This is a genomic window from Arthrobacter sp. SAFR-044 (genome assembly GCF_051965175.1).
Taxonomy (GTDB): domain Bacteria; phylum Actinomycetota; class Actinomycetes; order Actinomycetales; family Micrococcaceae; genus Arthrobacter.
Genome location: NZ_JBQCMK010000006.1, coordinates 225,709 through 279,120, shown reverse-complemented (window position 1 = coordinate 279,120; position 53,412 = coordinate 225,709). Strand labels below are relative to the sequence as shown.

The window sequence follows — 53,412 nt, the reverse complement described above, 5'->3', positions numbered from 1 at the left end:
AGCCTGACCGCTACCGGTGAAACGTCTGGTGTCACCGTTGGGCCCGTAACCGTGACTGTTGCAGCTTCACTGGCTAACACCGGTGGCAATGTTGCAGGCACCACGGGCGGCGCTCCGTTGGCCAACACCGGCGCCGACTCCGGCCTCATACTGTGGACCCTGGTGGGCGCAGGCGCACTGGCCGCCGGCGCAACCTCCGTCGTGGTGGTTCGCCGCCGCGCCAAGGCTGAAGCTGCAGCCTAGCACCAACGCTATATAGCACCAACGAAGGTGGGTGCTCCTCCGAAATGGAGGAGCACCCACCTACTGCTTTTAAGACCATGTGGTATCTATTAGAGCTATGGGGAGACATTGGCGGAGAGCACCACGCGAGTACGACTTTTCCATACAGCTCCCCCGGCCACAGGTGTTGGCCTGCGCCCTTCTCTTGCTCCTCGCGGCCTGCGCCCTAGGCACTGCGGCGTACGCCCTCCTGCGGACTTCCTAGGGCCCCTTTGAAGCATCTCCGCAACCGCCGACTTTGGCAGCTAATTCTCGCAGCCATGGCGGTGCCACTAGCTCTGGTCGCGTTCTGGCCGTCGCCCGTGGATAAGCCCGTCTCAGGACAGCTCGCCGCCACACTGAGATTCCTACACCACCACGGTGTTCCCGGTTGGTTCGACTACAACTTTGTAGAGGCCGCAGCAAATATTGCTCTATTGATCCCCGTCGGATTTGTAGCCGCATTAGCCTTTCCACATAAAAAGTGGTGGCAAATTGGCGCCTTCGGCATGTTCATATCTGGCTGCATCGAACTGGGACAGTTCCTGTTTCTTCACGACCGTTTTGCAAGCTCGTCAGACGTCATAACAAATACGTCAGGGGCTATCATCGGTGCCTTGATGGCCGGCGTGGCGATTCAAAAAGGGAGGTCCGCAGCCTTTCGGCAACGGACCTCTCAGAAGCAGTAGAGGGTCGAGACTACCCGAGAAAGCCCTTCATCCAGGTCTTCAGGTCCTCACCGAATTCAACGCGCTCGGATGCGAGCGTGATGACGGCCTTGAGGTAGCTCAGCTTGTCACCGGTGTCGTAGCGGCGGCCCTTGAAGACCACGCCATACACGCCCGAGCCTTCGCCCTCGCCGGCCGCGAGGGTCTGCAGGGCATCGGTCAGCTGGATCTCGTTGCCGCGGCCCGGCTCCGTGTTCTCCAATACGCTGAACACATTGTGGTGCAGCACGTAGCGGCCGATGACCGCCAAGTTGGACGGTGCATCAGCAACAGCGGGCTTCTCAACGAGGCTGTTGACGCGCACGTAGTCCTCGCCGTCCACGGGCGAGATGTCGGCGCAGCCGTAGGCGCTGATCTGGGAGGGGTCAACCTCGATCAGAGCGATCACCGAGCCGCCGGTCTTTTGCTGGACCTCCATCATGGTGCTCAGCAGGTCCTCTGCCTCGTCAATGAGGTCGTCACCCAGGAGCACCGCGAAAGGCTCGTCCCCCACGTGCTGCTGGGCGCAGAGCACAGCGTGACCCAGCCCCTTGGCCTCGCCCTGGCGGACGTAGTGGATGGGGCCCAGGTTAGAGGCATACTCCACCAAACCCAGCTTGTCCTTGTCGCCCTTGGCTTCAAGCGCGGCCTCGAGGCCAGGCTCGCGGTCGAAGTGGTCCTCCAGCGCGCGTTTGTTGCGACCGGTGATCATCAGCAGGTCCGAGAGGCCGGCGTCGATGGCTTCCTCCACCACGTACTGGATGGCCGGGCGGTCAACCACCGGCAACATTTCCTTCGGCATTGCCTTGGTGGCGGGCAGGAAGCGTGTTCCCAATCCGGCAGCAGGAATGACGGCTTTGGTAATAGCTTTCCCCGTAGTCATAGCTGAACCTTAACAAATTTGGTGGGTTAACCGGCAATTGGATACCGAATCGACAAGCTCAATCACCCTTGAATGGAACCTTACGGAGCCCCCAAATGAGGCGGGGAAGCCCCCGCAGGAATCTCACCCAACGGGCGCGATGTTGCCGGAGTTGTCCGGGCAAGGACAAGTCTGCGTAGATGTTTCCACTGAGGAAAACTTCCCGGGCAGGGAAGAGCGCGCCCCACAGCATCCTTGGTTTCTCGCTCCAGGGCGCCTGTAGGATAGCCAAGAGCCGTGCGCTCCCCGGGTCCTGCGCTGCCACACGGTTGCGCCACTCCGGAGAGGGCTCCTGCCAGACAACAGTGACACCACTGGGAAGAAGCACTTCCAGGAACGGCCGAACGGCCGCCAGAGAGCTTGTGGCCCGGGCGAGCTCCAGGACTCTCCCCGACAGGCCTTCCCTGCCCGTAAGGTCCGCGAGGTACTCAAGCTCGTCAATGCAAGAAGGCAGGGCCGGAGTGCGCAGGGCGTGCAGGGCCAAAAACAGGACGCCAAGCTCCCTGCTCGGAACAACAAGCCGCTGTCCCGCAAGTTCAAGGGTTTCAGTGTTCGCCCATAAGCTTTCGAAGCAGTCGGGCCCGGGACTTTCCATGCCTGGAAAGCGGAAATGGACGTCGATACAACACGGCCACTCGGGGTGGTAGAAGGTGACGGAGTGCTTTGGGAAAGTCCTGCTGTCCGGGTCGACCGGCCGTCCACGCCAGCCCCGCTCATGCAGTCCCTGCATCAAGTCCTCTAGACGTAACGGATCAACGACGACGTCCACATCTGCAGACACCTTGGCTTCTCGGAGCCCCTGAAGGACGCTCACCGGCCCCTTGATGAAGAAGGCCCTGATGCCCAGTCCGGCTGCCAGACGCGCCACCAGTGCATGGCCCAGGAGCACACCCTCCGGGATCTTGAGCTCCGTTTTACGGGAAGCGTTGGTCACGGTATTCCTACACTCTCGCCCTGCGGCCGCCCGGCGCAGCTTCCAGGGCGGCAAGGACGTCTTCTTCCTGTCCGTCCAGCACTGCAGCCATCTCCGCGGCCGGTATAGATGCGGCCTTGTAGGTTCCGTAGTAGGAATAGGCGTCCGTGCCCTTAAGCGGGACGTAATTGAGGACAGCGCCGAGGACGCGACCCTTCACCTTCTCGAGGTTTCCAAGGGACTGGTCCAGCTGTTCCTGGGTGGTCTTGCCGGTGCGGATGACAACGATTGCGCCGTCCGCTGCCCGGGACAGGACAGCAGCATCAGTCACCGGAAGAAGCGGCGGTGCGTCGATGAGGACCACGGCATCCTTCGCTAAGGTGGCAAGCATATTCTTCATGGCCCGGGACCCAAGCAGTTCGCTGGGGTTGGGCGGGATCCGCCCCGATCCCAACACCGAGAGGTTTGGCAGGGCTCCCCAGGGCTGCAGGACGTCAGCCAGATCGGCCGTACCCGTGAGCACATCAGTGACCCCAACGCCGGGAACAAGGTTGAAAACGTCCACCAGTGTGGGCCGGCGAAGATCGCCGTCGACCACAACGACGTTTTCACCCGCTGCCGCCATGGTGACCGCAAGGTTGGCCGTCATAGTCGATTTGCCCTCGGCCTGGAGCGAACTGGTGACCACGATGACCCGTGGTGGCTGGTCCACGTCGAGAAAACTGAGGTTGGTGCGCAGTTCGCGGAGAGCCTCCGCCATGGCCCCGCCGGCGTCGTGCAGCTGCGCTGCGGTGCCGGCGTCCACGATGGTGCTCTTCTCGTCCAGCCGGTGGTCCACCGGGAGAGTGCCGATGACGGGTACGCCGAACAGCCGCTCAATGTCCCCCGCCCTGCGGATCCGGCGGTCCAGGTGACGGCGTATGAGTGCGTACGCCAACCCGAGGGCCAAACCGATGAGGGCGCCCAGGGCCAGATTGAGCTTGGTGTTGGGTGACGAGGGGCTGCTGGGCAGCACAGCTTTGCCCAGCGGGAGGACACGGACCGCCGTTGCTGCACCGGCTTGTGTTCCGGCGTCGGGCGTTGCTGCGGCACCGGCAGCCGACTCGGCGGATGGCGCTGTCTCGATGGCTTCCACCTGCGCTGCAAGGCCATTCACCCAAGCGTCCGCTACACGCTGGGCGGTGGCGGGATCAGTCGACTGTGCGGTGACCTTGATCTCTGCCGTGTCCAGCGGAACCTTCACGCTGATGCTGCCGAGCAGGGCATCGGCAGTGGTTTTCAGGTCGAGGGCCTGGATGACCCGGTCCGCGACCAGCCGTGATTTTGCCACCGACTCGTAGTTTTTGACTTTGGCCTTGGCGAGGCTGTCGCCGGCCAGTGCGAGGCTCACGTTGTCCGAGCCCGGCGTGACAACGATGCCGCTGGAATCGGACGAGTAGATCTTGGGCTGGATGACAGTCCATCCGGCGGCGGCCAAGGTGGCCAGCAGGGTGAAGGCGACAATTGCCTTCCAGTAGGTCCGGAGGACGTTCAGGTAGTCAGCCAGGTCCAGGCCGGGAGGTGTCTCCGCGGGGGCTGCTGTTGCGCTCATGAGGGTTCCTTAAACTCAAGTTTCTTGCGTGCGGGCGTGCGGGCGTGCGGGCTGTTCAAACGAGGCCGCGTACCAAAATCGACTTTGCGATGAGCTGGTCTACAGCTCCGGCGACGGCCGCGCGGTAACCTTCCGGTTGGCCGTGCACCCTACAGACGTGGTTCGTGATCTCGTCCAGGCTTGCCGGGCGGGCGCAGGCCTCCCAGACCGCGGGGCCGATACCCGCCAGGCGCACTATTTCGTTGTCCAGCATGATCAGCAGGTCGTCTCCGATGGCTACAGCGTCCTTGGGGTCCCTGCGCTGGAAGCTACCCGCTGGAAGGTGCCCCGGTTGGGCACCTTCTGTTGCGGCGGGTTCCCACTCTCGCCCTGGTACCGGCTGAAGCCGGAAAAGGGGCGCCAGCGCTGCAGGAAGATCGGCGGCCTCCGAATAGGTCACCTGCCACGCTCCCCCAACACTTTCGATGAGGCGGCAGAGCGACTGCAGCGGATCCACGACCTCTGCCTGCGAGGACGAGTCCGGGATCAGCGCGAGCACCGCATCGGCCAGCGGTACCTTTTCCAGCACGGGAGCGGTTGCGCGGTTCTCCTGGGCCCGGTTCAGGAGCACGATCGACTGGATGAAGGGCATAGCCGGGGCTGGCTGGAGTCCGAACTCGTCCGGCCCGACCTGGCGTTTGGGTGCGCCCGCACCCTGCTTTACGGACAGCGGCTTGGGGTAGGGAACCACGGAGCCATCCCATGCAATGGCCACGGTCTCGTCCGTGACGTAGCAATAGCTTCTGGCGAGCACGGAGGCTGCAGTGGTTTTCCCCGTTCCCGACTTGGCCACCAGCGCCACCACGGCCCCCGTACTGGGGTCCGCCACGCCACAGGCATGAAGCATGGTCAGTTCACCGGCATTGGCCAGGATGGCTGCCACCGTTAGACGGGACGTTAGGTTCTCAGCCAGCTCTTCAAATGAGGTGGCTTCCAACTGGAAGGTGCCAGCCGGGTGCTTGGTGGACGTGTTGGCGACCGAGGCAGTGAATCGCGTGCCGGGAGTGGGTTCCGGTGGCACCGGCGGCAACTGAGGCTCATCGGCGCTGATGCACCGAGCCCAGGCTAAACCCATAGCAACGCGCTGCTGCCAGGTGACTGCGCGGCCCCAACGGACCACAAACTGTTGTCCCAAGACGTCCAGGCACAGCAGGTCACTGCCCCTGGCCAGTTCGTCGAGCAGACGCTGCTGCCACACCAACCCTGCGATCCCCGTAGACGTCATGCCGTTAGTGCCCGGCGCCGGGGGCAGCCTCAATCAGGCGCTGCGCCTCGAGGCTTGCCAGGAAGCCTTCCACCTGGGCCTGCATCTGTCCCGCCTGGTCCTCGAAGGTAATCTCAAGCTCGGCAAGGATCTCGCGTTCGCTCCGCTGGCCGTCAATCAGGTCCCAGATGACGGCAGCCGGTCCTTCCAAGACCACCGGCTGGGTTGCATCAAGGTGCAGCAGGGCAACGCGGGCCCGTGGTTTGGTGCAGACCTGGGCAACGTGACCGGAGTGGTGCCAGATCACGGGATGATCATTGTGATGCCGGCGATCACTACGGGCGTGGACGATCCAAAAGTGAGCGTCATCGTGAAGGTGTACTTCTGACCGCTGACCACTTTGGATTGGCCTGTACCGTCCACGTAATAGAAGGATATTGCCTGCGTTGCAGACTGGTTGGGAGCAACAGTAAGAGTCGCCGTCGAAGAAAACCCAGTAAAGCTTCCGGCAGTCACGGTGTTTCCATTCAAGGACTTCACGGCAATACCTGTGGCAACGGTTCCGGTATCAACTGTGCCAGTAATTCCGACTGTCACTGTCTGTGCCGTCGTGAAGGTGTTCTGGATTGTCAGGTTGGCCGGCCCCTGACCATTTCGCGTTCCACCCGCCCCTTGCTGCTTGGAGTAGGTAATGCCAGTGAGGGGGCCGGACGTTATAGAGATCGCTCCTGATGCGGCAGCGGCGGGAGCGGCGATGGCCGTAGCAATAACGGGCAGGGACCAGGCCACACCCGCGACGACGCGACGGCGACTAAAGCCGCCCTCTTCTTGACCCTCGGCATCCGCGTTCAAAACTTCAGACAATTGTGCCCCCAGAATAGGTTTCCAGCTGCGGCTGCCAATGTGAGACCGGCAGGGCGCATCGGCCGGTTTGCCCGGCTTCGCCTACTCTTACGAACGCAAATAAAGATTTCTGAAACGGCCTTGCAAGGTTGACTCAAGAATTCTGCAAGGCTTGCTTAAGGCTAATTACAGCAGCGTGATTCCCGTGAACTTCGGTTCCCTCTTCTCCTGGAACGCCCGGAAACCCTCCGCGTAATCATCGGTCTTGCAGAGGCGTGCCTGCTCTTCGTTTTCCTCCTGCATGGCCTGCCACAGGCCCAGCCGCTGGTCGCGGATGTGCGCCACCAGCTCCTTGGAGGCAACAAAGGCACCCGTGGCGCCGGCAGCCACCCGCGAAACGATCTCCCGCGTCGACTCAAGCAGCGAGCCAGCAGGCATGGCGCGGCTGAACATGCCCTGCGCCACCGCCTCTGCGCCGGAGATCAGGTCCGCCGTGTAGATCAGGTCCAGCGTCCGGTGCATGCCCAGCCGCTCCGTGAAGTACCAGTGCCCACCCGAGTCCAGGGTGGCCCCCAGCTTGGCGAACGGCGAGCCGAACTTCGCGTTCTCCGCCACGTACACCACGTCCGTGGCCAGCAGCAGCCCCAGCCCCACGCCCAGGCAGGCGCCCTGTGCCGCAGCAAACGTCGGCGCCGGGAATGCAGCCATCTTCTGCAACAAAGGCTCCACCAGCCCGCCCAGGTACGCGGCGGCGTCATCGTTCTCCGGGGTGACCCCGGCGATGTCCCGGCCCGCGCAGAAGGCGCGTCCCTCTCCCCTCAGCAGCAGCGCCCGCACCTCACCGCGTGAGGCGGCGGCAGCAGCGTCGTCGTACGCCTGTGCTAAATCCCGCAGCGCCTGCTCATCGAGCGAGTTCAGCTTGTGCGGCGCGTCCAGCACTACCTCGGCGATGCCGTTGCTGATGGAAAGGGAAATCATGGGGCTCCTTGGTTGGGGGAAAACGGATCAGACGTCGAAGTCGACCGTGACTTCCTTGCTGGTGGGGTGGCTCTGGCAGGTCAGGACGTAGCCCTTGTCCAGCTCATCCTGCTCCAGCGCGTAGTTCTCGTCCATGGTCACGCTGCCGGTGACCACCTTGGCCCGGCAGGTGCCGCACACTCCCCCTGCGCACGCGAACGGCACGTCCGGGCGGACCCGCAGCGCCGCGTTCAGGATCGACTCGCGGGCGTGCGTGGGGCTGGCCACCTCGCCCTGCAGGCCGTCCAGCTTGAACGTGATCTTGTACGTCTCCTTGGACTCATCCACCACCACGGGACGGCCGGCGTGGCCCTCCGGGCGGTCCGGCTTGCCGGAGGTGAACAGCTCGAACCGGACGTTCTCCGGCTTCACCCCGCGCTCGGCCAGGGTGTCACGGCACAGCTGGACCAGCTCGAACGGCCCGCACAGGAACCACTCGTCCACATCGTCCGCGTGCAGGGCGGTGCCCAGCAGCTGCTGCAGCTTCTCCGAATCGATCCGGCCGGAGAGCAGCGGCGCGATCCGCTGCTCGCGGCTCAGCACGTGGTGGATGGCCAGCCGCTGCGGGTACTTGTCCTTCAGGTCTGCCAGCTCTTCCAGGAACATGACGTCCATGGCGGCCTTGTTGGCGTAGATCAGGTCGAACCTGGTGTCCGGGTTGGCGGCCAGCAGCGTCCGGGCGATGGCGATCACCGGGGTGATGCCGGACCCGGCCGCGATGGCCACGAAGTTCCCGGCCTCCCCTGCCAGGTCCTCCGGGTGGTTCATGGAGTTCATGACGTTCTGGTCCACGGCCACACCGTCCCGGCCGTGCTTGGACACGAACGCGCCCATGGGGCTCATCACGTCCAGGGTGTCCCCCGCCTTCAGCTCGGCATTGGCCCACGTGGAGAACAGCCCGCCCAGGTCCTTCTTGATGGCCACGCGGATCTCGCTGGTGCCGTCCGCGAAGCTGCGCGGCTCGGCGCAGATGGAGTAGCTGCGGCGGATTTCCTTCGGCTCACCGGACTCATCCGGCAGCGTGGTGCGCAGGGCCACGTACTGGCCGGGCAGGTAGTCGAACTTGCCGGCGAGCTCGGCCGGCACATGGAAGCTGACCTCGATGGCATCGTCGGTGAGCCGGCGCACCTCCTTCACCGCAAGGGAATGGAAGGACGGACGACGGCGGCCGGTCACCTCAGCCTCTTCGGCGGCGGTCTGGCGGACAACAGGCATGGGGGCTTCCTTACAGGACTTTGAAGTAGTCGAACGGTTCCTTGCAGTCCTGGCACACATACAGCGCCTTGCAGGACGTGGAACCGAAGCGGGTGAGTTCCTTGGTGTTGAGGCTGTTGCACTGCGGGCACTTCACGGCCAGGCTCAGCCGGATGGGGCCGGAATGGCCGCCGGCGCGGGAGTTCCCGCTGGGCGGGGCGATGCCGTATTCCTGCAGCTTCTGCTTGCCGGCCTCGGTCATCCAGTCCGTGGTCCACGCCGGGGCCAGGACCAGGTCCACGTGCACGTCCCCGTAGCCCTCCTTCTTGAAGGCGGTGTAGAGGTCGTCACGGATGGCGTCCATGGCCGGGCAGCCCGAGTACGTGGGGGTGATGGTTACGGTAACCTCGCCGCCCGCCACGTCCACCTTCCGCAGGATGCCCAGGTCCGCGATGCTGAGCACCGGGATCTCGGGATCCACCACGGTGGCCGCGATGTCCCAGGCCTTCTGCTCCGGGGTGCGGGTCCGGGATTCGAAATCCGAGATGTACACGGCAGTCACCAGCTGGCCCCGGGATGCTCGCGGGCCAGCACCTGCATCTCCGCGAGGATGTAGCCCAGGTGCTCCGAGTGCTTGCCGTACCGGCCGCCGCCGGGGGCTGCGGGCACGTCCGGGACCTCAAGCTCGGCCTCGTTCAGGACGTCCGCCACCAGGCGGTCAAAGTCTTCCCGCAGGCTGGAAGGCACGACGGCGGCACCCGCCTCGGCGAGGCGCCGCGTCAGGTCATCGTCCTGGAACAGTTCGTTGACGTACGGCCACATGGTGCGGAGGCTGTGGATCATCCGCTGGCGGGATTCCTCCGTGCCGCCGGCAAGGCGCAGGACCCACTGGGTGCTGTGGTCGCGGTGGTAGTCCACTTCCTTCACGGCCTTGGCGGCGATGGCGGCCAGGGTGGCGTCCGTGGATTCGGTGAGGCGGCGGTACAGCTCGTACTGGTAGTAGCTCACCACGAACTGGCGGGCGATGGTGGCCGCGAAGTCGCCGTTGGGCTGCTCGAACAGCTGGACGGAGCGGAACTCGTGCTCGCGGCGGAAGTAGGCCAGGTCATCCTCTGACTGTGGGGTGCCGTCCTCCTTGGGCGTTCCGGCACCGGCGTAGGTGAGGAAGCTGCGGGCGTGGCCCAGCTGGTCCAGGGCGATGTTGCCCAGGGCAATGTCCTCTTCCAGCTCGGGGGCCCGGGAGATCCAGTGGCCCAGGCGCTGCGCGAGGATCAGGGCGTCATCGCCCAGGCGGAGGGCGTACTCCGCGACGTCTTCGGTGGGCTTGGCCAGCCCGGTCTTGACCTCCAGCGCGATGTCCTCCGGGCGGAGGGCGTTGCCGGGGGTGATCCGGGTGGCGGAGGCGTTGCTGTCTCCGCCGGCTACACCGGTGGAGATGTCGCCGTGGCCTGTGGTGGGCGCTTCGGGGGTGCTCACAGGTGCTTCACCCCTTCGCTCTTGGTGTAGTACGTGGCATGCCGGTAGTCCTTGCCCTGGGGCGACTCGAAGAACGAGCCCTTGGAGTCGGGGTCGCTGGCGGCGATGGCGTCCGCCGGGACAACCCAGATGGAGACGCCCTCGTTGCGGCGCGTGTACAGGTCCCGCGCGTTCCGGAGGGCCATGGCGGCGTCCGGGGCGTGCAGGGAGCCGGCGTGGACGTGGCTCAGGCCGCGGCTGGACCGGACGAAGACCTCCCAGAGGCCCCACGTGGAGCGGTCATGGTGATCCGGTGCGGGGCTGGCCTTGGGGGCTTCGCGGTTGATCTCGGTGGCCGAGCTGGCCGGGGTTTCCGGGTTGCCGTGGGGGCTCATGCTGCGTATTCCTTCGTCTTCTTTGACTGTTTTGCTGCGTAGGCGGCTGCTGCCTCGCGGACCCAGGCGCCGTCGTCGTGCGCTTCCCTCCGCCGCTCAAGGCGCTGGGCGTTGCAGGGACCGCGGCCGGCCAGGACTTCGTGGAACTCGTCCCAGTCCAGCGGGCCGTGCTCCCACTTTTTGGTGTCCTCGTTGAAGCGGATCTGGTCATCGGGGAGGGTGAGGCCCAGGACCTTGACCTGCTCCACCATCATGCCCACGAAGCGGCTGCGGAGCTCGTCATTGCTGAACCGCTTGATGTTCCAGGCCATGGACTGCTTGGAGTTGGGGGAATCGTCATCCGGCGGGCCGAACATCATCAGGGCCGGGGCGTACCAGCGGTTCACGGCGTCCTGGGCCATCTGCTTCTGTGCGGGGGTGCCGTTGGAGAGCTCAAGAAGGATCTCGAAGCCCTGGCGCTGGTGGAAGGACTCTTCCTTGCAGACGCGCACCATGGCCCGGCCGTAGGGGCCGTACGAGGCGCGGCACAGCGGGACCTGGTTGCAGATGGCTGCGCCGTCCACCAGCCAGCCGATGGCACCCATGTCTGCCCAGGTGCGGGCCGGGTAATTGAAGATGCTGGAGTAGCGGGCCTTGCCGGCGATGAGGTCGTCCATCATCTTGTCCCGGGACTGGCCCAGCGTCTCGGCGGCCGAGTAGAGGTAGAGCCCGTGGCCGGCCTCGTCCTGGACCTTGGCCATGAGGATGGCCTTGCGCTTCAGGCTGGGGGCGCGGGAAATCCAGTTGGCCTCCGGCTGCATGCCGATGATCTCGGAGTGTGCGTGCTGGGAGACCTGGCGCAGCAGCGTCTTGCGGTAGGCCGCCGGCATCCAGTCGCGGGGCTCGATGCGCGAGTCCTCGGCGATGATCCGGTCGAAGTGGGCCTGGCCTGCCGCATCCTCTTCCGGGGTTAGCTCAGCCGGCACTGACTGCAAGTTCTGCGCTGCCATGGTTGCTCCTATGCAAAGACCTTTGGGGCGGCTCGGAATTATTTACCGACCGTTCGTTCAGGATATGCGGGAGCGTGCGGAGGCGTCAAGCGTGGCGCCCTCTTTCAACGCCCCATCACGTCCCGCAGCCCTTCCGCCAACGCCCGCTCACATCCTGCAGCCCTTCCACCAACGCCCGCTCACATCCTGCAGCCTTTCCCCCAACGCCCCATCACGTTTTGCAGCCTTTCCGCCAACGCCCCATCACGTTTTGCAGCCTTTCCGCCAACGCCCGCTCACGTCCGGCACCTGGGAGGGGGCCGCCGTCGTGCGTTTCCACGTACTCCGGTCAACTCTGGTTTGCCTTGGTTCCGGGGCATACAATAACCACGCCTCAGTGGCCCCACACAGCGAAACACTCCACGGTTCGGCGTTCCGGCGCCGGCGACAGTCACAGCGCCTGCGCGCAGCTTCCCCAAACAACGCACATAGGCCTCCCCGCGCTGGGACCGGGATTGGCCACCTGGAAGATGGATGGTCATGAGACGGTTCCTGGCTCTGCTAGTTGCACTTGCGTTCACCTTCACTGCCCTGTCAACACTGAGCCCCGGCATCGCCCAGGCTGCGCCCGGACCATGCATCGGCGCACCTCCCGCCGACGGGACCGCCTACGCGGAAACCCGGCAGTTCGTGGACAGCCAGGCCTGGTGGATGCCCGACGTCGACCAGGCCAGCAACTCCATCACCAACAACGGCCACGTCCATCTGGGTGCGTGCATCCCTGACCGCGAAACGCTCAGTTCGGGCAACCTGACCGTGAACGTGCGGGTGATCCTCCACGACAATCCCGGCACGGCCGATTACGTCTCCATGGTGTTCTTGACGTCCGGCAGTGAAACCGCGGTCCAGAAGTGCTATCTGCGGGCCGCAGCAGCCAACTTCACCTGCCCAGGCCCGTCAGGCACGGGCGGCGGAGACTTCGTGTGCAGCGGAACCTGCGAGCGCTGGCTGACGTTCTCCCGCCCCATCTCGGTGTTCAAGCATTCGGGCCTGCAGGAGATCCACCTCCGCGCGTTCGTGCCGGAGCCGGACGGCAACGAGATGCGGGCAAGCCTCAACTGGCAAACGGACATCCGGAACGGAAAGTCCAAGTCCGACGCCGCACGGTACCCGTTCCTGCGCGGCAAGGGCTGGTACACCCACTCCGGGTACTGCGAGGCGTCGGTCCGCAGCGTCCCCCTCCCCGATGCCCCGGTCTCAGGCGTCTGGACTCCGGCCGTGGCCCTGAGCACCCACCCCAACGACTCGCTCCCGGCGACGCACTCGTTCATCGCAATCGACCCCGACTTCCACGCCGCTCCGCCCAACCCCGGAACCGTGCTCTGGGACGCCGCGGGTCCGTACGGACGCGAACCCTTTGGTGCCGCCCCCGTCTCGATCGATACCAGAACGCTGCCCAACGGGCTGCACAAACTGCACCTGAGGACATCGTGCCGTGACAACAAGCTGGGCTCGACCAACTCCGGGGTGACCGTGGTTCCCTTCACCGTGGCGAACTGACGAACGTTTCCCTACGAGGCGCGCGATGCACGCGGCTAGCCTGAGTCATGGCCACTGAAGGGCCCGGCCCGGGCCTGCAGCTGCAGGCGGGGCTGCAACCCGAACTGCGCGCGCTGCCCGGCCTGCTGAGGGCTCTGGGCATGCTGGCCATGACGCACGCGGACGTGGTTCTCGCCACCGAACGCGCCCTGGCGGACAACCCTGTCCTTGAACGTGCCGAGGGGCACCCCTGCCCCGGGTGCGGCCGGCATGTGGCGTCCGGAACCTGCTTCCGCTGCCGGGGCACTTCAGGAGCTTCGCCGTTTCACGATGGCCCCGAACCGGCCGTCAATCCGTTCGCATCGCTGGAAGCAGACGCCGCCGTGGAAGTCCGGCCGGACTGCCGGCGCGCACTGGAACTCGTGCTGGCGCACCTGACCTCCCGTGGCCTCCTGGACTGCGAGCCGGAGCAGATCGCCCTGCTGCATGGCCTGAGCCCTGACCAGGTGCACGAGGCCCTCCGCGCGATCCGGGCCGTTGGACCGCCAGGCATCGCCTGCACCAGCGTCGTGGAACTGCTCGCCATCCAGGCGGAGGGGCTGGTGGACGCCGGCGAGGCCCCGGACTGGCTCCCCCGCCTGGTCCGCGGGCACTTGGCGGACCTCGCCGCGGGAAGCACCGCCGCCGTCGTCCGTGCCATGGGACTTTCCGAGGAGCAGGTCCTTGCCGGACTGGCCATGGTCAGGGAGCGGCTGAGGCCGTTTGTGGCAGTGGAAACCAGCGCCGCGGCTGCAGGGGTTCCGACGGCGGACGTGTTTCTGTACCGCCGGGCCGACGGCTCCGTGGAGGTGGAGGTTCCCGCGAGCGCCTGGTTCGGCCTCCAGGTGGTGGACCTTTCCGCCGGGCTTCCCGCGGCATCCGAGGCGAAGCAATGGCTGACGGACCACGAGTTGGCTGCCAGGCGGCTCCTGTACCAGATCGACCGGCGCGCCGGCGCCCTCCTCCGCATCACCGAATGCGCCGTGACACACCAGAAGGACTTCCTGGACCACGGTGCGGGACAGCACCGCCCCTTGACGCGGACCGCCGTCGCCCAGGAAATCGGACTGCACCCGTCCACCGTGAGCAGGGCAGTGAGCGGGAAGCGGCTCCGGCTGCCCTCCGGTGCCGTCATCGACCTGGCGTGCCTGTTCGGCAAGGGCCTGGCCGCACGGGCGGCACTGCAGGAGTCCATCGCGGCGGGCGGTGCTGCCTCGGACGAACAGCTGCGCGCGGAACTTGCCCGCAACGGCTTTACCATCGCCCGCCGGACCGTGAACAAGTACCGGCGCTCGCTGCCGCTGGACGCGTAGGCACCCGGCGCCCGCCGCCCGGCGAAGCCAGCACCGCCGGCACCCGCCGCCCGGCAGGCGCACCGTCGCCCGGCGAAGTCTTTTTCGCCCCCGCGAAAGGCGGTTCGGCCCCGTGCTCCTGACCAGGCCCTCGCCTCCCGTATTTCCGCCCCGCCCAGCCCGGCGGCAGGCCGCCAGACGTCCCACCCGGGTTGGCACGAATTGTGCAGTAAGAGGGTATGCGGTGTTCCGCGGTGGTGCCTCCCCGGGCACCTGCAAACTCCGGAAAGGAAATACTCATGCACGACATCGATAGGGCACTGTTCGAAGGCCAGGACGAGGGCACTTGGGGCGAGGTGATGGATGAGGGGTCCGGCTACGCCTACGAGGACGAACAGTCACCCTTCCAGGGCGAGGACGCCAGCGAAGCCGGAGGTCTCTGGGGCGAGGCCGACAGCCAGGAAACCGATGAACTTGCCCTCGCCGCCGAACTGCTCGAAGTCACCGACGAGGATGAGCTGGACCAGTTCCTGGGCGACCTGGCCCGCAAGGCGGTCTCGGCGGCAAAGGACTTCGCCGGGAGCGCGGCGGGACAGGCGGTGGGCAATGTGCTCAAGTCCGCCGCCCGCAAGGCCCTCCCGCAACTGGGCCAGGCCGTGGGCAACTACTTCGTTCCCGGCGCAGGCGGCCAGGCCGGACGCCAGGTAGGCAAGTGGCTCGGCACGAAATTCGAATCCGGGCTCCAGCTGGAAGGCCTGTCCCCGGAGGACCGCGACCTCGAAACCGCCCGCGCCTTTGTCCGCTTCGCCACCTCCACCGCCCAGCGCGCCGCGGCCACGCCCAGGAGCGTGCCTGCGGCCCATGCAGCACAGCAGGCAGCCACCGCCGCAGCCCGGCAGCACCTGCCGGGCCTGCTCAGCCGCCCCGGCCAAAACGGCCAGAACGGCCAGTCCAGGCAGCCCGGCCGGCCTGCCAGCGGCCGCTGGATCCGCCGCGGCCGCAACATCGTGATCCTCAACGCACGCTAACCCACCCGGCACCACCAACCCGAAGGACATTGCCATGAGCACCAACTACTACGAGACCGAGTCCGCCGCGCCGTGGGCGCAGGAAGAAGAAGACGAAGGCAACTTCAGCGGCTACGAGGGCGGCTCCGACCACGAGGAAAACCTTGAGAACGAGCTGGCCATGGAACTCCTCAGCCTCAGCTCCGAGGAGGAACTGGACCAGTTCCTGGGCAGCCTGGCCCGCAGCGTGGTGAAGAACGCCTCCCGTTTCATCAAGTCGCCTATCGGCAAGGCCCTGGGCGGTGCCCTCAAATCCGTCGCCAAGAGGGCGCTGCCCATCGTGGGAGGTGCCATCGGCTCCTTCGTGGCTCCCGGCGTCGGGACCGCCATTGGAAGCAAGCTTGGCTCCATGGCCGGCGGCCTGCTCGAGGCCGAGGAAGCCGAAAACATGGACGAATCAGAGGCCGAGGAAGAAGCCGCCCGCCGCTACGTCCGGTTCGCCCGGGCCGCCTACCGAAATGCCGCCCGGACCCCCGTCTCCGTCCCGCCCAACGCAGCCGCCCGCGCAGCGGCCACCGCCGCCGCGCGCCGGTACGCCCCGTCGCTGCTCCGCGCCCGCCAGGCCGCCCGGCGGCCGTCCCGCGGCCACCGCGGCGGCGGCACCCGGATCTACAACACCCAGTACTCGGGTGCGGTGTGGGGCGCCCCGGACGAAGGCTGGGACACCCAGCAGGACGGCAACGGCAACGGCAATTCCGGCAACGGCAATTCCGGGAGCGGCGCCGATGAAGGCCGCTGGATCCGCCGCGACGGCCGCGTCATCCTCCTGGGGATATAGCCAGCGGGCGGCTGACGGCAGGCGATCGGGATGGAAACGAACACCATCAGCACCGCGCTCATCGAGAGCGAGGCGGACGGCCTGGTGTCCCGGCTGGACCAGATCAAGCCCTTCGTCATGCAGGAAACCATGGTCCTCGCCGCCGCACTGCCCCGGGACGCCCAGCTGCTGATCGAACGCTTCCTCCACGCCGGCCGCCATGAGCTCCGGATCCAGGTTGCCGAGTTCCTGGCTTGGCTGCACGGGGACGGCAGGACGGCCAGCCCTGCCGAACAGCAGCGCCGGTTCGTCCTGATCCGCCTCCAGTTCAACGTGGTGCTGGCCCAGTTCGACCTGTTCACCGAAGTAGTCACCCAGCGCAGCGAACATTCCACGGGCGTCTGGCTTTCCGGGCTGGACATCCTGGCCCAGGACGCGCTGCGGCTGGAGGGAAGGGACGACGACGGCGACGCCCGGCTGGTGGTCTACCTCGCCAGGGGTGCGGGTGCTGCGATCCGGCGGGCCAAGACCCGCCTGCCCGGCGGCGCACCGAACCCCGTGGGAATCATCCGGCTGCCCCGGGAGCGGATGGTGGGCAGCGGGATCGCGTCCTCCCTGGCCCACGAGGTGGGCCATCAGGGCGCGGCGCAGTTGGACCTGGTGACTTCCCTCCGCGCCGAACTTGACCGCCGTGCCCAGCAGGACCCGGACGGCGGCTGGGATGTGTGGTCCCTGTGGATCAGCGAGATCGTGGCGGACATGTGGTCCGTCGCCACCGTGGGCATCACCTCCACCGTGGGCCTGCTGGCGGTCGTCAGCCTCCCCCGCTACTTCGTCTTCCGGCCCGGCGGCACCGATCCCCACCCGATGCCCTACCTTCGGGTGCTGATCTCAGCGGCGCTGGGGGACGCCCTGTATCCGCATCCCCAGTGGCGCGGGCTGGCATCGGTATGGCGGGCCATGTACCCGTCCTCCGGGCTGCCGGCGGAGCACCTTGCGTGGATTCGCAAGTGCGAGGCCCACATCGGCGATCTGGTTTCCCTGCTCATGAACCACCCGGTACCGGCGGCCGGGGGCCGGAAACTGGGCACCATCTGGCCCACCCGGGAACGCCGGCCCGAACGGCTTCTTCGCCTGCACCAGGCCTGGGGCGACGACTTCGGGGTCATGGCCCGGCAGCGGCCCGCACTGGTGTTCGCCGTCCTGGGCCAGGCCAAAGCCGCCGGCCGCATCACCGCCGAGGACGAAAGCTCACAGCTGTCCTCCCTGCTTACCGCGTGGGCAGTCCGCAGCAGCCTGGACGACATGGGCGGCCACGCACCCCTGGGCCTCAACGCAATGCAACACCTCACCACACCAGCACTAATTAGGAGATAGTCATGGAATTCACTCGACGGCCAATGGACCCCGTCTACGCGGGGCAGGAAGTTGCCCTGCGTTTTCAGCTCAGGCCATCGGAGCAAGGCGGGCAATTCCAATTTCGAATCGTTCCGGCGGGTGGAGGCGCTCCCATCCCGATAGATGGAAGCAGAGGCGGCGTTGTCGCCAGGAGCCTAGCGGCAGGGGAGAGCTTCGAGCGGATGGTCCTGATCCAGGACCCCGGTGAATACACTGTTGAATTCGATAAAGTTCGTGAAGTGGAGGCGGGCAAGAAGGCAGCCCCTGTGACGGAAAACTGGGAAATTCTCGACACCTTCCGGGTCCAGCGCCGCGAGGCTCCGCCAATCGTCCGGGTTGCCCTTGAACCTAATGCGACACCCGGCAGTTCGCACGCGCATCTGTGGAATTTTATCCAAAATGTGTCAAAAAACGTCAAGTTTGAGCGCTTTGTCAAGTTCGCCGAATATGAGGCCCGTAGCCTCACGAGATTCCCGGGCTACGGATCATTGTCATACGAGACACTGCATGGTCTCGCAACAGAATTTGTCACCGAAGCGGCACTGGGCCGCTCATTCGGGCGTCTTGGGACTGCGAAAGACCCGGCTTGGCACGCCGAAGAAGGGCTGACGGCTGCCATACGCGGCTCATACGTCAGCTCGGAACGCGACGACCAGCCAGCACCGTTCCCTCCAGGCTTTCCCGCCAGGAGCCAGTATCCCTTGAGGCTCGTGCCCTTTACGGAGCTGATTTACGTGTATTGGCTGGAGGAAGGCATGCTTTTCCAGTCACTGAACAGGATCCTGGCGCGCTTTCAAAACCGCCGTGTTGCAACGGGCGGGGACCCACTCTACCGCTTGGCGGTTAGCCCGCTCCTACCCCTGCGAGGACTCCTCTGGGGACTTGCTGAAGCGGAAAAAGACCGTTTGTCTCTACGCCGGCGCGCGGCCGAATACGAGTACCAGTACGGTCTGCAGCTGATCGGACGCGCGATTCCGCCCGCCGAACTGCTGGTGGAGCGCAGGACACAGTTCCTCAGGGCTTTCCATAGTCTCCTGCACGATTGCCATTACTTCTATAAGGAGCACAACGACAAAACCGTGGATGCTGACGCCTTTCCACTGCTCAGCAGCTTGCGGGAGCTTCACTTGGTTCTTGCGAACGGCGCTAACAACCAATTCGCCGATATGTCGGTGACAGCCCGCATCGAAACCATGGAAGTGCAGTGGTTGCTGGCCCAGCCGGAAATGCGTGAGTTCCTCGGCGGCCGCACCATGGTTCCGTATGACGAGGACTGGATGGACCGGGTGGACACCATGAAGACCGTCCAAGGCTGGTCCGACGCGAGTATCACGCACTTCTACGACTTGGCTGTTCACGGCGAGCAACTCCTTCTATCCGTGCGCCACGGACGCTGGAATGAATCCGACATGGAAGGCGACGATGCAGAGAACTGGGCACTCAAGTGGAAGCCCTCAGTCCAGCGCTACACCCATGCCTACCGGGCCGTCACCGGCGTAGACCTCAGCGAACGCGTTGACACCACCATGCCGTCCACTTTGCTGCAGCGCCGGTTGGCCCGGAAGCTGGTCCGGTACTAGGAGATGGCCGGGTCATGTAGGTCAGGAGATGTCTAGGTTGCCGGGCGGGGCGGACTTCACCTCCGCACTGTTCCTGGGCCAGCACCACTCCAGCGCCACGCTGGCCCCCTGGGCGGAGTTCACCACCGGAGTGCCCGCCGCGCTCCGGGAGCTGCCCGCCGCCGCGGAGCTGGCATCCCTGGTTGCCGCGCAACAGCAGGCCGACGGCGGTCTGGTGGCCAGGTCGGCGCTGCACGGAATGATGGATGTACTGCAGTCACTCCCCCGCCCCGGGGATGTGCTCCTGGTGGATGAGGGCGCCTACCCGCTGTCCCAGTGGGCGTGCCGGGCCTCGCTCTCCCGGGGCGTGCGGGTGGTGACGTACCCGCACTTCCGGCCACCCGCCGTCGTGCGTCCAAACAGGACGGAGCCTTCCAGGACCTGGGTGTTGACGGACGGCTGGTGCCAGGGGTGCGGCCGGCCCGCGCCCCTGGCTGAGTTGCAGGCCATCGCCGGGCAGAGCGGGGGCCAGGTGATCGTTGATGACTCCCTGGCCTTCGGCGTCCTGGGCCGGACATCCGGTGGCCCGGGCGGCTTCGGGGACGGTACCGGCACGGCACGGTGGCTGGGCTTGTCCCACGACCGGCTGCTGTGGCTTGGTTCGCTGGCCAAGGCCTACGGCACGCCGGTCACGGTGATCACGGGCGACAGCACCACGGTCGGGACGGTGGCCCGCAACGGCGGGAACCGGATGCACAGCAGCCCGCCGTCGGCGGCGGACCTTGCCGCGGGAATCGGGGCCCTCCGCAGCAGCGGCCTCCCCCGGCTGCGGCGGCGGCTGTGGCGGCTGACCCTCTGGCTGCGGACGGCGTTCGCTGATCTGGGCCTTCCGCCGATGGGGCTTCCCTTTCCCATTGTCGGAACCCGGGTCGGCTCCCTGCCCTTGGCCCGCCGCTGGCGCACCGCGCTTGCCACCCAGGGTGTGCAGGTGCTGGTGCAGCTGCCCCGCTGCCGGCCGGGTGCCTTGTTGTCCGCCGTGGTGCGGGCCGACCACACCCAGGCCGACCTGGACCGGCTGGTGCAGGCACTTGCCGCGGTGACGCGGGACAGGCGGGCGGCCTGATGATCGTGGACTCGCACGTCCATCTCGGAACCGCGGGTGTCCCGCTGGGCCCGGCCGGCCCCGCCGCATCCTTTGCGCTGTGGCGGAAGCGGGCTGCCGCCGTCGGAATTTTCCGGGGCGTGCTGATGGCCGCGCCGGTGGGCAGCTACGCGGAAGCCAACCGGGCCGTGGCCCAGCTGGCCGCGAGGGAGCCCGGCGGGTGGCTGTGGTACGTTTTCGTCAATCCCGTGGCCGACCGCGGTCGGGTGGATGCCATGGTGGCGGCCGCCCATGCGCGCGGCGCCTGCGGGATCAAGGTGCACTGGTCCGATGGGCCCGCAACGGATGAGGTGGCGCTCACCGCGGAACGCCACCGGATGCCGGTGCTTTTTGACCCCGGCGGGGATGTGCAGCGGGTGTGCCATCTGGCCGGGCGGCACCCGGCTGTCGCCTGGATTGTGCCGCATTTGTCGTCCTTTAACGACGACTGGCGGGCCCAGAAACGGCTGACCGATGTGCTGGTCCGGGTTCCCAACATCTTCACGGACACCTCAGGGGTGCGGTACTTCGACCTGCTGGAGGAGGCCGTGGCCCGGGCGGGATCGCGCAAGGTGCTGTTCGGCAGCGACGGGCCGTACCTGCACCCCGCGCCCGAGCTCGCCAAGATCTTCGCGTTGGAGCTGCCGACGACTGACAGGGCCCTCGTTTTGGGCGGCAACGTCCTTCGACTGACGGGACCGGCGCGAAGCAGGCGCTGTTGCACCACTACGGGACATGACAGGAGGAAGAAGGCATGGCTGTGAATGTGCCGGCTATGGGTCCGGAGCCGATCAGGGCCCCGGGAATGGCCGAGATAAAACCGGACAACGGGCCGGCGATCAGGGGCGGCCTCAACCAGCTGCGCGCCTACCTCCGGCAGAGCGAGGCGGCCCGCCGGGCGAGGCCTGGCAGCAGGACGGGCCGGCCGGCGTGGATGTCGGGCAAGGAGCCCCGACGGGAATCCGTGTGGTTGATTACCTACCGGCCCTGGCCTCCCGGGCCGGCGCCCAGCCAGGTGCGCATCTTTGCCCACGAAATCGCCGGGGACCGGCTGGTGGCAAAGAGCACCAGGGATGACCGGCTTCCGGCCACGAAGGACCTGGTGAAGTCCCGCCGCGAGCTGCCGCCGGTCCAGCTGGCAAAATTCATTCCGTTTCCGTCGCCGGACAAGCAACCGGACATGTTCGGGCTCGCCGTGGAAGACCTTGTCCGCCAGCAGTTCGGCAGGGTCTATAAGCGCGCCAACTACCGCGGCCGGGTTCCGGGACGGAAGGGGCCGGACGTGCTCTGGCGCGAACTTGGGGACCTGTTCCGGGAACTGGCCGAGGAGACCGGTGACGGGTACTGGCACGAGGTGGCGGACGAGCTGAGCCACGGGCTTTAGCTGGATTTAGGTGCCGGCGGAGTCCGTCCTGAGGCCCTGCCGCTGCCCTTTCGCAGTCTCACAGGGTGGTCAGGTCAAGCGCACGGTGTGATCCAGGATTCCCCACCCGACCTCGAATTTCGCGAGACCAAGTGTCCGGCTGTCCGTACTTCCGGTTTGCCAGCACCAGTCGAACGCCCTTGAGGGTAACTGTGTGAAAAATGGGCCGGACCAGGCCCTGGTGCGGAACTCGTTCTCGGCGAAGACGAAGTACTTCCCGGGCCCGGCCCACCCGGTGAGGACCTTTGCGGTTCCACCGGGCGTGATGCGGTACCAGCCCTTCTTTGACCAGTCCGTGCCGCCCTCGCAACCGGGAGAGTGGTATGCGTAGGCCACGAAGAGGGTGTCCCCGGTGCCGTTGTTGAAGTAGAGGCCCATTAGCGACCGGCCTGTTCGGTGGTGTGCCGGGGCGGGTCGGGTGGCATCCGGAGGTCGTTGCCTTGCCCTGCGGCTCCGGCCGTATCCTCCTCGTACGGATGCTCGCCTGCCCGCAAATCCATTCCACTCGCCGTGCCGGCCACCGGAAACCTGTCGGTGGTCCGTGCTTCAGGCAGGTTTTCGTTGGCCTCGCCAAGGTTTTCCTGCACTTGCTGGGGCGTCCATTCGCTCCGATGTCCACTCACCGTGTCACCTTCCCTTCTCCGATCTTCAGCCCAAGCACTGGAAGCCTTCGCGACAGAACCACAACCCCTCGGGTACGGCCAGTCACACTCTTGAAAACCGAACAATTCGGGGAAGAATGTCGGTGCGGGTCGCGCCGCCTTCGAGGGTGTATCCGGAGGCAACCCATGTTTCGGCGGAGGGGGCGTGCCGGCGGCAGGATAGGTAGTCGCCCCATTTAGGATCATCGGGTGAGTGGCTTCCCAGCTTGCTGTAAGCGGTGCTCCAGGTTCCGTTGGCGTCACGGACTCCGACGATGTGTCCCGGGTTGCGGTCTTCCCCGCCGTAGAACGCCGTGAACCCGAGCACCCCGGCACTGTTGGTGCAAGCCGCCGGATATGCCCAGGACCGGGTGGAACTCCAGATGTCAGGCTGGGCCGTGACCTGCTTGGAGGCCTCTGCGATTTGCACGACCCTGCAGTAGGGGTGCGGACGGTTCGATCCGCTGCCGGAGGTCCACATGAGACTGATGGTGCCGTTGCCTATGCAGGCGCCGGTGATCCGCCGGTCGGTCCGGGCCAGCCAGTTCACATTATTGGGGGCATTGGACGAAATCGCGTCGCTGGATGCGGCGACGTTGATGTCCCACCAGTTGACCGCGTTCTGCCCGTCTGCCCACGAAAACAGGCGTACCTGCTGCGTTGAATTGTGGCTGGCGAAGTACATGGTTCCGCTGGCACCCTGCGTGAGCCGGATGGAACCGTTCTGGGTGGTCGACCAGGAGTTGAAAATCAGCGTGCCACGATTGTCGATGGTGGCCAGTGGAAAGCGCATGACGACGGCCCGCTGCCATTGCCCAGCGCCGACATTGTTGAAGACGTTGAACGTGACGAGCAGGTTGTCTGCGGTCATTGCTGCATCGGGGTAGTCAAACCACAGCTGTGTCCACGAGCCGTCCACCGTTGTCGGCGCAATATCCCACCAGTACCATGCCCCCGGGTTGCCGAAATCGCTGTCGTGGACGGCGGCCAGCCGGAAAACGTTCGCTCCATTGCGGCGGGTGTACTGAAGGATCCAGATCCAGAGTCTGCGCCGGGCGTCGTACAGAACGACCTGATCACAGCAGAAACCCCCTGCGGCCGAGGGCAACGCGGTGAAGGGATCCACGTGCTTCCAGTTCGTGCCGCCGTCGGTACTTTGGCTTGCGTACCAGTTCCCGGTGACGAACATGTGGTTGCCCGCCACCGCGGCTGTCGGTTCGCCCACAGTTGAAGTGTTGTTGCTTGTGGGCCCGTCGCCCAGTGAGATGTTGGACAAGATCGAGACGGGAGACATGGCTACTCCTGGGAACTTTCTGCTGGATCAGTTTCAGGCTCGTCATCGTTGCGCGGCGCCTCGTTTTCGAGCACTTCCTGTTGGTCCTGGTTTGTTGACTCCGGGCCTGCCGCGCGTCGTTCCGTGCGGATCGCCTCCTGCCGCTGGTCCAGGTCGGGCAGGTGTTGTTCCTCCCGGGGACCGCCCTCCTCAGGCTGGAAGGTTGGGCCGGAAAGTTCAACCCGCCTGGACTGCTCTGAGCCTTGTGGAGCGGGGGACTCTGCTGTCTCGCTCATCACGGCTCCCTTCTACTACTAATAGACAACTGATTAAGGTCGACAGGTGTGTAGCTGGACGCAGGACTAAGTCGCCTCCCGAACGACCGAACGCCGCCATTCACGGCCAACCAGCGTCAGCGACAGCAACGTGAGCGCAGCCAAGACGACGACGACAGCCCATTCCATGGTTCCGTTGCCTCCATCCGGTTCCACTCCAAAGACGATTTCAATCCATTCGCGGTTGAAAAGCGTGATGATGAAAAGAACTGCACTGGCTATGGCCCCGGCCGCCTCCCACCAGAAGATTGTCCTCAGCTTCCTTTTCATGCCCTGCCCCTTTCCAAAATGAAGAATGGCGTCGCAGACCATTAAAGATATGCCGGCGTTACTGGCGCGTTACTGGGTCAGAGCAAGCAATGGCGAGCCCAGATTCGGGGTGGCGGGGCAAAGGGGAGGAACTTGTGCCGGGGAACGAGCGTTCTTGCAATATGGGCGTTCTGCTCCGCTTCTTTGAGTCCGTGGTTGTCGCGGTGTGCCTCGCAGGAACATCCGTTTCCTGTGCGACGCCCCCTGCGAGGTCTGGGATGAACGGACACGTCACTGTCGATGCCGGATGCCCGGAAATGATGGCCTCCACGCCCTGTCCCGACATTCCCCTGCCGGCCCGCATCACCGTCAAGGACCGCTCAGGAACAACGGTCCGTGAGGCTACAAGCAACGACCAGGGAGAGTTCAGGCTAGAGCTTCCGGCGGGGACATACGAACTTCAAGCCGCTAACCTGTCCGGGGCTCCGATGCCGTCCGCTCCGCCGCAGGATGTTGTCATCAAGGCAGGGTCCTTCACCGAGGTGAAAGTGGCATTCGATTCAGGCGTCCGCTGACGTGGAAGTTCCCGCAATGCACCAACTGCCCTGCAGTGGCAGACGGGGTGTCTCACCGGGTTTGAGGACCATCGGTGTCCGTCCTGCGGGCCTGCCGCTGCTGGACGGCACGGTCCGTGAGCCCCAGCATGGTGGCGGCCGAATGGACGTTGCCGCCGCTCCGCTCCACCGCCACCGCCACGGCCGCCTCCGCCGCGCGTTCCTTGATCTCCCGCAGCCCAAGGCCCGCGTCCACTGCCCAGGCCACCGCTCTGGCGAGCGGATCGACGGCGAGTGGATCGACGGCAAGTGGATCGACGGCGCCGGCCGGGCCGTCGTCGTACGCGTTCTGGACCTGGCCCGCGGCCTGGCGGCCTGCCTGGGGCCTGTCCTCGCGGGGAAGGTCGCCGGGGGTGATGGCCCCCGGCCCGACGTGGCGCGCGGCGATGCGGAAGGCCAGCTGCCGCAAATCGCGCAGGTTACCGGGGTAGCCGCGCCGGAGCAGGACGTCCTGGACAGCCGGATCCACCTCCGGATCGGTGCGGGCACCGGTGGCCTCCCGGCAAAACCGGGCGAACAGGCACAGGATGTCCTCCAGCCGGTTCCGCAGCGGCGGCATGGTGACCACGGACGCCGCGATCCGGTGATACAGGTCCGTGCGGAAACTGCCGGCGGCGACTTCATGTGCCAGGTCGCGGTTGGTGGCACAGATCAGCCGGAACTTGCTGTGCAGCCACCTGTCGCCGCCCACCCTTTTGTAGGTGCCTTCCTGGACCACGCGGAGCAGTTCAGGCTGGAGTTCCAGGGGCAGCTCGCCCACCTCGTCGAGGAACAGCGAGCCCTGGTCGGCACCGGAGCACGCGCCGGTCCGCACGCTCACCGCGCCCGTGAAGGCACCGCGTTCGTGGCCGAACAACTCGCTGCCCATCAGCGTGGGAACAATGGTGGTGCAGTCCACCACCACCAGGTTGCCGCGCTGGCTGCTGACCGCGTGGGCCACCCGGGCCGCCAGCTCCTTGCCGGTCCCCGTCTCACCCTGGATCAGGATGGGGGCGTTCCCGAACTTCGCGGCCACCACCAAGTCCCGGAGCGCGGACCGCAGCGCCGGGCTTTGCCCCGCCAGCTTGTCCCGGACCGGAACGGAGTCGATGACCGCTTCCACGTCCTCGATCCGCTGCAGCCACGCCGCCACCGGCGCCACCTGGCCGCGCCAGGCCATACATTCGGCCGCACCCGCCTCAAGCACCGGCCACGGTTTCAACCTTCCGTCCGGCGGGCCGAACACCAGCACCCTGCAGCGGCCATACTCCGCCAGGCCCAGGGCCGAGACCAGCTCCTGGGACTGCGTCCCGGCAAAGATGATGCCGGCGGTGGCGGCAGTCTCAGGTGCATCTGCCGGCTGGAGGGGGACGTGCGCGGCACGGAGGGTTTCGATGGCCTCACTGGCCCAGGCCTGCCGGCCACTGAGGTCCATCACCCACGGCATAGAGCCCCTCGCAGTTCCGCTGCCGGCACTTCGCCTGCGCCACGAAGCTGACCATTCCCGGCGTTACAGCCCCGTTACTGCCGCTCAGTCAGCGGATCTTGCGCCAATCTTTCAGGAAAAACCGCGGGTTGCTGATGGTCTTTCGCGCATGATCAGGGTCAACGGAAGAGGAGCCAGAAAACAACATGATCGACCACATTGTCCCCGACGGGCCCGGGGTCCCCGGCAGCGGCGGCACCCTGGTGATCCGCACCTGGAGTGAGCCCGACGGCGAACACGGGTTCCGCGCGCGTGTCACGTACAGCGAGGGGGCCGGGCAGCACGGCAGCCTATCCACGGTGGACCGGGAGGAAGTCCTCCACACTGTGCGCCGCTGGCTGGCGGCCCAGGACGGGTGAAGACCCCACCTGTATGGCGTCGATGAGTTTGTTGAGGGTGTCGGAGGGAAGGACGCCCATGTCCGTGCGCAGGGCGTTTGTGTAGTTGTCGTAGGCGTGCAGTGCGGAGACTGGGTTCCCCATTGTTAACTCCGCGGTAACCAGTGCGCGCACGGCGCTCTCGTAGAGGGGTTCGATTTCCAGGGCCGCACCCGCCGCTTCCGCAGCGCCCTCGCAGTCGCCCGCCGACAGCAGTGAGCCTGCCAGGAGCGTCAGGGCGCGCAGCCGGTCCTGGTGCAGCCGGCTTTGTTCGAACAGCACCCAGTCCTCATACCAGCCGGGCAGCAACTCGGCGTCCCGCAGGTCCAGCAGGGCGTTTTTGGCTTTCCCGTTCCCTGCCGGGCCTTCGTGGAGCAGGGCCCGCACGCGGTAAAGGTCCACCTGCACCGACGGGTCCAGGGCAAGCACGGACCCATCCTTGGCCAGCATCCCGGGAACCTGGCGCGTGACCAGGTGGACGCTGACCCGGAGGCTCTCCAGGGCCCTGGGCTCGGGGCAGTCGGGCCAAAGGAGCCCGGCAACGTAGCTCCGCACCCTGGGGCCGCGGACGGCAAGCGCGGCGATCAGCCGCTGCTGGCGGGCGGCGACGTGGACAATTTCTCCGTCGCGGCGCAGTTGCCAAAACCGGAGCAGGTCCAATTCCACATGTCCACAGCCACCACCGCCCACGGGACACCTCAGCCGGGTTGAAGTACCTGAATTACGTAGAAATGAGGATCCTCAGCTTGAAAATGAATGTCAATGCGAGGAGGCCCCTAATCGGCTTGGGAGGGCGCGCTCTCAAAAGCTCCCGCAGCCTGCACCTCCGTGGCCCTTGGTCGGGGTCCGGAAAGCTGGGCGGCGAGGCCCGTGAGCAGGATGCTCAGCCCCTGGTCGAGCTCGAGGTCACCGTCGTAATCGGCCAGGACGGGCCCCAGTGCGCGGAGGTGCGGGAAGTCCTTTGCCGGCAGCCGGTGCAGGCCGAGGCGGAGGATGGCTTCGTTTTCCTCCGGGTCCACGATGTATTCCTGGAGTTCATTCAGGATGTGGCCGTAGAGGAAACCGTAGTAAGCCCGGTAGACATGAAGCGCGTCAGCAGGGGTGAAACCGGCTTCTATCAGAAGCGCCAGGATCTGCTCAAGGGGCCGCAGGGTGCCCAGGGGGCGCAGGCCCAGCGGTGTGGACAGTGGCCGGGTGACCAGCAGCGGGACAACATTCGGGTGCCGGAGCGCCAGGAGGCGGAGGTCGTGCGCAATCTTGCGCAGCTGCGCCTGCCAGTCCGGGTCATCGGGGAAGATCGCCAGTTCGTTCAGCACAGTTTCAGCGACGCCGTCCAACAGGGCGGCGCGGTTGTCGGCGTAGCGGTAAAGGCTCATCGGATCCCGCCCCAGCTCCTGACCCAGCCGGCGCATGGTGAGTGCCTCCAAACCTTCGGCGTCCACCAGTCCAAGCGCAGCGTTGAGGACAACCTCCCTGCTCAGACGGGTTTTTGGGGAGGATGCGCTGCCGGACTTATGTTCTGGAGAAGCCATGGTGGAACCATTCTGTTGCGTAATGCCAAGCCCAAGGGAACCCCGACTGCATAAGCTTCCTGATTACTTAGTCTACGCGTAAAGTCTACGGCGTAGAGACCGGCATCGTACGTTTCTGCCCGCTCACGAAAGGCGCGGGCCGCCGTCGCACTTTCATGCTGCGGTGCCCGCGCCTGACGCCTGCCGGTTATGCGGCCCTCCGCTTCGGGGCGGCCCGGGTCTCCGGAACTGACGTCTCGGCCTCGGTGGCCGGAGGCGTTTCACCGCCGGCACGGCCCGGAGGCGTGGATTCCTGCAGCCGGGCCCGGGCATTGAGGACGTCCCCGATGAACCAGTCGTAGATCAGCACACCGATCACACCGCCGACCAACGGGCCGACGATGGGCACCCAGAAGTACCAGCTGAAGGCCCCGTCCACGGTTCCAGGCAGCGCCGTTTGGCCCCATCCGGCCAGCCAGGCGAAAAGCCGCGGTCCGAAGTCGCGGGCAGGGTTGATGGCGTAGCCGGCGTTGGCGCCGAGGGAGATGCCGATGGCCGCGACCGCAAGCCCGATCATGAACGGGCCCAGGTTGGCCTGGACGGCTGTGTTCCGCATGTCGATGATGGCCACGACGAAGATGACCAGGAACGCCGTGCCCACAATCTGGTCAATCAGCGGCCCGGTGGGGTTGCCGTTGAAGTAGGGCGCGGGGAACGTGGCGAAAATGGAGTAGCTGGCCAGCCCCTTCGCGTCGCCACGGCCGGTTCCGACGGCTTTGTTGTAGGCGTCAATGGCGTTGAAGTACAGCAGGTACACCATCGCGGCTCCGGCGAAGGCACCCAGCACCTGCGCCACGATGTACGGCCCCACCTTCCGCCAGGGGAACTTCCGGCGGACGGCGAACGCCACTGTCACTGCGGGGTTGATGTGGGCGCCGCTGACGCCGCCGGCCACGTAGACGGCCAACGCCACGGCCAGGGCCCATCCCCAGGCAATGAGCAGCCAGTCACCCGCGGCCATGAAGATGGTGGTAGATGTTGCGGCGCGGCCCGATCCCGGCAACGCGGCAACCGCCATGGCCACCACGCCGTCGCCGAACGAGATCAGCACAAAGGTGCCCAGGAACTCCGCAAGGAGCTCGCCCCAGGTCCCACCCAGTCGTTTGAGTCCGCTGCCATTGCGGACGGCATTCCGTAGCGGACTGATATCACTCATCGCGCGTACCTTCTTTGCGATTTTGGCTGTTGTCCTTGGCTTCATCCGGACTAATTGACAATCCGTGTACTTTTATGCTACGCCGAAAGTGTCCCCAGGCAACAGTGCCGGAAAAGCAATAGTTCCAAAACAGCAACAGCCCCGACAGGGTCCGGACCGCGGCATGGAGACGTGGAGTTCGTTCGAAAGGCAAGATCATGAACGACAACGGCAATATCGAAAACACCCCCAGCCCGGACGAGACGCCCGAGGAGCGCGACCTGCGTGGACGGTACGTCGAAGGCAACTTTGGCAAAGCCGGGGCCCAGCGCGGCCGCCATGCCGAGGACGAAGAGGGCCAGTACATCGAAGGGGACTACGGTCCGGCGGGCAGCGAAGGCGCACTGCCCGAACCCCTGGGCGACAGGACCGTGGGAGCCGGACGCTATGTCAAGGCCGATTACGGTGAGGCCGGTCCGGTATCCGGCCGGACCGCCGCCTCCGAGACCGGCCGGTACCCGGAAGGCGATTACGGAAAGGGCGGCACCGTGGATCCCGCGCGCAAGCCGGGCGGTGAGCCGGGCGCGCGCGCCGAACACTAGCTCCGGCCGAGCGGCCTGCCCACCTGCACAAGGTGGGCAGGCCGCTTTGGCGCGTGCCGCCGTCGTGCGTTTCCGCTCCGTATTGCCGTGGGCGGCGAAGCACCAGCAAAGTAGTAGGCATGGATGTCACCGGAACCATCGAGCTCTCCGGGGAACTTCTGCACCTGAAATGGGGGCACGGGGACGTGGTCACCGAGCGCGACGCGCGGGCGCTGATGAAACGCGCCCGGGTCCTCAGTGCGGGACGGACCCTGCCGCTGCTGGTCGAGATGACGGGCCTGGCGTGGATTGACCAGGGCGCCCTGAAGGCCTTCGCCGGCACCTGGCCGCTGACGCGCGCGGCCGTCGTGGGCACCTCCCCCGTGGACCAGACCATTGCCGACTTCTATATGGGGCGGCACAAGCCGGCGCACCCCACCCGGTTCTTCATATCCATGGACGAGGCAATGGCGTGGCTGGCGGACGATTCGCTTCTGCCGTAAGTGCTCCGCCCTGTCCGCGGGGAGCAACTTTTCCTTGTTGACCGGCACTGACGGGGCTAAGTTGGTGCTAATTCGGGCCCTGCTGGGACGGCCATCGGTTACAGGTCCCACAGAGGCATGTCATGAGCTATGTCCCCGTCAGCAGGCGTACCATCAGGCGGCACCGTGAGTCCGAGCGGTCCACCCGGCGCCTGGTTGTTGCCCTTTCCGCCGCGGCAATCGTGGTGTGGCTGCTGTCGGTAATTCTCTCATCCCTGGTAAATGTGGACGACGGTGTCCATAATGTCGACCTCGCAGTACATGACCTCTTCCTGGTTGTGGCTTTCGGTGCCATCATCCTGGTCGACTGGCACGGTTTGCTGTGGCTGATCGGCCGGCGCGGACTTGGCGAGATCATTCGGCTCGATGGGGCAGCCACACCGCTGATCTGGGGTGGGCTCGCCGGTTTGCTGGCCACAGGCGTGTTCCTGAGCCCGCACCTGGACAACCCGATGACGGAACTCAAACTCGCGGCGGTCCTGGTGCTCAGCCTGAACGGGATCATGCTGATCCCCCTCATGCGGCGCCTCGCCCGGCTTCCCGCCGATGCCGAGTTCACGGACCTGACCCGTGGCCAGCGTATCCACATGGTGGCGTGCATGGTGGTTTCGCAGCTGGCCTGGTGGACGGCGATCATCATCGGATTCATCAACGCCGAGTCCTGACAGGACCGTCCGCTTTCGGATGGGTCTAGCGCTTCTCCTGCAGCGGCACCCCAGGCGCCTGCGCCGCGGCCCGTTGCGTCGCCGCCCAGCTGGCCAGCACCTTCAGCGCATCCTCAGAGGGCGTCCCGGGCTCGGCCGTGTAGATGTTGATCCGCAGGCCCGGGTCCGCGGGAAGCTCCATCGCCTCGTACGTCAGATCCAGGTCCCCCACCACTGGGTGGGTTCAGGAACGTGAACCGCGCACTGTTGGGCGGGGTGACGGCATCCGCCATCATCTCCAGGTACAGGGCCCGGCCCAGCTCATTGGAGGCCAGCACATCGCCGCGGTCGTTGCGGACCCAGGCGGGCGCCGTCGTAATCGCATCGATGACCCGCTGCACGCTGGGACGCACGGTCAACGGGCTCCGCTTCCGCCGGACCCTCGGCGCGGACGTGGCCGCGCGGGCCAGGTCGAAAAGGTGGGCCGTCTCGGCGTCGTCCAGCTGCAGCGCCCGCGCCAAAGCCTCCAGGACGCTGTCCGACGCGCCCGCAAGGTTCCCCCGCTCCAGCCGGATGTAGTAGTCGATGCTCATCCCCGCGAGCATGGCCACCTCCTCCCGCCGGAGCCCTGCCACGCGCCGGTTGCCGCCGTACGCGGGCAGCCCGGCGTCCTCCGGGGTGAGCCGGGCGCGGCGGGAGGTCAGGAATTTCCGCACGTCGTCGCTGTTGGTCATGCCCCCACGCTACGCGGCGCGCGGCCTGCGAAGGAGGGACTGGCAAGCCCTCCCACAAACCCGTGCGCCGAAATAGCGTGGAGGCATGGAACTGAAACTCAACAACGGCGTCACGATGCCCGCGCTCGGCCTGGGCGTTTTCCAAAGTCCCCCGGAAGAGACGACGGCGGCCGTCCAGACAGCGCTCGAGGTGGGCTACCGGCACGTCGACACCGCCGCCGCGTACGGCAACGAGCGCGAGGTGGGCGAAGGGATCCGCCGGTCCGGGCTGGACCGCTCCGAGGTGTTTATCGAGACGAAAGTGTGGGTCAGCGACTACGGCTTCGACGAGGCGCTGCACGCGTGGGACAAGGCGGTGGGCAAGCTGGGCGTGGAGCAGCTGGACCTGCTCATCCTGCACCAGCCCGCCCCGGACCGGTTCGACAAGACCGTCGCCGCATACAAGGCCCTGGAAACGCTGCTCAAGGACGGGAGGGTGCGGGCCATCGGCGTCAGCAACTTCATGCCGCACCACCTGCGGCAGCTGCTCGAGGCAACGAACGTGGTCCCGGCCGTCAACCAGATCGAGCTGCATCCGTACTTCCAGCAGCCGGCCGTCCAGGCGGCGGACGCGGAGCACGGCATCCTCACCCAGGCGTGGTCACCCATCGGCGGCATCACCTTCTACCCCGGCTGGGGCGAGAACCGGAAGAACGTCATGCGCGACCCGGCGATTGCCGCCGTCGCGCACGCCCATGGCAGGACCCCGGCCCAGGTGATGCTGCGCTGGCACCTGCAGCAGGGCCGCTCCGCCATCCCCAAATCAACCAATCCGGCGCGCATCGCAGAGAACTTCGAGGTCTTCGACTTCGAACTGTCGGCGGACGAGCTCAAGACCATCGGTGCCCTGGACTCCGGCGTCCGCAGCGGCCCCGACCCGGATGTGGCCCGCCCGGAGCGGTTCGCCATGGTCATCCCGGAAGCCTAAAGGAGAAACACATATGGAATACCGCCCGCTTGGCCGCACCGGCGTGCAGGTCAGCCCCCTCTGCCTCGGCGCGATGATGTTCGGCCCCTGGGGCAACGACGACCGCGCCGACGCCACCCGCATCATCCACCGCGCCCTGGACGCCGGCATCAACTTCATCGACACCGCGGACGTCTACTCCGGCGGCGCCTCGGAGGAGATCGTCGGTGAGGCTCTCGCCGGAAGACGCGACGACGTCTTCCTGGCCACCAAGTTCTTCATGCCCATGGACGAAAAGGACCCCAACCGGCGCGGCGGCTCCCGGCGCTGGATCATCCGGGCGGTGGAGGACTCGCTGCGCCGGCTGAACACGGACTACATAGACCTCTACCAGGTGCACCGGCCCAGCCCGGACACCGACGTGGAGGAGACCCTCGGCGCGCTCACCGACCTGGTCCGCCAGGGCAAGATCCGGTACATCGGATCCTCGTCCTACTCCGGCTCCCAGATTGTGGAGGCGCAGTGGGCGTCCCGCGAGCGCAACCTGGAGCGGTTCGTCACCGAGCAGCCGCCCTACTCCATCTTGACCCGCGGCGTCGAGGAGGACGTCCTCCCCACCGTGCAGCGCCACGGGATGGGCACGCTCACCTACAGCCCGCTGGCCGGCGGCTGGCTCTCCGGCCGCTGGCGGAAGGACTCCGCGTCCCGGCCCACCTCGAGTGCCCGCCCCAGCGCCCGGTTCGACATGACGCAGCCAGCCAACCAGCGCAAGCTGGACATCGTGGAGGAGCTCGCGCAGGTGGCTGAATGGGCCGGGGTCACGCTCATCGAGATGGCCATCGCGTTCGTGATCAACCACCCGGGCGTCACCTCCGCGATCGTGGGCCCGCGCACCATGGAGCAGCTGGAGTCCTACCTCCCGGCCGCGGACACCGTCCTGGCCCCCGAGGTACTGGACCGCATCGACCAGCTGGTTGCCCCCGGCGTCACCGTCAACCCGGACGACAACAGCTACGGCGCGAATGAACTGACAGCACACGCACGACGGCGGCAGCGGGCTTAGGCGCCTGCCCGCCCCTTATTTCCCACTCCCCTATGAAAGGAAAACCCATGGCAACGTGGCTCATCACAGGCTGCTCCACCGGACTTGGCCGGGCACTCGCGGAAACCGTGCTCGCGTCCGGGCACAACGCCGTCGTCACCGCCCGGAACATCGAAGCGGTCCAGGACATCACCGCCGGCTTCCCGGACACGGCGCTCCCCCTGGCCCTGGACGTCACCGACAAGGCGCAGATCGCCGCGGCGGTGAAGGCCGCCGAGGAGAAGTTCGGCAACATCGAGGTGCTGGTGAACAACGCCGGCTACGGCTACCGCGCCGCCGTGGAGGAAGCGGACGACGCCGACATCCGCCGCCTGTTCGACACCAACTTCTTCGGCGCCGTGGACATGATCAAGGCAGTGGTGCCGGGCATGCGCGCCAACAAGTCCGGGTCCATCCTGAACATCTCGTCGATCGGTGCGCGGATCACGCCGGCCGGCTCGGGCTACTACGCGGCCACCAAGGCAGCGCTGGAGGGCATGTCCGGATCGCTCCGCAACGAGCTCAAGCCACTGGGCATCAACGTCACCGCGATCGAACCCGGGGGCTTCCGCACCGACTTCGCCGGCCGCTCGCTCACGCAGTCCGCGACGGCGATCGGGGACTACGCGGACACGGCCGGCAAGCGCCGCAAGGAAGTCGACACCGCCCACGGCAACCAGCCCGGCGACCCGGACAAGGCAGCCAAGGCGATCCTCGCCGTCGTCGATTCCCCCAACCCGCCGGGCCTTCTGGTCCTGGGCACGGACGCGTTCGGCGCGTTCGGCAAGGTGGCGGATGCGCAGCGCGCTGAGCTGGACCAGTGGCAGGAGCTGAGCACCAGCACCGACATCGACTGAGGCGCAGGGTCCACCGCGCATTCCCGGATCGGTGGGGGACCTCGGACTCTAGCTCCCGCTTCCACGGCTAACGAGAATCGGAGCATTCCTACGAGAGAGGGCTCCGGCGATGATGTGGGGATACGGGCAAGGGTCCACGTGGATCTGGGGGATTCTCCTGCTGCTCGGAATCGCCTTGCTGGTGGTGTTGGCAGTGCGGGCCTTCGGCGGCGGCATCGGCGGCCGCCGGGGCCAGGACGGGCCGCGTGCTTCCGCCGCGCGGCGAATCCTCGATGAACGCTTCGCGCGGGGCGAACTCACCGCCGACCAGTACCGGGAACAGCTCAGGGTCCTGGGCGAGGGACGGTAGTGCGCCCCATCAGCCGCCGGCAGGCGCTGCTCCTGGGCGGCCTGGGGGCGGCGGGAACGGTGGCAGGCGGGGCAGGACTGATCTGGTCGCTGTCCTCCCCCGCCGCCCGGCCCTCTGGCGGCAGCCTGGTCCAGCCGGAGGAACTCAGGAGCGCGGCAGGTCAACTGCAGGTCCGGCTCGAAGCCGCGCCCGCCCAGGTCCAGCTGGGTGGGCGGCAAGCCATGGCGCTCGGCTACAACGGCAGCGTTCCCGGGCCCACGCTGCGGATCCGCCCCGGCGACACCCTGAAGATCAGTCTGGTCAATAGCCTCTCCCAGCCCACCAACCTGCACGTTCACGGCCTCCACGTGTCCCCCGAGAACAACGGGGACAACGTCTTCATCGCCGTCGGTCCGGGCTCTTCCTTTGACTACGAGTACCACCTTCCCGGGAACCATCCGCCCGGACTGTACTGGTACCACCCGCACCATCACGGGATGGTGGCCGACCAGGTCTTCGCCGGGCTCTTTGGAGCGATCATCGTGGAGGACCCGGAGCCCATCGAGGCCAGCGCGGAACGCGTCTTGGTGGTTTCGGACACCACAGTGGACCCGGCAGGAAATATCAGCGCTGTCTCGGCTATGGACCGGATGGCAGGCAGGGAAGGTGACCTGCTCCTGGTCAACGGCCAAACCAACCCTGAGTTCAGCGCGGCTCCGGGACAGCGGGAACGGTGGCGGATCGTCAACGCCTGCGTGGCCCGGTACCTGCGGCTCAGGCTGGACGGTCAAAAAATGCAGTTGCTGGGGGCGGATTCCGGCCGGTTCGAGAAGCCGCTGGACGTTGACGAGCTGCTGCTCACCCCCGGAAACCGGGCGGACCTCCTGGTCACAGCGGCTGCCGGCGACTCAGTCCTGCAGGCATCCAGGTACAACCGTGGAAGCATGGCCGGGATGACGGGGTCCGGGGCGGGCCAGGGGACGGAAGAAACCACGCTGGCCACATTCCGGGTAAGCGGTGAATCCACTGCTTCCCCGCTGGCCATCCCGGCCCAGCCTGCCCCCGCAGACCTCAGGCAATCCGCGGTGGCGGCCCACCGGCAGATCATCCTCACTGCCGGCATGGGCATGGGCGCCGGCGGAATGATGCCTTTCACCATCAACGGCAAGCAGTTCGACGAAGCCCGGACAGATACGACGGCGGCAGCAGGCACCGTGGAGGAGTGGAGCCTGGTCAACACAAGCCCCATGGACCACCCCTTCCACCTGCATGTCTGGCCGATGCAGGTGCTGGGAGACAACGCCCAGGCGGGCTCCTCCCCCGACTGGCGGGATGTGGTGAACGTCCCTGCGAACGGACAGGTCAAGGTCCGGATCGCTTTTGCGGACTTCCGCGGCCGGTCCGCGTACCACTGCCACATCCTGGACCACGAGGACCTTGGCATGATGGGCGCCATCGAGGTGCGGTGAGCAGCGGCACCGCACAACGTGGCCGGCCGGCCCGGGACAAGGGGCCCAAAATCGAGTACTGCCTACTCATGACAGGGCGCGGGCCGGGTGCGAGAGTGGATTCCTATCGTTCCATCACGTCATAAGAGGAACCGGAATGGCAGCAAAACGGCGTCGGTCAGGTACCAAGGGCGGCGGCGCAGTGGGGTGCGCCCCCTTCCTTGTCCTCATCGTCGTAGCCCTCATCATTCAATACTGGTGGGTCCTCCTGATTGCCGCGGGCGTGGTTGCGCTGACTGTGGCACTCGTCCGCTCAGCGAAGGCCCCGGCACGACCGGCCCGGGTTCCACCGCCCAGGCCGCAACCCGTGGCTGCCCCGCCCCGCGTGGTCCCCAGCGGCGAAGAACTTACGGCCCAAATGCGGGCCCACAAACGGATAAGCCGCGTACAGGACATGCAGGAGTGGGACTACGAGTGGATCCGGCTGGCCAACCCGGGGAAGAGCCTCCGCGACGTCAATGACATCGCGAATGCCCATTTCGCCCGGGGCCGTTCCATCGGTATCGACGGAGACCGGTCCGCTCCCTAAGCCTGGCTTGGATCGCTGGCAGACGTCGCGCGCCTAGCCGGAAATGCTTTCGCCTACCCGGCCGTGCTGCAGTCCGGTGGGAAACCCGATCGTCACCGGCACCGGCGCCGGGGCTCCGCAGCAGGCGTCCGCGGCAGCATCCCCGGCATCGTCCGGGATGGTGGTGGAGCAGACGCCGGTCTCCGGGAGTTCAAGTTCGACGGCGTCCGCGGCTTCGGTGTCTCCGGCCAGGGCTGCGGCGATGGAGCGGACCTGTTCGTACCCGGTGGCCATGAGGAAGGTGGGCGCGCGGCCGTAGGATTTCATGCCGGCCAGGTAGAAGTCCTTCTCCGGCTGGGCCAGGATCGAGGCGCCGTGGGCAGGAACGGTACCGCAGCTGTGGAAGTCCGGGTCGATCAGCGGGCCCAGGGCCTTGGGCGCGTCCACCGCAGGATCCAGGTCCAGCCGCAGTTCGGACAGCATGGCCAGGTCCGGGCGGAACCCGGTGGCGGGGATCACCCGGTCCACCGACACGCTGCGGCCGTCCGCGGCATGCACGGTCACGGCCTCCCCATGAACGTCGATGGAAGCAGTGTGGAAGTTCGTCAGGAGCTGGACGGCCCCGGTGTCCACGGCGGTGCGGAGCCGGGCCCCGAGCTGGCCGCGGGCCGGCAGCTGGTCGGCGTCACCGCCGCCGTAGGCCCGGGCCGGAGTGGCAGCGCGGATGGCCCAGACGACCTCGGTGCCCGGGTTGGCGCGGGCCACGCGGGCCAGGTCGAGGACCATGTTGGCGGCAGAGTGGCCCGAGCCGATCACCAGGGTGCGGCGTCCGGCGAAACCACCAGCGGAAACGTCCGGCAGAGGACCGGTTACCAGCCCGGCAGCACGTGCTTCGGCCTCACCCGGAACCGCCAGCCCGGACGATCCCAGCGGCGCCGGGCTGCTCCAGGTACCGGACGTATCGATGACGGCGCGGGCCAGCACCTCGGTGACCTTGCCGCCGTCGTGCTCTATCCGCAGGAGGAACGGGGCACTGTCCCGGCCCTGGCTGCGGCCCTTGTCCATGCCCTGCCGGGTGACGGCGACAACGCGGGACCCAGTCCTGATCCGGTCCCTGAGTTCAGGCGTGGCGGCGAGCGGTTCGAGGTACTCGGAGACGATCTGCGACCCGTACGGCAGCGCCGTGGGGCCGGGGGCTTCCCAGCCGTTGCGCTCCAGCAAACGCACCGAGGCGGCGTCGAGGTTGTACTTCCAGGTGGAGAACACCCGGACGTGCCCCCATTGCCGGATGGCGGCCCCGACGGTGGGCCCGGCTTCGATGACGAGCGGTTCCAGCCCGCGTTCCAGCAGGTGCGCGGCCGCGGCCAGGCCGACGGGTCCGGCCCCGATTACGGCCACGGGGAGGGAGTCCTGTGATGTCATGCTGTCCTTATTTCAGTCGTTGGTGTTCCTGGCGGTGCCGGACCGGGTGGCGCCTGCCCGCTGATGATGGGTGCGGGCAGGCCGGTGGGTGATGGGCAGGGGCTTAGCAGCAGCCTTCGTCGCAGCAGCCCTGCTCCTCGTCACAGCAGCTGTCATCGCAGCAACCTGTGCTCATGTGTCCCACCCCCTTCCGTAACGGATGTGGTTATGCCGAAGCCGGGATCAGGGAGGCGATGAGGGCTTCGACGCGGGTCTTGATCTGGTCGCGGATGGGCCGGACCGAGTCCACGCCCTTGCCGGCGGGGTCCTCCAGCACCCAGTCCTCGTAGCGCTTGCCGGGGAAGTAGGGGCATTCGTCGCCGCAGCCCATGGTGATCACCACGTCGGAGTCCTGCACGGCCTCGGTGGTGAGGATCTTGGGGATCTCGGCGGACATGTCGATGCCCACCTCAGCCATGGCCTCGACGGCGGCAGGGTTGACCTTGTCGGCCGGCTGCGATCCGGCGGAGCGGACCTCGATGGCGCCCTGCGAAAGCGTGGTGAGGAACGCGGCGGCCATCTGGGAGCGGCCGGCGTTGTGGACGCAGACGAACAGGACGGAGGGCTTGTGGCTCATGAGAGCACCTTTCGGTCGGCCGTGACGACGGCGGAGGTTGCGAGGGGTGGGTAAAGGAAGCGGACCAGGGCGTACCCGGCGGCGCCGCCGAGGAGTTGGGCGAGGATGAAGGCAGGGGCCGACGACGGCGCGATGCCGGCAAAGGTGTCCGTGACAGTCCGGGCGATGGTCACCGCTGGGTTAGCGAAGCTGGTGGAACTGGTGAACCAGTACGCGGCGGTGATGTACCCGCCGACGGCGAAGGCCACCCGGTCCGCGCGGCCCGAACGGACGGTGCCGAAGATGACCACCAGCAGCCCGACGGTGGCGATGACTTCGGCCAGCCAGAGTGCGGGACCGGTGCGTTGGTGGGTGGAGAACGTGACGGCGTCCAGCCCGAACATGAGGTGCGCCGCGACGGTGCCGGCCAGGCCACCCAGGACCTGCGCACCGATCAGGCCGGCCGCGGTCCGGGTATCAATCATGCCCAGGGCCCGTTCCACAAGGGTCACCACGGGATTGAACGACGCCGACACGGGCTGCAGTGCCACGATCAGCGCCACCAGGGCGGCACCCGTGGCGAGGCTGTTCTGCAGAAGCTGCAGCCCGGCGTCGTCCGGTGAAAGCCGCGAGGCCATGACGCCCGAGCCCACCACGGCCATGACCAGGAACGCGGTCCCCACGAATTCTGCGGCAGCCCGCCGGCCCATAACGCTCACAGGGCGTGCCCGCCGATCAGTGCGGCCAGGTTCTGCAGGGCCTCCGTGCGGGCGCGGTAGTAGACCCAGACGCCGCGCTTCTCCCGGTCCAGCAGGCCAGCCTCATGCAGGATCTTCAGATGGTGGCTGATGGTGGGCTGGGACAGGTCGAAGGCATCGTTGAGGTCGCAGACGCAGGCCTCGCCGCCCTCATGCGAGGCGACCATGGACATCAGCCGCAGCCGGACGGGATCGGCCAGCGCCTTCAGCAGGGGAGCGACCGCCTCCGCTTCGGGCTCGGACAACGGCTCCCGGGCCAGGGGTGAGCAGCACGCCACCGCTTCCACGGGGTTCAGCTTAAGAGACATAGACACACATAAATATTTACACTCATCTATGTCTTTGGCAATCCCCACATTTTCCGCTGATTATGGCCGTTCCCTTGCCTCGCCCGGAGAGAGGACAAATAGGATGGCCCGTAGATTGACCGGCCGGAGACGAAGGGCGCCCCCATGATCGAGATCCTGAACCCTGCTGAAGTGGCCCGTGCCCGGGAAACCGGTGCCCTGGTGGCGGACATTTTGCAGGCCATGAAGAGCCGCGCCACCGTGGGCACCAACCTCCTGGACATCGACCAGTGGACCAAGGAGATGATCACCGAAGCCGGCGCCGAGTCCTGCTACGTGGACTACGCCCCGTCGTTTGGCCGCGGCCCGTTCGGCCACTACATCTGCACCGGCGTCAACGACGCCGTGCTGCACGGACTTCCCCACAACTACGACCTGGCCGACGGCGACCTGCTGACCCTGGACCTCGCCGTCGTCAGGAACGGGATGGCCTCGGACGCCGCCATCAGCTTCATCGTGGGCCAATCGCGGCCGGCGGAGAGCCTGGCCATGATCGAAACCACCGAGCGGGCACTGGCCGCCGGGATCGCCGCCGCCGGGCCGGCCGCCAAGATCGGAGACATTTCCTACGCCATCGGCCGCGTCCTCACAGACGCGGGCTACCCCATCAACACGCAGTTCGGCGGCCACGGCATCGGCTCCACCATGCACCAGGACCCGCACGTCCCCAACACCGGCCGGCCCGGCCGCGGCTTCAAGCTCCGGCCCGGCCTGCTGCTGGCACTGGAGCCGTGGGTCATGGCGGACACGGCGGAACTGGTGACGGACGACGACGGGTGGACGCTGAGGAGCGCCACCGGCTGCCGGACGGCCCACACGGAGCACACCATCGCGATCACGGAGGACGGCGCGGAGATCCTGACCCTGCCCTCGCAGTAGTCGCTATTCGGTCCCAACCACGCTGCTGCGGCGCTCCAGGGTGTCCCTGCCGATGGGACGGATCAGCCCTTCGCGAGCTGGGCAGGTTTGATCGCGCTGACCATAGCGGGGTAGTAGCCCTCTGAGTATCCCTCAGCGGTCGGGTGGAAGTTGAACTGCGTGTACGGGCCGAGGTTAATCCACGAGTCGGAGGAACCGATTTCGTGGCCAGCGAATTTGGGGGTGACATCCACGAACTGCGCGCCGGCGCTCCGTGCCTTGCTCGCGAGGACTGCGTTGAGCTGGTCGGTGCCCTTGTCGAAGACCGCTGCGGCCGCTGCGGACATCACGCCGCCACCGGAGATGACTGTCGTGGATTCCCCGGCCGTCGCAAAGAGTCGGGGGTACCCGAGCCAGACGATCTTGGCATTTCCCGCGTACCCGCGGATTGTTCCGACCGTCGCGGCAACACTGAGCCTGTTCGCGAGGTCAACTCCATATGCTGTGGCCGCCTGGCACCCGGTGGCCTCCGGGGACATGTCTGCGGCACAGGCTCCGATGATCTGGCCGAAGTTGACGTCATTTCCGCCGGCTGTGAGGGTCACCAGACCTGTGGTGCTGTTGAGCGCACCATCAAGGGACGCCTTGGCCGCCTGCTGGGCGATGGTGGGAATACCCGAGTTTGAATCTCCGACAGTCGCGCCCGCGCACGCATAGTCGCCGGCGAGGGCCACCGATTGCAGCTGGTCGAACATCGCCGCGTCGGCAGGGCCGCCTTGCATGCACGCCGGGCTGTTGTACTCCGGATTGACGGCGGCGGTTGGCGCCAACGAGCCCCAGCCGCTTGAGTAGGAGTCCCCGAGATTGACGTACTTTACGGGGTCCTGCGCGGCGAAGGCCGGAGTGGATGCCCCGGAGAAGATGAGGGCTGTGACGGCGGCGAAAGCGGCCGCACTGCGGCGGTAGGGTGCGGGGAACTGCATGATGTGCTCCGAACTGTTCTCGAGTAAGCGTGTCCCATGACGGTAGGGCCAGGGCCGGACGCCCAAACAGGGCCCTTGGACTTTGACAACGCGTCGACCGAGCGAAAGTGGCCTGATCAACACGCTCCATTGGACTACCTGTGCACGCTAAATGCCGGCAGCTGAAGGAAATGGGATTGACGGCGTCGCAACCTGGTCCTGCCCTCGCGGTAGTCGCTATTCGGTCCCAACCAGGCTGCTGCGGCGCTCCAGGAGCAGCGTGTCCTGCCAGTGCCCGGCTTTGGGTCCGTGGCTGATCCGGGCTATCCGCTCGCGGGTTCCCACCACCCGGAAGCCCAGCTTCTGGTGCAGCGCCAGGCTGGCGGTGTTCTCCGGAAAGATGCTGGACTGGATGGTCCAGATGCCCGCCTTTTCGGTGGAGGCAATCAAGGCGGCCAGGAGCAGCCGGCCCACGCCCCGGCCCTGGGCCTGCGGGGCAACGTAAATGGAGTGCTCCACCAGGCCCCGGTACACCTCCCGCGAGGAAGCCCGGGATACTGCGGCCCAGCCCAGAACCCGCCCCGCATCATCGGCGACCATCCGGTGCTCGGGCAGCCGCACGCCGTCGAACGCTTCCCAGGTGGGCGGCTCGCTCTCGAAGGTCGCTTCCCCTGTGGCGATGCCGGCGGCATAAATTGCGTGGACGGCGTCCCAGTCCTCGGGGCACATGGGGCGGATGGTTACAGGGCTAAGCATGGGTCCCATTATGGGCGTTGACCTGCGGAGCCTTCGCACGGCGGCCCGTAAATAATGCGTCAAAAAACGGCCGCCCACGCCCCGGACGGGCACCTCCGGACCTTTCATTAAGGCAGGGAAAGTGTGAGGAATCAGGAGTGCAGATGCGTTGGGATGAGGAGCCCGCGGACCGCGGCAGGGTCAAGTTCTCGGCAGCCGCCGACGCCGTGGAGGGCTACGGCGGACGGGGACTGAACGGCCGCGCCCTTCATCCCACTGCCGGCTATCTTTTCCAGGACCAGGACGGCACCCCATGGTGGGTTATCTTCCAGCCCTGGCCGTCAGCCGGTCCGCACGCCCACAAGGTGCCCGGCGACATCCTGGCCTGCAACGATTCCTACGGCGACGCGGTGCACGTCGTGGTGCTGGCCGCCGGCGTGTGGGAGGACGACGCCGAGGCCGCCTTCCGCGCGAACACCCCTTCCAGCCTGGCTGACGCCGCCCGGGTTGCGGCCGCGGTGGCGCACATCAGCCAGCCGCACATCAGCCAACGTGGACCCAGGGCCGCTGGGTGACGTCCGGGACGGCCTCACGCAGCACCTCGCGGGTTACCGGCGCGATCTCGCCCTCGCCCAGGAACAGGAACCGGACCAGGTTGGTGATGGGGTTCCCCTCCGTCCAGCGGAAGTAGATGTGCGGCATGAGGCCCGTGACGTCCCTGATGTGCAGCAGCACGGACGCGATGGTGTTGGGAACCACCGGGCCGTGGACCTCCAGCACGTGGTACCCGTGCCGGTTGATGCCGCGGACGTGCAGTTCGGTTTCGAAGTCAGAGGAGTCGTCCACAATGACCTCAAGGAACAGGGCCTCTCCTGCCAGCGGAAGGTGGCTGACCTCGATGGCTGACTCGAGCTTGTCCCGGTAGGCCTCCGGTGACATCCGCAGCGGCTCATGCGCGATGATCGCGATGGGCCCGTCGAGGGTGCTGGACATGAACTCCAGGGCCTGCTGGTCCAGGTGCACCCGGGTGGCGTGCAGTTCGAAGGAGCGGCGGACCCGGGACAGCAGCGAGATGACGATGATGCCGAGGATGAAGATGGCGGCGATCCGGATGCCCTCGGGCCGTTCAAAGATGTTGGCCACCGTGGTGTACGCGAACACCACGGAAATGGCACCGAAGCCCACGGTGAGGTTCCGCTGCCTGCGCCGGCGGGCCGAGAGGGTCACGGCCACCGCGGCGGAGGTCATCAGCACCAGGACGCCGGTGGCGTACGCGCCGCCCTGCGCATCGACGTCGGCATTGAAGATGAAGGTGATCAGGAAGCCGATCAGCGTAAAGACGAGCACCAGGGGACGGACTGCCTTGGCCCAGGCCGGGGCCATGCCGTAACGCGGCAGGTAGCGGGGCACCAGGTTCAGCAGCCCAGCCATCGCGGACGCCCCGGCGAACCAGAGGATGGCGATGGTGCTGATGTCGTACACGCTGCCGAAACCCACTCCCAGGTATTCGTGCGCCAGGTAGGCCAGGGCCCGGCCGTTCGCCTGGCCGTCCGGCTGGAATTCCTGCTCAGGGATGAGCACCACGGTGATGAAGCTCGAGGTCAGCAGGAAGGCGCTCATGATCACCGCGGAGGTGGTGAGCATGCGCCGGGCTCCGCGGATACGCCCGGCAGGGTTTTCTTCCGTGTCATTGTCCGCCCCGCGCACCTGCGGCATGACCGCGACGCCGGTTTCGAAGCCGGACAGGCCCAGCGCCAGCTTGGGGAACACCAGCAGGGCAATGGCCACCGCCATCAGCGGATTGCCGTGCGAGACCCACAGGTTGCTCCACCAGTCGCCCATGGCCACCGGGTGCGAGATGACCTGGCCCAGGGTCACCACCACCACGATGGCGTTCAGGCCCAGGTACAGGACCACCAGGACCACGGCGACGCCGATGGCTTCCTTGAAACCCCGCAGGAACACGGCGGCCAGCAAGGCGAGCAGGACCAGGGTGATGGGAATGTTCTGGCCCTGCAGCCACCCTGGAGCCACCGGGTTGTGGATCAGGTGCGCGGTGGCGTCGGCGGCCGAGAGGGTCATGGTGATCATGAAATCCGTGGCGGCGAAACCGAGAAGGACCAGGACCAGGAGCTTGCCGCCCCAGCGGGGCAGCAGCCGTTCCAGCATGGCGATGGAGCCTTCACCGCGGGGGCTTTCACCGGCCACCCTCCGGTACACCGGCAGGGCGCCGAGCAGGGTCACGGCCACGAGCACCAGGGTGGCCAGCGGTGAGATGACGCCGGCGGCCAGGGCAGCGATGGCCGGCTGGTAGCCCAGCGTTGAGAAGTAGTCCACACCGGTCAGGCACATGACCTGCCACCAGGCATGCTTCTTCTCGTGCTGCGTGGGCACGCCGCCGGGGCCCGGGTGGGCACCCTTGCTGTCCTGCAGCCCGAACAGCAGCCAGTCCCTCAGCGCCTTCCTGCCGTGGGCATGGAGCGCGGAAGGATCCGCCGGGGGCCTGCTCAACGTGGTCATCTCTGCCTTTCCGCGCTGCCCTTTGCACCGCGACCACTGCGAAGCTAGCACCGCCTAAAACGGCTGACCTGCGTAAAGGGCCTTTATTGATGATTCCTTTACGCGGGAATTTACGGCAGGGCTCCCCGCGCCTAGCATCGAGGCATGTCGGCAACGGTCAACGGTTCCATCAGCATCGGGCGCCCCGTGGAGGAGGTCTTCGATTTTGTGGCGGACCAACGCAATGAACCCACTTACAACCCGAGGATGCGAAGCGTCGAGAAGACCACGCCGGGTCCCATCGGCGCCGGCACCCTGTGGCAGGTGGAAACAACCTCCGGGCGGCGGACTATGTCCTTCGAACTGGAGGTCACCGAGTACGCGCGGCCACGCCGCCTGGGGTCCAGGACCCGCATGGCCACGGCAGAGATTACTGGAGCCCTCACTTTCACTCCCGAAACTAACGGGACACGGATGAGCTGGCACTGGGAGTTCAAGCCCAAGGGCTTGATGAAGCTCGCCACCCCGCTCTTTGCTGCCGTGGGGCGAAGGCAGGAGCGGCGCATCTGGTCCAGCCTCAAGGCCCACCTCGAAGCAGCCAACAAACCGTAATTTGCCGGCCCCCGGCGATCAGGGTTCGAAGCGGTAGCCCATCCCGGCCTCCGTGAGCAGGTGCCGGGGCCGGGCCGGGTCCGCCTCCAGCTTGCGGCGCAGCTGGCCCATGTAGACGCGCAGGTAATGGGTCTCGTTGTCATAGCCCGGGCCCCAGATCTTCGCCAGCATCTGCTGCTGGGTGATCAGCCGGCCGGGGTTGCGCACCAGCAGTTCCAGGATGGCCCACTCACGCGGGGTGAGCCGGACCGGTTCCCCTTCCCGGGTCACCTTCCGGTTGGCCAGGTCCACCTCAAAGTCCCCCACGTCGACGGCGGGCGGGGCCTCGGCAACCTCGGGCGTACCGCTCCGGCGGCCGGCGACGCGCAGCCTGGCCAGGAGTTCGTCCAGCCCGAACGGCTTGGTCACGTAGTCATCCGCGCCGGCATCCAGGGCCCGGACCTTGTCCACAGAACCGTGCCGTGCGGACAGCACGATGATGGGCATGCTGCTGGTGCGGCGGACCCGGGTGATCACATCCACGCCATTGATGTCCGGCAGGCCCAGGTCCAGCACCATCACATCCGGGTGGCCGCCTTCCGCGTGCCTCAGCGCGGCCGCCCCGTCCAGTGCCGTGAGCACCTGGTACCCCTCCGCCTGCAGGTTCACCTGGAGGGCGCGCAGCAGCTGCGGTTCATCGTCAACGATCAGCACAGTCCTCATCGGGTTTTGGTGCCTGCTTCCCGGCGGGGGTTGGGGCTGTAGTGCCCGGTGGACAGCGGCAGCCGGACCACCATGGTCAGCCCTCCGCCGGGTGTCGGTTCGGCCAGGAGCTGGCCGCCCATCGCCTCGGTAAAGCCCTTCGCCACGGCCAGGCCCAGCCCGATGCCCAGCCCCTCCGGCGCATCGTCAAGCCGCTGGAACGGCCGGAACATCTCCACCACCGCGGCAGCGGGCACACCCTGCCCGTGATCGACGATGCGCAGCTCACCAAAGGGCGTGCCGCCGTCGTCCGCTGCGTTGGCCGCGCCCCAAACGCCCACGATCACCACGTCCGAACCGGGCGCGTACTTGAGCGCGTTTTCCACAATGTTGGCGATCACCCGCTCCAGCATGCCCAGGTCCGCGTCCACTGCGGGCATGTTGGCGGCGAGGTCGATCCTGATGCGCTCCGTGGGGATGCCGCGCAGGGCGTCCTCGACGGCATCGCGCCACGTGACCGGGGCGGTGTGCGGGGCGGCCGACCCGCTGGAGATGCGGGACATGTCCAGGAGGTTGGAGATGAGGGCGTCCAGGCGCTCGGAGTAGGAGTCAATGGTGGCGAGCATTTCTTCCTGCACCTCCGCCGGAAGCCTGCTGTTCTGGCGGCGCAGCGCGGTGACCGCCAGCTTGATCCCGGCCAGCGGGGTCCGGAGGTCGTGGCTGACGGCGTTGAGGATCGCGGTGCGGACGCTGTTGCCCTCCGCCAGTTTCGTGGCGCTCTTCAGGGTGCGCTGCAGGGCGTGGTGCTGCCGGAGCAGCAGGAGGTGGGCGCCGTGGGCGGCCAGGAGGAGCCGGTCCCCCGCCGTCAGGGTTCGGCCGGACAGGACCAGGGCGGTCCGCGGGTCGGCCAGTTCCACATTGTCCGTCATGGCCGTTGCCGCTTCCGGGGACGGTGGCGGCGCGTCCCCGGAAAAGGCCTGCAGTTCCCAGGCGTTCTGCCTGTCCCCGGCGCGGGTGAAGAGGCCGGCGGCCCGGACCTGGAAGGTTTCGCGGGCCGTGTCCAGGAAGCCGCCAACGGTATCGTCCGCGAGGAGCGCGTCCCTGGCGAGATCGGCGAGGGTGGTGGCCTCGGCACGGGCGCGGACGGCTTCCCGCGCCCGGCGTTCGGACAGGCCCACCACCAGTGAAACGGCCACCGCGGCCCCGAGGAAGACCAGCAGGGCAAAGACGTTCTGCGGGTCGCTGATGTTGAACGTGCCCACAGGGTCCGTTTCGAAGTAGTTCAGCAGCAGCGATGCCAGGACGGCTGCGAGCACGGCCGGCCAGAGCCCGCCGATGAACGCCACGGCCATCACCCCGGTCAGGTGCACCAGGGCGTGGGTGGCAAGGTTCAGGTCGCGGCTGAAGGACAGGACGGTGGAGGCAAGGACGGGAAGGAGCACCGCGAGGATGTAGCCCACCGTGGTGCGTGCCCGGCTGAGGGCGGAGGGGGTGTGCCGCGGAAGTCTCCGGGCTGATGGCAGGTGGGAGACCAGATGCACGTCGATGTCGCCCGATTCCCGCACCACCCTTGACGCCACGCCCCTGCCCAGGACGCGGCCCCAGAGCCCTCCCGGCGACGCCCCGAGGACAATCTGGGTGGCGTTGGCACTCCGGGCAAACTCCAGCAGGGACTGCGCCGGGTCATCCCCGGACAGGGTGTGGCAGCTGCCACCGAGGTCCGTGATGAGCTGCCGCTGCGCCTCGACCGCCTGTTCGGACGCCTCCCGCCGGGCGGTGGTGCCGCGCACGTGGACCGCCAGGAGTTCACTGCCGTTGACCCTGGACAGGATCCGGGCCGCCCTCCGGATGAGCACGTCGTCCTCCGCGGAGCCGGCAAGCCCCACCACCACCCGTTCGCGGGTGGGCCACGCGGCGGTGATGCCCTGGCTCTCCCGGTACGCCGCCAGGCCTTCCTCCACCCGGTCCGCGAGCCAGATCAGGGCGATCCCGCGCAGGGCCAAGAGGGTGCCCGGCCGGTACTCGTTGGCCAGGGCGGCGTCGATCCGGTCCGCCGGGAAGACCCTGCCGTCGGCCACCCGCTGGCGCAGGAGGGCCGGGGAGATGTCCACGAGCTCGATGTGGTCCGCCCGCCGCACGATCTCGTCCGGGACGGTGATATGCGGCAGCTCATCGGTAATCGCTGCGACCACGTCCTTGAGGGACGCCAGCTGCTGCACGCAGAGGGTGGACAGCACATCAATTCCCGCCGCCAGCAGCTCCTCAATGTCCTGCCATCGCCGCTGGTTCCTGCTGCCCGGGCCGTTGACCTGCGCGTATTCATCCACGACGGCCACGTCCGGTGTCCGTTCCAGCACGGCCTCCACGTCCAGCCCGGGCACTTCCGCTCCCCCGGCGCCTCCCGGAAGGCGCGGCGCAACGGCGTCGAGCCCTGCAAGGAGCTGCCGCGTCTCGTGCCGGCCGTGGTCCGCGGCGATGCCGACCACGGCGTCCCTGCCTTCGGCCACCAGCCGGTGCGCTTCCCGCAGCGCGGCGTACGTGCTGCCCGCGCCGGGCGCCGCACCCAGAAAGAGCCGAAGGGTTCCCCGTGCCATATCCCCAGTCTTATCCCGTCCGGCCACCGGAACCAACTCACAGCCTCCGGCGGCCGTGAGAGCCAGGTGGGAGCGAGCGGGCGTGGCCGGAAGACCCGCCAAAGGTGAGCGGGCGTGGCAGGAAGACCCACCAAAGGTGAGCGGGCGTGGAGGAAGGCACGACGGCGGGCGCTCAGTAAGCTGGCAGGATGTCCGTGATTGCCGCCCTGCTGCCCACAGTGGTGGCTGTTGCCATCCTGGCGGCACTCACGGTGGGCATCCTGTGGGGCGCGCGGACGCCGTCGTACCTCTCCCCTGCCCTGGCCATCCTCCGCGGTGCGGCGCAGCTGGTGGCCATCAGCCTGGTGCTGGGCGGCGTCATCACCAGCCCACTGTGGGTGGGCGCGGCCCTGCTGGTCATGTTCAGCGTGGCGGCCGTGACAGCCACCCGGCGGCTCACCTGGTCCTGGCGGCGCTTTGCCGTGGTGGCTGCAACGATGGCCGCCGGCATCCTGGTGACGCTCTCCGTCGTGTTCGGAACGGGCGCCATCGAGTTCGCGCCCCGGTACGTACTGGCGGTGGGCGGAATCGTGATCGGCAACTCCATGACCATCGCAACGCTGGCCGGCCGCCGTTTCTTCGAGGCGGTGGTGGAGCAATGGGACCAGGTGGAGGGCTGGCTGGCGCTGGGGGCCACGGCGCGCCAGGCCACGTTGGTCCAGGCCCGGCAGGCCGTGCATTCGGCGTTGATTCCCTCCACGGACCAGACCAAGACCACGGGCCTGGTCACCCTGCCGGGCGCGTTCGTGGGCGCCATCTTCGGCGGCGCCTCGCCCCTGGAGGCAGGCCGGTTCCAGGTGGTGGTGCTCGCCTCCATCATGGCCGCGGGGTCCGTCACCGCCGTCGCGCTGATCCGCTCGCTGGGGAACGTGTTGGTGCGGCCCGAACCGCTGTAAGCCCGCCTGCCGCTGCACTACGCTGAGGCCTGTGGAACAAGCGTCCAGAGTGGCCCGACGAAAAACCCGTGCCGACAAACTCCCCGATCTCCCCGGACGACCCGGCGGGGGCAGCGACCTCAGCCGCATACTGCTGCATCCCGTCCGGTTGGTGCCTTTTGCCTTTCTGGTCGTGATAATCGTGGGCGCCTGGCTGCTGATGCTTCCGGCTGCGCACAGGAACGCCGAGCCGGAACCCCTCCTAACTGCCCTATTCACCTCGGTTTCCGCGGTCTGCGTGACCGGCTTGGCCACAGTGGACACCGCCACGTTCTGGACACCGTTCGGCCAGGCCGTGATCCTGGGCCTCATCCAGGTGGGCGGATTTGGGATCATGACCCTCGCAACCCTGCTGGCGCTCCTGGTGCGGAAGACCATCGGCCTCCGCGGGCAGCTGATCGCACAGTCCGAGACCCACACCCTGAACTTCGGTGACGTCCGCTCGGTGCTCTTCGGCGTGGCCCGGATCATGGTCCTGTTGGAGGCCGGCACCGCGGCGATCCTCACCGTCCGCTTCTGGGTCAGTTACGACCACAATCCCCTGACCGCCCTGTGGCACGGTGTCTTCCACGCGGTCTCGGCGTTCAACAACGCCGGTTTCGCGCTGTACAGCGACAACCTGATCAGCGTCGCGGGCGACCCCTGGATCATCGTGCCCATCTGTGCGGCCATCGTTGCCGGCGGGCTCGGGTTCCCGGTGCTCATCTCCCTCCTCAGGGGTGGCGTCAGGATGAAGGACTGGACCGTGCACATGCGCCTGACCATTTACGGAAGCGTGTTTCTCCTGGCCGTTGGCGCGGTCCTGTTCGGCGCCTTCGAGTGGAACGGGGAGCAGACCCTGGGTCCCATGCCGGTGGGCGGGAAGATCCTTGCCAGCCTCGCGGGCACCGTCTTCCCCCGTACCGCGGGTTTCAACAGCATCGACTACGGAGCCGCAGAACCCGAGACGCTGCTGGTTACCGACATCCTGATGTTCATCGGCGGCGGCAGCGCCGGAACCGCCGGCGGCATCAAGATCACCACCTTCCTGGTCCTGTTCTTTGCCATCTGGAACGAAGTCCGTGGCCGGGACCACGTGACCATCGCCCACCGCTCCATCAGTTCATCGTCGCAGCGGCAGGCCCTCTCCGTGGCCCTCCTCGGCGTGGCGGCGGTCATGGCAGGCACCCTGCTCCTGCTGATGTTCACCGATGAGCCCCTCGACAAGGTGCTCTTCGAGAGCGTCTCCGCTTTTGCCACCGTCGGCCTCAGCACGGGCATCACTCCCCATCTCCCCCCTGACGCCCAATGGGTCCTGATGGCTCTGATGTTTACCGGGCGCATCGGAACCATCACGGTGGCTTCCGCCCTCGCACTCTCCTCGCGTCCCCGCCTCTATCAACTGCCGGAAGAACGTCCGGTCATCGGCTAGGCGGGCCGCAGCGGCGCAGCCGTTTTTGGTGCAGGACCTTCAGCACTAGCCGGGAACGTGGCCCGGGGGGATGCTCGGACCAGTCCTCCGGGTTTTGAAACGGCCCCAACGCCCCCGTCCCTTCAGGCGGCGCCCATGAACTCCCACCGGATCCTTCCGCGTCAACAGAATTCCGTCAGGCAACGGGAGGAGCAGCCGTCACGCCGCGGTGTTGCGTGGAAGACCGCCCTGGCGCTCGCGGCCGCCGTCGTGCTTCTCCTGCCCGTGGCGCTGCTTCCGCTTGCTACCGGGGTGCCGGTCGTTGCCTGGCTGCCGCTCCTCCTGCTGGGATTGGCGGGCATGGTCTGGTTGGTGGTCCGGCGCCGGAAGCCGCTGGGCCGGCTGGCAGGCCTTGGCGCTGTTGCCCTTGCCGCGGCGGCGGCCGTCATCGCGTCCCAAACGCTCGCCGGCACACCGCCGATCACAGACTCACACGGTGATCCGCTGCCGGGCAGCATCGCGGGCGCAGAGAAGGTGCAGCTGAACGGCAGCGAGCAGTGGATCCTGGTGCGCGGGCAGAACACCTCCAACCCGGTATTGCTGAACCTCGGGATGGGCGGCCCCGGCGGTGGCGGTTTCTTCAACGCCCAGGAGTTGCGCGCTTTGGAGGACCAGTTCACGGTGGTCAGCTGGGACGAGCCGGGCACCGGGAAATCCTACGGGGCTGCGCCCATCAGCGACCTCAACAAGGAACGGTACGTCAATGATGCGGTAGCCCTCACCAATCTGCTGCGGGAGCGCTTCGACCAGCAGAAAATCTTCATTTACGGCGTCTCATGGTCCAGCATCGTCGGGATCTGGCTGGTCCAGGAACACCCGGAGCTCTACCACGCCTTCGTGAGTACCGGCCAGATGGTGAACACGACGCAGAACGACCGCATGGGCTACCAACTGGCGCTGCAACACCTTGACGACCAGGGCGACACGGGCCGGGCCGAAGAGCTCCGGCGGAACGGCCCTCCACCCTACCGCGGTGACAACGTGGCGTCCCCTTACATCGCCTACCTGGACGTTCTGAACGAGATGATGGGGTCGCTCCGCTTCTCGGTGGCCGTACCCCTCATCCCGTTCTTCGTCCCCGAGTACGGCTACCTGGACAAGATCAACCACACGCGTGGAGTCACTGAGTCGTTCAATGCCGTCTACCCGCAGCTGGAGAACCTGGACTTCCGGCAGCAGGCCCTGGAGCTGGACGTTCCTGTCTACTTCTTTGTGGGCCGGCACGACATCAATGCCATGGCCTCACTTGTGGAGGATTACTACAACGCGCTCTCGGCGCCGGGGAAGCAGCTGATTTTGCTGGAGGGCGGGCATGGGCTGGGAAGCGCTGAGAACCAGGACGTGTTCTACGACGCCATGCGCAAACAGGTCCGGCCGCTGGCTGGCCAGCCCGTGCCAGCCTCCCCTAGCCCTGCTTGACCAGGGCTGCCTCCAGGCTGATCTTCACCTTGTCGCTGACCAGCAGGCCGCCGGCCTCCAGCGCCGCGTTCCAGGTGAGCCCGAATTCCTTCCGGCTGATCTCGGCCTCGGCGGAAAAGCCGGCACGCGTGGCGCCGAACGGGTCCACGGCAACACCCGTGAACTCAACTTCCAGCTCGATGGGCCGGGTGACGCCCTTGATGGTGAGGTCCCCAGTCAACGTGTATTCCTCGCCGTCGCCCTCGATGTGCGTGCCGCGGAAGGTCATCTCGGGGAACTTCTCGACGTCGAAGAAGTCCTCGCCGCGAACGTGGGCGTCCCGGTTGGCGTCGCCGGAGTTGAAGCTGGCGGTGGATACCGTGGCGTGCACCGACGAGTCCGCCAGGGACTGGC

60 protein-coding genes and 1 pseudogene (2 of these 61 cut by a window edge) are annotated in these 53,412 nt (G+C 66.8%); 28 read left to right on the top strand and 33 right to left on the bottom strand.

The window, feature by feature from the left end:
• Together ACTHQS_RS11980 and ACTHQS_RS11975 are read left to right on the top strand one after the other, a co-directional pair.
• Nucleotides 1-243 carry the final stretch of an LPXTG cell wall anchor domain-containing protein gene (locus ACTHQS_RS11980; RefSeq protein ID WP_440169044.1) on the top strand. 354 nt of this gene lie to the left of the window's left edge, so the window shows 243 of its 597 coding nt (coding positions 355-597); the start codon falls outside the window, past its left edge; the stop codon is at nt 241-243.
• Nucleotides 244-542: 299 nt separating this feature from the next.
• A complete protein-coding gene (locus tag ACTHQS_RS11975; protein WP_440169041.1) occupies nt 543-950 on the top strand; it encodes a VanZ family protein in 408 nt (135 codons plus the stop codon).
• A gap of 10 nt (nt 951-960) precedes the next feature.
• Here ACTHQS_RS11975 and galU read toward each other — a convergent pair whose 3' ends face one another.
• The 12 genes from galU to paaA form a co-directional block, all read right to left on the bottom strand.
• The gene (galU, locus tag ACTHQS_RS11970) at nt 961-1,851 is read right to left on the bottom strand and encodes a UTP--glucose-1-phosphate uridylyltransferase GalU (protein WP_440169039.1); all 891 of its coding nucleotides are present in this window, start codon (nt 1,849-1,851) and stop codon (nt 961-963) included.
• Between the two features lie 58 nt (nt 1,852-1,909).
• Nucleotides 1,910-2,824 (bottom strand): nucleotidyltransferase family protein, encoded by a 915-nt coding sequence (locus ACTHQS_RS11965; RefSeq protein ID WP_440169036.1) that lies wholly within the window; start codon nt 2,822-2,824, stop codon nt 1,910-1,912.
• 7 nt (nt 2,825-2,831) lie between these two features.
• Nucleotides 2,832-4,394: a polysaccharide biosynthesis tyrosine autokinase gene (locus tag ACTHQS_RS11960; protein WP_440169034.1), complete on the bottom strand. Its 1,563-nt coding sequence runs from the start codon at nt 4,392-4,394 to the stop codon at nt 2,832-2,834.
• A 55-nt stretch (nt 4,395-4,449) separates the two neighbouring features.
• Nucleotides 4,450-5,658: a hypothetical protein gene (locus ACTHQS_RS11955; RefSeq protein ID WP_440169031.1), complete on the bottom strand. Its 1,209-nt coding sequence runs from the start codon at nt 5,656-5,658 to the stop codon at nt 4,450-4,452.
• A 4-nt stretch (nt 5,659-5,662) separates the two neighbouring features.
• Nucleotides 5,663-5,944, bottom strand: a complete 282-nt coding sequence (locus tag ACTHQS_RS11950) for a PqqD family protein (RefSeq protein WP_440169029.1) — start codon at nt 5,942-5,944, stop codon at nt 5,663-5,665.
• Nucleotides 5,941-6,501, bottom strand: coding sequence for a hypothetical protein (locus tag ACTHQS_RS11945; protein WP_440169027.1), 561 nt, complete (start codon nt 6,499-6,501; stop codon nt 5,941-5,943). The genes ACTHQS_RS11950 and ACTHQS_RS11945 overlap by 4 nt, the downstream gene beginning before the upstream one ends.
• A 165-nt stretch (nt 6,502-6,666) precedes the next feature.
• Nucleotides 6,667-7,458, bottom strand: a complete 792-nt coding sequence (locus ACTHQS_RS11940) for an enoyl-CoA hydratase/isomerase family protein (RefSeq protein WP_440169025.1) — start codon at nt 7,456-7,458, stop codon at nt 6,667-6,669.
• A gap of 27 nt (nt 7,459-7,485) precedes the next feature.
• Nucleotides 7,486-8,712 (bottom strand): 1,2-phenylacetyl-CoA epoxidase subunit PaaE, encoded by a 1,227-nt coding sequence (gene paaE / locus ACTHQS_RS11935; RefSeq protein ID WP_440169022.1) that lies wholly within the window; start codon nt 8,710-8,712, stop codon nt 7,486-7,488.
• 10 nt (nt 8,713-8,722) lie between these two features.
• The gene (gene paaD / locus ACTHQS_RS11930) at nt 8,723-9,244 is read right to left on the bottom strand and encodes a 1,2-phenylacetyl-CoA epoxidase subunit PaaD (protein WP_275179827.1); all 522 of its coding nucleotides are present in this window, start codon (nt 9,242-9,244) and stop codon (nt 8,723-8,725) included.
• Nucleotides 9,245-9,249: 5 nt separating this feature from the next.
• Nucleotides 9,250-10,167, bottom strand: a complete 918-nt coding sequence (paaC, locus tag ACTHQS_RS11925) for a 1,2-phenylacetyl-CoA epoxidase subunit PaaC (protein WP_440169019.1) — start codon at nt 10,165-10,167, stop codon at nt 9,250-9,252.
• A complete protein-coding gene (gene paaB, locus ACTHQS_RS11920; RefSeq protein ID WP_255173088.1) occupies nt 10,164-10,541 on the bottom strand; it encodes a 1,2-phenylacetyl-CoA epoxidase subunit PaaB in 378 nt (125 codons plus the stop codon). Before paaB ends, paaC begins: the two co-directional genes overlap by 4 nt.
• On the bottom strand, nt 10,538-11,530 hold the full coding sequence (gene paaA / locus ACTHQS_RS11915; RefSeq protein WP_440169016.1) for a 1,2-phenylacetyl-CoA epoxidase subunit PaaA: 993 nt from the start codon (nt 11,528-11,530) through the stop codon (nt 10,538-10,540). Before paaA ends, paaB begins: the two co-directional genes overlap by 4 nt.
• A gap of 519 nt (nt 11,531-12,049) precedes the next feature.
• Here paaA and ACTHQS_RS11910 point away from each other — a divergent pair.
• The 9 genes from ACTHQS_RS11910 to ACTHQS_RS11870 all read left to right on the top strand — a co-directional run bounded on the left by ACTHQS_RS11910 (nt 12,050) and on the right by ACTHQS_RS11870 (nt 21,685).
• Nucleotides 12,050-13,069 carry a hypothetical protein gene (locus ACTHQS_RS11910; RefSeq protein ID WP_440169014.1) on the top strand — a complete coding sequence of 340 codons (1,020 nt, stop codon included), beginning with the start codon at nt 12,050-12,052 and terminating at the stop codon, nt 13,067-13,069.
• 47 nt (nt 13,070-13,116) lie between these two features.
• Nucleotides 13,117-14,400 (top strand): RNA polymerase factor sigma-54, encoded by a 1,284-nt coding sequence (locus ACTHQS_RS11905; RefSeq protein ID WP_440169011.1) that lies wholly within the window; start codon nt 13,117-13,119, stop codon nt 14,398-14,400.
• 278 nt (nt 14,401-14,678) lie between these two features.
• Nucleotides 14,679-15,407 (top strand): hypothetical protein, encoded by a 729-nt coding sequence (locus tag ACTHQS_RS11900; protein WP_440169007.1) that lies wholly within the window; start codon nt 14,679-14,681, stop codon nt 15,405-15,407.
• 34 nt (nt 15,408-15,441) lie between these two features.
• Entirely contained in the window at nt 15,442-16,224 is a 783-nt protein-coding gene (locus tag ACTHQS_RS11895) for a hypothetical protein (RefSeq protein WP_440169005.1), read from the top strand.
• 30 nt (nt 16,225-16,254) lie between these two features.
• Nucleotides 16,255-17,580 carry a hypothetical protein gene (locus ACTHQS_RS11890; protein ID WP_440169002.1) on the top strand — a complete coding sequence of 442 codons (1,326 nt, stop codon included), beginning with the start codon at nt 16,255-16,257 and terminating at the stop codon, nt 17,578-17,580.
• A gap of 2 nt (nt 17,581-17,582) precedes the next feature.
• Nucleotides 17,583-19,181: a hypothetical protein gene (locus ACTHQS_RS11885; RefSeq protein WP_440168999.1), complete on the top strand. Its 1,599-nt coding sequence runs from the start codon at nt 17,583-17,585 to the stop codon at nt 19,179-19,181.
• 28 nt (nt 19,182-19,209) lie between these two features.
• On the top strand, nt 19,210-20,283 hold the full coding sequence (locus ACTHQS_RS11880; RefSeq protein WP_440168997.1) for an aminotransferase class I/II-fold pyridoxal phosphate-dependent enzyme: 1,074 nt from the start codon (nt 19,210-19,212) through the stop codon (nt 20,281-20,283).
• Nucleotides 20,283-21,065, top strand: coding sequence for an amidohydrolase family protein (locus tag ACTHQS_RS11875; protein ID WP_440168994.1), 783 nt, complete (start codon nt 20,283-20,285; stop codon nt 21,063-21,065). Before ACTHQS_RS11880 ends, ACTHQS_RS11875 begins: the two co-directional genes overlap by 1 nt.
• Before the next feature lie 41 nt (nt 21,066-21,106).
• Nucleotides 21,107-21,685 (top strand): hypothetical protein, encoded by a 579-nt coding sequence (locus tag ACTHQS_RS11870; protein ID WP_440168992.1) that lies wholly within the window; start codon nt 21,107-21,109, stop codon nt 21,683-21,685.
• 69 nt (nt 21,686-21,754) lie between these two features.
• On the opposite strand, the gene ACTHQS_RS11865 is transcribed toward ACTHQS_RS11870, so the two are convergent.
• From ACTHQS_RS11865 to ACTHQS_RS11845, 5 genes are all read right to left on the bottom strand, one after another.
• Nucleotides 21,755-22,102, bottom strand: coding sequence for a DUF1036 domain-containing protein (locus ACTHQS_RS11865; protein WP_440168990.1), 348 nt, complete (start codon nt 22,100-22,102; stop codon nt 21,755-21,757).
• The gene (locus ACTHQS_RS11860; protein ID WP_440168988.1) at nt 22,102-22,347 is read right to left on the bottom strand and encodes a hypothetical protein; all 246 of its coding nucleotides are present in this window, start codon (nt 22,345-22,347) and stop codon (nt 22,102-22,104) included. The genes ACTHQS_RS11865 and ACTHQS_RS11860 overlap by 1 nt, the downstream gene beginning before the upstream one ends.
• A gap of 82 nt (nt 22,348-22,429) precedes the next feature.
• The gene (locus ACTHQS_RS11855) at nt 22,430-23,491 is read right to left on the bottom strand and encodes a hypothetical protein (protein WP_440168985.1); all 1,062 of its coding nucleotides are present in this window, start codon (nt 23,489-23,491) and stop codon (nt 22,430-22,432) included.
• A gap of 170 nt (nt 23,492-23,661) precedes the next feature.
• Nucleotides 23,662-23,934: a hypothetical protein gene (locus ACTHQS_RS11850; RefSeq protein ID WP_440168983.1), complete on the bottom strand. Its 273-nt coding sequence runs from the start codon at nt 23,932-23,934 to the stop codon at nt 23,662-23,664.
• 66 nt (nt 23,935-24,000) lie between these two features.
• Nucleotides 24,001-24,243, bottom strand: a complete 243-nt coding sequence (locus ACTHQS_RS11845; protein ID WP_440168980.1) for a hypothetical protein — start codon at nt 24,241-24,243, stop codon at nt 24,001-24,003.
• Between the two features lie 257 nt (nt 24,244-24,500).
• Between ACTHQS_RS11845 and ACTHQS_RS11840 the strand changes: the two genes are divergently transcribed.
• Entirely contained in the window at nt 24,501-24,797 is a 297-nt protein-coding gene (locus tag ACTHQS_RS11840) for a carboxypeptidase-like regulatory domain-containing protein (protein ID WP_440168978.1), read from the top strand.
• A gap of 52 nt (nt 24,798-24,849) precedes the next feature.
• Here the strand turns inward: ACTHQS_RS11840 and ACTHQS_RS11835 are convergent, their stop codons facing one another.
• The gene (locus ACTHQS_RS11835; protein ID WP_440168975.1) at nt 24,850-26,262 is read right to left on the bottom strand and encodes a sigma-54-dependent transcriptional regulator; all 1,413 of its coding nucleotides are present in this window, start codon (nt 26,260-26,262) and stop codon (nt 24,850-24,852) included.
• A 185-nt stretch (nt 26,263-26,447) separates the two neighbouring features.
• On the opposite strand from ACTHQS_RS11835, the gene ACTHQS_RS11830 reads away from it, so the two are divergent.
• Nucleotides 26,448-26,660, top strand: a complete 213-nt coding sequence (locus ACTHQS_RS11830) for a hypothetical protein (RefSeq protein WP_440168973.1) — start codon at nt 26,448-26,450, stop codon at nt 26,658-26,660.
• On the opposite strand, the gene ACTHQS_RS11825 is transcribed toward ACTHQS_RS11830, so the two are convergent.
• From ACTHQS_RS11825 to ACTHQS_RS11815, 3 genes are all read right to left on the bottom strand, one after another.
• Entirely contained in the window at nt 26,592-27,344 is a 753-nt protein-coding gene (locus ACTHQS_RS11825) for an AfsR/SARP family transcriptional regulator (RefSeq protein ID WP_440168971.1), read from the bottom strand. The two genes, ACTHQS_RS11830 and ACTHQS_RS11825, sit on opposite strands and share 69 nt — an antisense overlap.
• A 110-nt stretch (nt 27,345-27,454) precedes the next feature.
• The gene (locus ACTHQS_RS11820; protein WP_440168969.1) at nt 27,455-28,210 is read right to left on the bottom strand and encodes a TetR/AcrR family transcriptional regulator C-terminal domain-containing protein; all 756 of its coding nucleotides are present in this window, start codon (nt 28,208-28,210) and stop codon (nt 27,455-27,457) included.
• A gap of 187 nt (nt 28,211-28,397) precedes the next feature.
• Nucleotides 28,398-29,405 (bottom strand): MIP/aquaporin family protein, encoded by a 1,008-nt coding sequence (locus ACTHQS_RS11815; protein ID WP_440168967.1) that lies wholly within the window; start codon nt 29,403-29,405, stop codon nt 28,398-28,400.
• A gap of 197 nt (nt 29,406-29,602) precedes the next feature.
• On the opposite strand from ACTHQS_RS11815, the gene ACTHQS_RS11810 reads away from it, so the two are divergent.
• The 3 genes from ACTHQS_RS11810 (at nt 29,603) to ACTHQS_RS11800 (ending at nt 31,172) form a co-directional block, all read left to right on the top strand.
• Entirely contained in the window at nt 29,603-29,986 is a 384-nt protein-coding gene (locus tag ACTHQS_RS11810; RefSeq protein WP_440168965.1) for a hypothetical protein, read from the top strand.
• A gap of 119 nt (nt 29,987-30,105) precedes the next feature.
• Nucleotides 30,106-30,468: a DUF7793 family protein gene (locus ACTHQS_RS11805; RefSeq protein ID WP_440168962.1), complete on the top strand. Its 363-nt coding sequence runs from the start codon at nt 30,106-30,108 to the stop codon at nt 30,466-30,468.
• 122 nt (nt 30,469-30,590) lie between these two features.
• On the top strand, nt 30,591-31,172 hold the full coding sequence (locus ACTHQS_RS11800) for a hypothetical protein (RefSeq protein ID WP_440168960.1): 582 nt from the start codon (nt 30,591-30,593) through the stop codon (nt 31,170-31,172).
• Between the two features lie 25 nt (nt 31,173-31,197).
• On the opposite strand, the pseudogene ACTHQS_RS11795 reads toward ACTHQS_RS11800, so the two are convergent.
• Nucleotides 31,198-31,885 (bottom strand): annotated as a pseudogene (locus tag ACTHQS_RS11795) (helix-turn-helix transcriptional regulator).
• Nucleotides 31,886-31,970: 85 nt separating this feature from the next.
• Here ACTHQS_RS11795 and ACTHQS_RS11790 point away from each other — a divergent pair.
• The 6 genes from ACTHQS_RS11790 to ACTHQS_RS11765 all read left to right on the top strand — a co-directional run bounded on the left by ACTHQS_RS11790 (nt 31,971) and on the right by ACTHQS_RS11765 (nt 37,134).
• Nucleotides 31,971-32,852, top strand: a complete 882-nt coding sequence (locus tag ACTHQS_RS11790; RefSeq protein ID WP_440168958.1) for an aldo/keto reductase — start codon at nt 31,971-31,973, stop codon at nt 32,850-32,852.
• A gap of 13 nt (nt 32,853-32,865) precedes the next feature.
• A complete protein-coding gene (locus ACTHQS_RS11785) occupies nt 32,866-33,894 on the top strand; it encodes an aldo/keto reductase (protein WP_440168955.1) in 1,029 nt (342 codons plus the stop codon).
• A gap of 47 nt (nt 33,895-33,941) precedes the next feature.
• A complete protein-coding gene (locus ACTHQS_RS11780; protein ID WP_440168953.1) occupies nt 33,942-34,769 on the top strand; it encodes an oxidoreductase in 828 nt (275 codons plus the stop codon).
• A gap of 109 nt (nt 34,770-34,878) precedes the next feature.
• The gene (locus ACTHQS_RS11775; protein ID WP_440168951.1) at nt 34,879-35,118 is read left to right on the top strand and encodes an SHOCT domain-containing protein; all 240 of its coding nucleotides are present in this window, start codon (nt 34,879-34,881) and stop codon (nt 35,116-35,118) included.
• The gene (locus tag ACTHQS_RS11770) at nt 35,118-36,566 is read left to right on the top strand and encodes a multicopper oxidase family protein (protein ID WP_440168948.1); all 1,449 of its coding nucleotides are present in this window, start codon (nt 35,118-35,120) and stop codon (nt 36,564-36,566) included. The genes ACTHQS_RS11775 and ACTHQS_RS11770 overlap by 1 nt, the downstream gene beginning before the upstream one ends.
• 136 nt (nt 36,567-36,702) lie before the next feature.
• The gene (locus tag ACTHQS_RS11765) at nt 36,703-37,134 is read left to right on the top strand and encodes a hypothetical protein (RefSeq protein ID WP_440168945.1); all 432 of its coding nucleotides are present in this window, start codon (nt 36,703-36,705) and stop codon (nt 37,132-37,134) included.
• A 33-nt stretch (nt 37,135-37,167) separates the two neighbouring features.
• On the opposite strand, the gene ACTHQS_RS11760 is transcribed toward ACTHQS_RS11765, so the two are convergent.
• From ACTHQS_RS11760 to ACTHQS_RS11740, 5 genes are read right to left on the bottom strand one after another with little or no spacing between them, the layout of a single operon-like run.
• A complete protein-coding gene (locus ACTHQS_RS11760) occupies nt 37,168-38,535 on the bottom strand; it encodes an FAD-dependent oxidoreductase (RefSeq protein ID WP_440168942.1) in 1,368 nt (455 codons plus the stop codon).
• Nucleotides 38,536-38,547: 12 nt separating this feature from the next.
• Nucleotides 38,548-38,691: a hypothetical protein gene (locus ACTHQS_RS11755; RefSeq protein ID WP_440168940.1), complete on the bottom strand. Its 144-nt coding sequence runs from the start codon at nt 38,689-38,691 to the stop codon at nt 38,548-38,550.
• 49 nt (nt 38,692-38,740) lie between these two features.
• On the bottom strand, nt 38,741-39,151 hold the full coding sequence (locus ACTHQS_RS11750; RefSeq protein ID WP_440168937.1) for an arsenate reductase ArsC: 411 nt from the start codon (nt 39,149-39,151) through the stop codon (nt 38,741-38,743).
• The gene (locus ACTHQS_RS11745; RefSeq protein WP_440169105.1) at nt 39,148-39,840 is read right to left on the bottom strand and encodes an aquaporin; all 693 of its coding nucleotides are present in this window, start codon (nt 39,838-39,840) and stop codon (nt 39,148-39,150) included. Before ACTHQS_RS11745 ends, ACTHQS_RS11750 begins: the two co-directional genes overlap by 4 nt.
• Nucleotides 39,841-39,845: 5 nt before the next feature.
• Nucleotides 39,846-40,196: a metalloregulator ArsR/SmtB family transcription factor gene (locus ACTHQS_RS11740; RefSeq protein WP_440169102.1), complete on the bottom strand. Its 351-nt coding sequence runs from the start codon at nt 40,194-40,196 to the stop codon at nt 39,846-39,848.
• Between the two features lie 144 nt (nt 40,197-40,340).
• Here ACTHQS_RS11740 and map point away from each other — a divergent pair, with 144 nt between their 5' ends.
• Nucleotides 40,341-41,114, top strand: a complete 774-nt coding sequence (map, locus tag ACTHQS_RS11735) for a type I methionyl aminopeptidase (RefSeq protein WP_440168935.1) — start codon at nt 40,341-40,343, stop codon at nt 41,112-41,114.
• Between the two features lie 62 nt (nt 41,115-41,176).
• Here map and ACTHQS_RS11730 read toward each other — a convergent pair whose 3' ends face one another.
• On the bottom strand, nt 41,177-42,076 hold the full coding sequence (locus ACTHQS_RS11730; RefSeq protein WP_440168933.1) for an SGNH/GDSL hydrolase family protein: 900 nt from the start codon (nt 42,074-42,076) through the stop codon (nt 41,177-41,179).
• A gap of 216 nt (nt 42,077-42,292) precedes the next feature.
• Nucleotides 42,293-42,811, bottom strand: coding sequence for an N-acetyltransferase family protein (locus ACTHQS_RS11725; protein ID WP_440168931.1), 519 nt, complete (start codon nt 42,809-42,811; stop codon nt 42,293-42,295).
• A 143-nt stretch (nt 42,812-42,954) separates the two neighbouring features.
• Between ACTHQS_RS11725 and ACTHQS_RS11720 the strand changes: the two genes are divergently transcribed.
• Nucleotides 42,955-43,365, top strand: coding sequence for a hypothetical protein (locus ACTHQS_RS11720; protein WP_440168929.1), 411 nt, complete (start codon nt 42,955-42,957; stop codon nt 43,363-43,365).
• Here ACTHQS_RS11720 and ACTHQS_RS11715 read toward each other — a convergent pair.
• Nucleotides 43,334-45,310 carry an amino acid transporter gene (locus ACTHQS_RS11715; protein ID WP_440168927.1) on the bottom strand — a complete coding sequence of 659 codons (1,977 nt, stop codon included), beginning with the start codon at nt 45,308-45,310 and terminating at the stop codon, nt 43,334-43,336. The two genes, ACTHQS_RS11720 and ACTHQS_RS11715, sit on opposite strands and share 32 nt — an antisense overlap.
• A 144-nt stretch (nt 45,311-45,454) precedes the next feature.
• Here ACTHQS_RS11715 and ACTHQS_RS11710 point away from each other — a divergent pair, with 144 nt between their 5' ends.
• Nucleotides 45,455-45,901, top strand: a complete 447-nt coding sequence (locus tag ACTHQS_RS11710; RefSeq protein ID WP_440168925.1) for an SRPBCC family protein — start codon at nt 45,455-45,457, stop codon at nt 45,899-45,901.
• Nucleotides 45,902-45,919: 18 nt separating this feature from the next.
• Here the strand turns inward: ACTHQS_RS11710 and ACTHQS_RS11705 are convergent, their stop codons facing one another.
• Both ACTHQS_RS11705 and ACTHQS_RS11700 read right to left on the bottom strand, forming a co-directional pair.
• Nucleotides 45,920-46,603, bottom strand: a complete 684-nt coding sequence (locus ACTHQS_RS11705) for a response regulator (protein ID WP_440168923.1) — start codon at nt 46,601-46,603, stop codon at nt 45,920-45,922.
• Nucleotides 46,600-49,176: a DUF4118 domain-containing protein gene (locus ACTHQS_RS11700; RefSeq protein ID WP_440168921.1), complete on the bottom strand. Its 2,577-nt coding sequence runs from the start codon at nt 49,174-49,176 to the stop codon at nt 46,600-46,602. The genes ACTHQS_RS11705 and ACTHQS_RS11700 overlap by 4 nt, the downstream gene beginning before the upstream one ends.
• 188 nt (nt 49,177-49,364) lie before the next feature.
• Between ACTHQS_RS11700 and ACTHQS_RS11695 the strand changes: the two genes are divergently transcribed.
• The 3 genes from ACTHQS_RS11695 to ACTHQS_RS11685 all read left to right on the top strand — a co-directional run bounded on the left by ACTHQS_RS11695 (nt 49,365) and on the right by ACTHQS_RS11685 (nt 53,019).
• Complete coding sequence (locus ACTHQS_RS11695; RefSeq protein WP_440168919.1) at nt 49,365-50,111, top strand: ABC transporter permease; 747 nt, start codon at nt 49,365-49,367, stop codon at nt 50,109-50,111.
• A gap of 151 nt (nt 50,112-50,262) precedes the next feature.
• Nucleotides 50,263-51,561 carry a TrkH family potassium uptake protein gene (locus ACTHQS_RS11690; protein WP_440168916.1) on the top strand — a complete coding sequence of 433 codons (1,299 nt, stop codon included), beginning with the start codon at nt 50,263-50,265 and terminating at the stop codon, nt 51,559-51,561.
• A gap of 135 nt (nt 51,562-51,696) precedes the next feature.
• Complete coding sequence (locus ACTHQS_RS11685; protein WP_440168914.1) at nt 51,697-53,019, top strand: alpha/beta fold hydrolase; 1,323 nt, start codon at nt 51,697-51,699, stop codon at nt 53,017-53,019.
• Here the strand turns inward: ACTHQS_RS11685 and ACTHQS_RS11680 are convergent.
• Nucleotides 53,006-53,412, bottom strand: partial view of a YceI family protein gene (locus tag ACTHQS_RS11680; RefSeq protein ID WP_440168911.1) — the 3' portion only. 139 nt of this gene lie beyond the right edge of the window; the window shows 407 of its 546 coding nt (coding positions 140-546); the start codon falls outside the window, past its right edge; it ends in the stop codon at nt 53,006-53,008. The genes ACTHQS_RS11685 and ACTHQS_RS11680 overlap by 14 nt on opposite strands.

What these genes read in the sequence shown, in the direction of transcription:
- ACTHQS_RS11755 (WP_440168940.1), bottom strand. Translation starts at nt 38,691, where the DNA reads ATGACAGCTGCTGTGACGAGGAGCAGGGCTGCTGCGACGAAGGCTGCT.
- ACTHQS_RS11740 (WP_440169102.1), bottom strand. Translation starts at nt 40,196, where the DNA reads ATGTCTCTTAAGCTGAACCCCGTGGAAGCGGTGGCGTGCTGCTCACCC.
- ACTHQS_RS11840 (WP_440168978.1), top strand. Translation starts at nt 24,501, where the DNA reads ATGAACGGACACGTCACTGTCGATGCCGGATGCCCGGAAATGATGGCC.
- ACTHQS_RS11875 (WP_440168994.1), top strand. Translation starts at nt 20,283, where the DNA reads ATGATCGTGGACTCGCACGTCCATCTCGGAACCGCGGGTGTCCCGCTG.
- ACTHQS_RS11815 (WP_440168967.1), bottom strand. Translation starts at nt 29,405, where the DNA reads ATGAGTGATATCAGTCCGCTACGGAATGCCGTCCGCAATGGCAGCGGA.
- ACTHQS_RS11765 (WP_440168945.1), top strand. Translation starts at nt 36,703, where the DNA reads ATGGCAGCAAAACGGCGTCGGTCAGGTACCAAGGGCGGCGGCGCAGTG.
- ACTHQS_RS11895 (WP_440169005.1), top strand. Translation starts at nt 15,442, where the DNA reads ATGAGCACCAACTACTACGAGACCGAGTCCGCCGCGCCGTGGGCGCAG.
- ACTHQS_RS11865 (WP_440168990.1), bottom strand. Translation starts at nt 22,102, where the DNA reads ATGGGCCTCTACTTCAACAACGGCACCGGGGACACCCTCTTCGTGGCC.
- ACTHQS_RS11885 (WP_440168999.1), top strand. Translation starts at nt 17,583, where the DNA reads ATGGAATTCACTCGACGGCCAATGGACCCCGTCTACGCGGGGCAGGAA.
- map (WP_440168935.1), top strand. Translation starts at nt 40,341, where the DNA reads ATGATCGAGATCCTGAACCCTGCTGAAGTGGCCCGTGCCCGGGAAACC.
- paaB (WP_255173088.1), bottom strand. Translation starts at nt 10,541, where the DNA reads ATGAGCCCCCACGGCAACCCGGAAACCCCGGCCAGCTCGGCCACCGAG.
- ACTHQS_RS11975 (WP_440169041.1), top strand. Translation starts at nt 543, where the DNA reads ATGGCGGTGCCACTAGCTCTGGTCGCGTTCTGGCCGTCGCCCGTGGAT.
- ACTHQS_RS11725 (WP_440168931.1), bottom strand. Translation starts at nt 42,811, where the DNA reads ATGCTTAGCCCTGTAACCATCCGCCCCATGTGCCCCGAGGACTGGGAC.
- ACTHQS_RS11790 (WP_440168958.1), top strand. Translation starts at nt 31,971, where the DNA reads ATGGAACTGAAACTCAACAACGGCGTCACGATGCCCGCGCTCGGCCTG.
- ACTHQS_RS11710 (WP_440168925.1), top strand. Translation starts at nt 45,455, where the DNA reads ATGTCGGCAACGGTCAACGGTTCCATCAGCATCGGGCGCCCCGTGGAG.
- ACTHQS_RS11720 (WP_440168929.1), top strand. Translation starts at nt 42,955, where the DNA reads ATGCGTTGGGATGAGGAGCCCGCGGACCGCGGCAGGGTCAAGTTCTCG.
- ACTHQS_RS11785 (WP_440168955.1), top strand. Translation starts at nt 32,866, where the DNA reads ATGGAATACCGCCCGCTTGGCCGCACCGGCGTGCAGGTCAGCCCCCTC.
- ACTHQS_RS11685 (WP_440168914.1), top strand. Translation starts at nt 51,697, where the DNA reads ATGAACTCCCACCGGATCCTTCCGCGTCAACAGAATTCCGTCAGGCAA.
- ACTHQS_RS11910 (WP_440169014.1), top strand. Translation starts at nt 12,050, where the DNA reads ATGAGACGGTTCCTGGCTCTGCTAGTTGCACTTGCGTTCACCTTCACT.
- ACTHQS_RS11905 (WP_440169011.1), top strand. Translation starts at nt 13,117, where the DNA reads ATGGCCACTGAAGGGCCCGGCCCGGGCCTGCAGCTGCAGGCGGGGCTG.
- ACTHQS_RS11750 (WP_440168937.1), bottom strand. Translation starts at nt 39,151, where the DNA reads ATGAGCCACAAGCCCTCCGTCCTGTTCGTCTGCGTCCACAACGCCGGC.
- ACTHQS_RS11715 (WP_440168927.1), bottom strand. Translation starts at nt 45,310, where the DNA reads ATGACCACGTTGAGCAGGCCCCCGGCGGATCCTTCCGCGCTCCATGCC.
- ACTHQS_RS11830 (WP_440168973.1), top strand. Translation starts at nt 26,448, where the DNA reads ATGATCGACCACATTGTCCCCGACGGGCCCGGGGTCCCCGGCAGCGGC.
- galU (WP_440169039.1), bottom strand. Translation starts at nt 1,851, where the DNA reads ATGACTACGGGGAAAGCTATTACCAAAGCCGTCATTCCTGCTGCCGGA.
- ACTHQS_RS11960 (WP_440169034.1), bottom strand. Translation starts at nt 4,394, where the DNA reads ATGAGCGCAACAGCAGCCCCCGCGGAGACACCTCCCGGCCTGGACCTG.
- ACTHQS_RS11900 (WP_440169007.1), top strand. Translation starts at nt 14,679, where the DNA reads ATGCACGACATCGATAGGGCACTGTTCGAAGGCCAGGACGAGGGCACT.
- ACTHQS_RS11700 (WP_440168921.1), bottom strand. Translation starts at nt 49,176, where the DNA reads ATGGCACGGGGAACCCTTCGGCTCTTTCTGGGTGCGGCGCCCGGCGCG.
- ACTHQS_RS11780 (WP_440168953.1), top strand. Translation starts at nt 33,942, where the DNA reads ATGGCAACGTGGCTCATCACAGGCTGCTCCACCGGACTTGGCCGGGCA.
- ACTHQS_RS11695 (WP_440168919.1), top strand. Translation starts at nt 49,365, where the DNA reads ATGTCCGTGATTGCCGCCCTGCTGCCCACAGTGGTGGCTGTTGCCATC.
- ACTHQS_RS11870 (WP_440168992.1), top strand. Translation starts at nt 21,107, where the DNA reads ATGGCCGAGATAAAACCGGACAACGGGCCGGCGATCAGGGGCGGCCTC.
- paaE (WP_440169022.1), bottom strand. Translation starts at nt 8,712, where the DNA reads ATGCCTGTTGTCCGCCAGACCGCCGCCGAAGAGGCTGAGGTGACCGGC.
- ACTHQS_RS11955 (WP_440169031.1), bottom strand. Translation starts at nt 5,658, where the DNA reads ATGACGTCTACGGGGATCGCAGGGTTGGTGTGGCAGCAGCGTCTGCTC.
- ACTHQS_RS11775 (WP_440168951.1), top strand. Translation starts at nt 34,879, where the DNA reads ATGATGTGGGGATACGGGCAAGGGTCCACGTGGATCTGGGGGATTCTC.
- ACTHQS_RS11745 (WP_440169105.1), bottom strand. Translation starts at nt 39,840, where the DNA reads ATGGGCCGGCGGGCTGCCGCAGAATTCGTGGGGACCGCGTTCCTGGTC.
- ACTHQS_RS11810 (WP_440168965.1), top strand. Translation starts at nt 29,603, where the DNA reads ATGAACGACAACGGCAATATCGAAAACACCCCCAGCCCGGACGAGACG.
- paaA (WP_440169016.1), bottom strand. Translation starts at nt 11,530, where the DNA reads ATGGCAGCGCAGAACTTGCAGTCAGTGCCGGCTGAGCTAACCCCGGAA.
- ACTHQS_RS11800 (WP_440168960.1), top strand. Translation starts at nt 30,591, where the DNA reads ATGAGCTATGTCCCCGTCAGCAGGCGTACCATCAGGCGGCACCGTGAG.
- ACTHQS_RS11880 (WP_440168997.1), top strand. Translation starts at nt 19,210, where the DNA reads ATGTCTAGGTTGCCGGGCGGGGCGGACTTCACCTCCGCACTGTTCCTG.
- ACTHQS_RS11850 (WP_440168983.1), bottom strand. Translation starts at nt 23,934, where the DNA reads ATGAGCGAGACAGCAGAGTCCCCCGCTCCACAAGGCTCAGAGCAGTCC.
- ACTHQS_RS11940 (WP_440169025.1), bottom strand. Translation starts at nt 7,458, where the DNA reads ATGATTTCCCTTTCCATCAGCAACGGCATCGCCGAGGTAGTGCTGGAC.
- ACTHQS_RS11805 (WP_440168962.1), top strand. Translation starts at nt 30,106, where the DNA reads ATGGATGTCACCGGAACCATCGAGCTCTCCGGGGAACTTCTGCACCTG.
- ACTHQS_RS11705 (WP_440168923.1), bottom strand. Translation starts at nt 46,603, where the DNA reads ATGAGGACTGTGCTGATCGTTGACGATGAACCGCAGCTGCTGCGCGCC.
- ACTHQS_RS11760 (WP_440168942.1), bottom strand. Translation starts at nt 38,535, where the DNA reads ATGACATCACAGGACTCCCTCCCCGTGGCCGTAATCGGGGCCGGACCC.
- ACTHQS_RS11730 (WP_440168933.1), bottom strand. Translation starts at nt 42,076, where the DNA reads ATGCAGTTCCCCGCACCCTACCGCCGCAGTGCGGCCGCTTTCGCCGCC.
- ACTHQS_RS11835 (WP_440168975.1), bottom strand. Translation starts at nt 26,262, where the DNA reads ATGCCGTGGGTGATGGACCTCAGTGGCCGGCAGGCCTGGGCCAGTGAG.
- ACTHQS_RS11845 (WP_440168980.1), bottom strand. Translation starts at nt 24,243, where the DNA reads ATGAAAAGGAAGCTGAGGACAATCTTCTGGTGGGAGGCGGCCGGGGCC.
- ACTHQS_RS11820 (WP_440168969.1), bottom strand. Translation starts at nt 28,210, where the DNA reads ATGGCTTCTCCAGAACATAAGTCCGGCAGCGCATCCTCCCCAAAAACC.
- ACTHQS_RS11890 (WP_440169002.1), top strand. Translation starts at nt 16,255, where the DNA reads ATGGAAACGAACACCATCAGCACCGCGCTCATCGAGAGCGAGGCGGAC.